The following is a 57,671-nucleotide window of genomic DNA, read 5'->3' as shown; positions in this document are numbered from 1 at the left end:
AGACTTTCACCGTAGCCATCGAAGTATTTCACAAATCCACGCACTCGCTTGGTGATTGGAAATTTCCAGTTCAACTCCACCGCACCGTAGTTCTCCGAACTCAAATTGTTGCGCAGCTTTATCGACGAAGTGTAACCACCCGAGCGATACCCTCCGGTGAGCTCAAAATTGCCAAAGTGTGCGTCCAGATCCGGGCCTCGGCCCGCACTGGGATCTGCCGAAAGCCGATACCAAGGCTTAATGCCGACAAAGTAACCGCCGTTTTCAAATGTGAAATCCACAAATACGCGATTCCAACCTCTCGAATATGGCGCACTCTGGCCATTGGACTGGTGGCTAATACCGGCTTGAGAAACGACATTTCGAAAACCCCATAGATGCCATTCACTCGCCCAGGTGGTCAACAGCTCCACTTCGTGATTGATCTCCCTGAACGGGCCGGATTGCGCGTAAGCCTGCCAGAAGCTTCTGTTGGTATAGGCCACGCTGAGAAACGAATCCTCGCCCAGAAAGCCACTCCAGATAGGCACTTGTAGCGATAACTGAAACTGTACTTCCTTGGGGTCAACTTCTTGCATCCCATATCGAGCTTCCGTCAGTAACGTCTCTTCAGACAGATCTCGATACGCGATCGGCAGTACATAATTTGCTTTATGAGAAGCAAGAGAAAATGGATTATCCACCGCATCACGTACAGCCTGAATACGATCACTGACAAAAGGCTGCGGATCTGGATAGATGAATGTTTCCTTTTTTTGAGGGTGGGCGACTGTCACCCCATCCACTAATTGCGCTTCATTTATTGGAGCACTCTCAAGATCGCCAGTGCCAGGTTGCACAGTCGCGGATCCGCCCGCCATTGCCTGTGACACCAGCCCGCCGCTCAGCGCAAAAAACGAAAAACTCTGCAATATCAAAGCCGCAGATTTTCGCCATACACAGGACATACCTCTTACTCCCTGACAATTTTCGCTGAACTAGCTTAGTCCGAGGAGCTCTTTCCTGCTTACTGATTGATCAATGAGGCGAAATGAATTTACTGGCCCACCTGCCCCCATTCGCGCAAAGCCACCAAACCCAGACCTGATTAAAAATCAACCAGGCCAGTTCTTCCTCTGTTCGAACCGTGACAAAGACCAGGCCCGAATCCGACTCGGCTGGTTTGCACTTTTAGAGATCATCCTGTAATTTTCCGGCCGGAGAGAAATCAGCGCCATGTGGGCCCCGGTACGCATCCAATTGACCTGTACCCCACCCGTTCCAGACGCCGTAGAACCCCGCCGCCCTCACCATCCCCACTACAGGATTCGATGCATGCAATTCTTTGTATCCCTGCGCCGCTACCTTGCTGTGCTGTTACTCCTGTCGCCGCATGCGACCCTTGCTGAATCCATCAACTGGGAAGGTGCCCGGAAATCACTAATTGATGCCAAATACGAAATTGGAGCCGTCGCCGGTGGGATCACTTACCTCGGTGTCAAGGAATGGAACTGGGGAAGTGCGACCTTCAAATTCAATGAAGAAGGGTGGTTCGGCATGGACACCGGCAGTGGCGGCATCGACAAGCTCGGCCACATGTATTCGTCCTACCTAATTGCAGAGGCCATTGGAAACGGCCTATCCAGGCAAAATGACGCAGAATTTGCGGCCACATACAGCGCCCTATGGGCCAGCAGCCTAATGCTCTATGTGGAAATCTTTGACGGCTACTCCGCGGATCACGGCTTCTCCTACGAAGACGTCATCTTTAACTCGGCAGGGATTGCATTCTCTTACTTGCGAACCCGTAACCCTCAACTCAGGGAATTACTCGACTATCGCCTGGACTACCGCCCATCCAAAGGCATGAAAGGCTTCCACCCGGTAACCGACTACAGCGGCATGCGCTATCTACTGGCTGTCAAAGCAGCTGGTGTTCCGGCGCTCCGCGACACACCACTCAAGTACCTTGAATTGAATGTGGGATATACGGCTCAAGGTTTCAAAGCCGCAGATGCCCCCTATTTTCCAGAGCGGACCACTGAACTATTCGTAGGGTTCAGTTTTAATCTGGACGAGATTTTATTCAAACCGTACTCGGAAAAGCTGGGTATAGTAGGAAAATATGCCTCCACTGCGTTGCATTACTACCAGCCCCGCGGGAGTTATATTAAAACAGCGGTGGATACGCGGCACCACTGTGTTTCAGCGGTCTGTGCTCGATAGCCTAAACCTAAAAGGTATCTAGACATGCTTAGAGTCATCGGTGTAATCATCTTCGCCCTGGTCGTCCTGGGCCTCGCGGGCCATCTCTTTTATGACCGCAAGAGCGAAAACGAAACCGGAAACAACCCGCCTACCTGGATGCACCATCTCGCCCTAAGCACAGCTACAATTCGAGTTTCTTGATCAAGCGTGTACTCGTGGTGCCCTGCACGAGCAGTGAAAAAAGCACCACACCAAATACCATCGACTGTACCGTCCACCAGTAAGGCAACTCCACAGGGAGTGACAGCACCAGCGCCACCGCGATCACCCCGCGCAACCCTCCCCAGCTTAAGATCAACCGCCAACTGTTCGGAATTGGTGGCCCGACAAAGCGTGCAAAGGGGGCGACCAAAAATACAGCCAGACCGCGCGCACCGATGGCGGCAACAATGGCAATGATCATGGCCAGCCACTGCTGGGTAAACATTTCGAAAGTAATCACCAACCCCATGATCACAAAAATCAATGCCTGGAACAGCAGCCCCAGCCACTCCCAGGTTGGCGCAGCATGTGTCAGATAAGTTTCCTGTTGCTCGCGCAAGCAGGCCCGGGAAACGATCGCACAGATCATTACCGACAGAATTCCGGACACCCCCACCACATGCTCCGCCAGATAAAAACTGCCAAAGGCTGCCAACACCAGCACCATCAATGCGGCACCTGCGGAACGTAAAAACAGGATGACGATGGCGGTAACCAATCCACACAAAGTACCGACCGCAAGCCCACCGAAAAACAATATGGAAAAATACAGGGCAAAGCTGCCCACCCCGGAGAGGGTTTCACCAGTAGCCACTGAGCCTTCCATTACGCTATGACTGGCAATCCCCAGTACAAACGAAAACAGCACAATCGCCACCGCATCGTTAAACAGACTCTCCCCCTCCACCAGTGTCAGCAGTTCTTCATTCGCACTCCCCTGGCGTATCCGCGCCACCACAGACACCGGGTCGGTAGCTGCGAGAATGGCACCGGTGAGCAGCGCCGCCAGCCAGGGGAACCCCGTAGGATGATGAACACCGTAATAGACGAGCACAGAAGTGATGAGCGCACAGATCACAACACCGATGGTTGCGAGCAGTAAAATAGGGCCCAACCAGCGAAACAGGATATCCGGATCAATTCTCCACGCCGACTGGAAGATCAATACCGGCAGAATGACAAAGAACACGAGCTGGTGGAGATTCTCCGCGCGCAAACCCGTGTCGTAATCGAACACCGGCAATAATGCGCCCGCGAGCACGCCGGCAATCAGACAGCCCAGGGTATTGTCGCGCTTGAGCAACCGGGCAATTCCCAGCCCGGCAACCGCAGCAAGCGCCATATACAAACCCTGCCCCACCAGCGTGGTGACTCCTTCCATGGCCTGCTCCTTCTTCGATAAATGGGTTCCGCAATTCTGTTCTGTTATTGCGGCCGACGATCCGAGGAGATCAGCGATTTGGGCGGCACCTCGGGGACAAGATCAGACAACGGCTCCGGTACGCCGCGCTCATTGATCACTTCCACATGTGCGCGCCGCAACAAACGCGGTTCCGGCACACCGCAGGAATGCGCAAGGACGCCCACCTCATGCAGCATATTGTGTGCGTAATGATATACCCGCTCTGCTTTATCCATGGGATCCAGGCCCTGCTGCAGATCGGGGTTGTGGGTGGTCACGCCCGTGGGGCAGGTGTTTTTATTGCATTGCATCGCCTGGATACAGCCCAGTGCAAACATAAAGCCGCGCGCGCAGTTCACAAAGTCGGCACCCATCGCCAGGGCCCAGGCCACCATGGAGGGGGTGAGTAATTTACCCGCACAGATGATCTTGATCCGCTCGCGCAGCCCGTACTGAGTGATTAGATCCACCACCATCGGCAGACTGCGATTGATGGGCAGCCCCATATAATCCATCAGGCTCTGGGGTGCCGCACCGCTGCCGCCATCTGCACTGTCGATGGTGATAAAGTCCGGCGCGGAGTCCACGCCGCGCTTTTGAATGGCCTCACACAAGTCGTGCAGCCAGTCGCTGTTGCCAATCACGCACTTGAACCCGGTGGGTTTGCCAGTGACTTCGCGGATATGGTTGATCATATCCAGCAAGCCATTCACATCGCGGAATTCCGGGTGGCCATTTGGGCTGATGGAATCCATTCCCACGGGGATGCCTCGCACATGCGCAATCTCGGGAGTCACTTTGATCCCCGGCAGAATACCGCCCTTGCCCGGCTTGGCGCCCTGGGAAAGTTTCAGCTCGAACATTTTCACCTGCTCGTGCTTCGCCACCGCTCTCAACTTGTCATCCGAGAGCAATCCATTCTCGTCGCGCACACCGTATTTGGCGGTACCAATCTGGAACACAATGTCACACCCACCCTCCAGATGATGGAGAGACAACCCGCCCTCACCGGTGTTCAACCAGATCCCAGCCCTGGCGGCGCCGCGAGATAGCGCCCTCACAGCAGGCACTGAAAGCGCCCCGAAACTCATGCCGGAAATGTTGAATATGGAACGGGTGGTATAGGGCCTGCGTGCCACCCCTTCCCCCACCGTTACTTCCCGCGGTGGCACCGCATCTTTGGCCAAGGTAGGGAACGGGTGGTTAAGAAATATGACATCCCCGGGCTGATTCAGCGGCCGGGTAGAACCGAACGCGAGCGTGGAATCCACATTCTTGGCAGCCCGGTAGACCCAGCTGCGCTGGGCGCGGTTGAATGGCATCTCCTCCCGATCCAGAGCAAAAAAGTACTGACGGAAGAACTCGCCCAGATGCTCAAACTGGTAGCGGAAACGCCCCAACACCGGGAAGTTGCGCCGGATCGCCTGTTTGGTCTGACTGACATCCGACAGATAGAGGTACACCACGTAGAGCACCAGCACCACCAGCCCGAAGGCAAACAGCATGGCAAATATCTGGAGCACCTTGACCGCAAACGCGTAAATGGCGGCGACTGCCTGAAGATCCATTCCCTAACCCTACTTGAGACCTACTCGATCATTTTTTTACGTACTGACCGGTCATTGTAAGTCCTGACGGGGATACTTGCACCGTCAGCAGCCTGGCAATAAACTGTACAAACATACAGCTATCACCAAAAATTCACTGTGGCCAACGACGCTTCCGACAACCCCACCCATTCCCTCAAGGGCCGCGGAGCCATCAGTAACCTGGCGGGGCGCTTTGTAGATCAGGTTAGCAGCCGCGAGAGCGATGGCTGGGAGACCCTGCTGGAGCCTCTGGAGCGAATTGAGACGGTAGCGATTGCGGAAAAAGCCAAATCTATCATCGCCACCAATAACTCCCCCGACATTCCCTTCAACCAGTCGATCAACGCGTATCGGGGCTGCGAACATGGTTGCGTCTACTGCTACGCCCGCCCGGCCCACGCCTATATGGACCTGTCACCGGGCCTCGATTTCGAAACCCGGCTTTTCTACAAACCCAATGCGGCGGAATTGCTGGAACACGCACTGCGCAAGCAGAACTATCGGTGCAGCCCCATTGCCATGGGTACCAATACCGATCCGTACCAGCCGCTGGAAAAAGACAAACAGATCACCCGCCAGATTCTGGAAACCCTGCAGCGCTATCGTCACCCGGTCACCCTCGTCACCAAGAGCCAGTTGATACTGCGCGACCTGCCAATACTGGCGGAAATGGCCCAAGACAATCTTGTACATGTGGGCATCAGCGTGACCACATTGGATAATGAATTGAAACGCAGGCTGGAACCGCGCACGGCAGGCCCCGCCGCACGTCTGCGCACGATTGAGGCGCTGGCCGCGGCCGCCATCCCTACCGCGGTAATGGCTGCGCCAATGATCCCGGCTCTGAACGATTCAGAACTGGAAAAAATCCTGTACAGTGCCCACAGCGCCGGCGCCATCCACGCTGCCTATATTCTTCTGCGGCTGCCATTCGAGGTTGCCCCCCTATTCCGGCAGTGGCTACAGGAGCACTATCCTGGGCGCGCCGAGCATGTGATGAGCATTGTGCAGCAGAGCCGCGGCGGTAAGGATAACCAGAGCGAGTTCGGGGAACGTCAGCGCGGCACCGGCGTGTTTGCCCAGTTGCTGCAGCAACGATTTCGGATAACCTGTCGCAAGCTCGGACTGAACGAGCGAAAACTGGACCTGGATTGCAGCCGCTTTTTTCTGCCGCCACAATCCGGAGACCAGCAAAGTCTTTTTTAGCGGGCGGAAATATTTTGTCTGACTGGTCTGTTTACCTGATCCGAACCAATAACGGCTCGCTGTATACCGGTATTACCCGAGATGTAGCGCGGCGTTTTGAAGAACACAGCAGCGGAAGCCCCAAAGCCGCCAAGGCACTACGTGGCCGCGGGCCCCTGACACTGGAGTTCCAGCAGACCGTTGGCAGCCATTCCACGGCATTGAAACTGGAGCTGCAGATTAAGAAGTGGCCCAAGGCTCGCAAAGAAGCGTTGATCGCGGGCAAGTGTTGCCTGTCCATCGATGCGCTTAGCACTGATGCCGATTCCGTCACTGACACGGCGGCAGCCGCGCCCCCGTAATCTACCTCGGGTTATAAACCGGGTTGCGCTAGGTCGGTCACCGCCTATCAAACTATCCCCCGGCAACGGTAAAATCACTGCCCTCTTCCGCTCCTCCAGAGATGTACCCGATGGAACTGACCCTTACCCTGCTATTGATGCTGTTCGCGGTTGCCATGCTGGCAGGCTGGGTGGACACCCTCGCTGGTGGTGGGGGTTTATTGACGGTACCCGCCTTGCTGCTCGCGGGCCTGCCACCGGTGGCTGCGCTAGCCACCAACAAAAGCCAGGCTATTTTGGGCACCTTTACCGCTACCGCGACGCTGTACTCAAAAGGACATTTACGCGAGCGCTCGCTGATTTTCCCGGTGATTACCGCCGGCATCGGTGCGGGAATCGGTGCGTGGCTGATTCAGCGAGTAGATACCAGCTGGCTCAATTGGGTGATTCCGGTATTGCTGTTGGGGGTAGCGCTGTACGTGTGGCTCACACCCAACATGGGCAGCAGTGAGCGCGAGGGAAGGCAGAGCGAGAAACAGTGGGCGCTGACTAGCGTACCTTTGGTCGGCTTTTACGATGGCGCCTTTGGCCCGGGTACGGGGACATTTTTTGCAGCATCCGGCGTTGCCTTTCGCGGGCAGACACTGCTCACCGCCACCATTCGCGCCAAGCTGTTCAACCTCACGACAAATGTCGTTTCCCTCGCGCTGTTTGCCGCTGGCGGCAAAGTAGTGTGGGCGATTGGCGGCGCCATGATGGTCGGGCAGATGCTGGGAGCCTTTATCGGCAGCCACACCATGCTGGCGGGCGGTACCCGCCTGATACGGCCGCTGGTGATTACCATATGCATACTGATGTCCCTGGGCCAGCTGGCCCAGCACCTGGATGTACTGTCGCTTGCATGATGCGATCAATTGCCACCGGGCCGATCTTCCCGGTGGCGTTATTGTCGGATCACCAGGGAATGGTGGAACCGTCGAAGTTGAAGAAGCGCCCACTGTCACCGGCGCCCGCTTCCATCAGGATCTTTTTTAACCCCGCTACACTTTCTTGTGTTGAGATCAACGCATTCGGCCCGCCCATCTCGGTTTTCACCCAGCCAGGGTGCAGTGCCAGCACCTTGATACCTTCGTCCGCGAGATCAATGGAGAGGCTTTTTGCCACCTGATTGACCGCCGTTTTGGAGGAGCGATAGATGTAACCTCCACCAGAGCGGTTGTCTTCGATACTGCCCACCTTGCTGCTGAGGATGCCCACCACCTTGCACGCACTGCCAGCAAGCATTGGGTAGAAGGTCTCCACAAGTTTGTAAGGCGCGATAGTGTTGGCTTCCAGTACTTTGCGCCACTCGTCCACATCCACGCTGCCTAGTCCGACGCCCTTTGGGCCATAGTAACCGGCGTTGCTGACCAGGATATCCAGCGTGCGCCCATCCAGGTCTCTGGCCAGATCCGCCATCTGGTCGTAGTCGGTTACGTCCAGGCCGTCGACTTCAATGTTGTCATTGGCTTCCGCCAGCTCGCTAAGCTCCCAGGCAGCCGACGGGTTGCGGCAGGTAGCGATGACCTGCCAGCCCTCGTCGGCAAATTGCCGGGTCATTTCAAAGCCGATACCGCGATTGCAACCGGTGATGAGAATCGTGCCGGGCATAGTCCCTCCTCTGGTGGTATTCTTGCGCGTCAAGATGATATAGCACCCAAATCACCTATGTATTACTCACTCGGCGAACTTTTCTGGATTTTTCTGTTGGGGCTGGCCGCCTGGTATTTCTGGGCCGGTATGGCCGCCAAAGACCGGGTGCGACATATTGTAAAAGCCCATTGCGCAGAGACCGGCGTGCAACTGCTGGACGATACAGTGATGCTCAAACGCACCCGAATCAAACGGGATCGCCGCGGCCAGGTCCGCCTGCAGCGCCAGTATGAGTTTGAATTCACTTCCACCGGCGAGCGTCGCTATAGTGGTATCGCCGTGTTGCACGGCCAGCGCGTCAGCCAAATCCAGCTCAGCCCTTTTCATATGAGCTGAGCGTGCGATTGACCGCGAGCCCTCGCCCAAAGAATGAGATCATGAGTATGCAAAAAGGCATCTATCGCCACTACAAGAACCGCAAGCAATACCATTTGATGGAAATCGCCACCCACAGTGAAACCGGGGAACAATTGGCGATTTACCGCGCTCTGTATGATGATTTCGGGGTGTGGGCGCGCCCGCTGGCGATGTTTTCAGAAACGGTAGAGAAAGACGGTGAAACCGTGCCGAGATTTGCCCTGGAACAAACCCTGGACTGATACAGAAATTCCACTCCGCAACCCATGTAAAAATAAGAAAAAATACGATGCTCGCGACCGAATGCAGCGCGATCGAACAATAAGGAAAATCGGTGAACAACAAGCAGATCCTGATTTACGGTGCCTACGGCTATACCGGCGAATTGATCGCCCGTCAGGCAGTCGCCCAGGGGCTTAAGCCCATTCTGTCTGGCCGCAGCGCCGCCAAACTGCAGCCGCTGGCCAACGAGCTGGGGCTGCCCGCCATTGCAGTCAGCCTCGACGATCAAGAGACGCTCGTGCGCACGCTACAGGGTGTTGCGGTTGTGATTCACTGCGCCGGCCCCTTCTCGGCCACCGCCGAACCGATGATGCGCGCCTGTATTGCCAGCGGCGCCCACTATCAGGACATCACCGGCGAAATGTCGGTATACCAGCAGGCCCACGCTCTCGACGCCGACGCTAAAGCAGCCGGAGTGGTGCTGTGCCCCGGCACCGGTTTTGATGTGATCCCCACCGACTGCCTGGCCGCTGCCCTACACAAAGTCATGACCAGCGCCACGCACCTGACCCTGGGGTTTGATTCTGACTCGGGGTTCAGTCCCGGCACCGCCAAAACGTCCATTGAGAGTCTGGGTGTGGGCGGCGCCGTGCGGCGTAACGGTACGATCGAAGTTGTCCCCCACGCGGAGCTGACCCGCAAAATCAACTTTGGTCGCGGTGAGAAGTTTGCCGTGGCCATCCCGTGGGGGGACGTGGCCACTGCCTACTACTCCACCGAGATTCCCAATATCGAGGTGTACATCCCCATGAGCCCGCGCCGGGCGAAGAAGATGCGAAAAATGAACGCCTTCCGCTGGTTACTGCGTATGCGCTGGGTACAAAACTGGCTCAAGGGCAAGGTGGAAAAGAGTGTGCGCGGCCCGTCGACCAACCAGCGCGCCGAACAACAGACCTGGGTTTGGGGCGAAGTGCGAAACGACCGGCGCGGCGAGCGTCGCGTGGGCCGGGTGGTGACCGCCAATGGCTACGACGTGACCGTTCACGGCTCTCTGGCGGTGATGCAGTACCTGCTGGGCTACAGCGGCGAAGGCGGCTATTTCACGCCTTCCAGGCTGTGTGGGGCCGAACTGGTGGAGAAACTGCCAGGTTCCGGGGCGATCAAGATCGGAATCGACTAGTTCAGTTGGTGGATATGCTGCGCTTATCCACCCTCCATTTCCCGCATTTTTATCAGATAGCCTGGAAATAGGCGCCACGCAGGGCAGATTTCACAGACCTGACATATTTTGTCCATGTCTGCGCAACATAAGCTTCGTACTTTTAACCCATGCGAAGCTTACCTATCACTCTGAAAACGGTAGATGTCTCCCTGGTTCTGCGAATGGCGGAACGGGCGACACGGCCAGCCTCCCGCAGGAACTACCTGCTGCTGTCCCGGTCCGCGGATGGCTGGCTCTACCTCTTCTCACCGCTGCTGATCGCACTGGTCAACACCGGTGCCGCGTTGCAGTTCCTCTACTCCTGCGGTGCGGCCTACGCCATCGAGCGATCGCTCTACTGGACCATTAAAAACACCACCCGCCGCAACCGCCCGCCCGAGGCGATCCCCGGACTGCGCTCCATCGTTGTGGCCAATGACCGCTTCAGCCTGCCGTCGGGCCACACCTCCGGCGCCTTCCTGTTTGTCACCATGCTGAGCCAATGCCTCAACCCCCTGTGGGCCCTAGGGTACTTCTGGGCTGCCGGCGTGGGGACATCCAGAGTGGGGCTCGGCGTGCACTACCCGACCGACGTCTGCGCCGGCGCCCTTCTCGGTATCTGCGTGGGCTTTGCGGCCAGCGGCGTCTTGCTGTAGCTGCTCACAAGTCGCAAACACACCCGTCTGCTCAATCGGAGAAGCATCTTGAAAATACTTTACGGCGTTCAAGGCACCGGCAACGGCCACTTATCCCGCGCACGGGCGATGGCAGAGGCATTTCGCCAGTTCCCGGAACTGGAAGTCCAATGGTTGTTCAGCGGCCGCCCGCCGGAAAAATTCTTCGCCATGGAAGCCTTCGGCGATTACTGGTGTCGCGAGGGCCTGACCTTCGTGCACAAAGAAGGGAAGATCGATCAGATCGCCACCGCCCAGCAGCTGAACCTGCCACTACTGCTGAGAGATATCCGCGAGTTGCCGGTACAGGACTTCGACCTGGTGATCAGTGATTTCGAACCGGTGACCGCCTGGGCCGCAAAAAAACGCAAGTGCCCGAGCCTCGGGCTCGGCCACCAGTACGCGTTCAACTTTTCCATTCCCGCCCCGGCATTCGGCTGGACTGCGCGCGCAATCATGAAAATGTTCGCCCCGGCACAGGTCAGCCTGGGCATGCACTGGTATCACTTCGGCCACCCCATTCTGCCCCCCATCGCGCAGGCCCATGAAGAAGCGGCGCCCAATAACGGCGAAGAGCAGGACCACGTACTGGTGTACCTGCCGTTCGAAAATCACGGCCCCCTGCTGCAGCAGCTGGCACAGCTGCCACAGAAGTTCACCGTGTATGGCCTACCCACGGACCTGCCCAAAGCCGACAACATCACCCTCAAAGCCCCGTCCGTGGAAGGCTTTCGGGGCGATGTAGCCAGCGCGAAAGCGGTCATCTGCAACAGTGGTTTCGAGCTGATCGCGGAAACCCTCACCTTGGGCAAACCGATCCTGACCCGCCCGCTAAAGGGCCAGTTCGAGCAGGAAGCCAACGCACTGGCCCTGAAGGAGCTGCAGCTGGCCAAGGTGGTGGATCATATCGATGCCATTACCGTTGGCCGCTGGCTGCAAGAGCATCCGAAAGGGGTGCGTATTACCTGGCCAGATGTGGCCGGCGCCATCGTCGGCTGGATTGCGGAGGGGCGCAAAGACAGTGCCCAGCAACTCTCCACCCGCCTGTGGGAGGGTGTCACCCCCGGTCAGACTGCCGCACAGCCGCCGGCCGAGCCCGCACAAGCCATAGATGAAATGGCGGACAGCGACTCCGTTCAGGAGATCAAGGGCAGCGAGAGCACCTGATCTCGACCTTTGCCGACTTACCGTTCACGCCAGTGGCTGCTGGCAGCAGCTCCATAAAACGACTATTGCCAGCAGCCATTACCTGAAATGTCATTGCCGGCACCGCAGCCACTCCCTACCCTGACCAGATCGACAATAAAAGATGGTGATGGGTCAGGCCATGCGTGAGCAGTTTCTGAAAGACCGGGATATCGAATTCCTGCTGTACGAGTTTCTGGATACCGAGGCGCTACTGCAACGCCCCCGCTACCGGGAACACTCCCGGGAAGTGTTTGAGGCGACGCTCAATACTGCCAAAACCATTGCCGACAACTACTTCGCCAATCACTACGCCAAAGGCGATACCAACGAGCCCACCTTCGACGGCGAAAAAGTCACCCTGATCGACGAGACCAAAGCCGCCTGGGATGCCTTTGCCGAAGCCGGATTTCTCGCCGCTCACTACGATTTCGACGAAGGCGGCATGCAACTGCCGGAAGTCATCCTGCGCAGCGCCATGGCCTATATCAACGCTGCCAACGTTGGCTCTGCCGCATACCCATTCCTTACGCTTGGTGCCGCCAACCTAGTACACAGTTACGCCAGCGACGAACTCAAAGCACGCTATCTGCCACCCATGATGGATGGCCGCTATGCCGGCACCATGGCACTGACAGAACCGGACCAGGGTTCCGCACTAGGAGATATCCGCACCACCGCAACACCGACCGAAGATGGCAGCTACCGGCTGCGCGGGCAGAAAATGTTTATCTCCGGCGGCGACCAGTCGATCACGGAAAACATCGTGCATATGGTACTGGCGCGGATTAAGGATGCTCCGCCCGGGGTCAAGGGTATCTCCCTGTTCCTGGTACCCAAAATCATTCCCGGGAACGACAGCCAGGCAAGCACCCGCAACGATGTGAAGCTCGCCGGCCTGTTGCACAAAATGGGTTACCGCAACACCACCTCCACAGTGCTCAGCTTTGGTGAAGACGGTGGAGCCATTGGTTACCTGGTGGGGGAGCCGCACCGCGGCCTGCACTACATGTTCCAGATGATGAACGAAGCCCGCATCGGTGTCGGCACCGGCGCCGCCGTGCTCGGCTACCGTGGATACCAGCACGCACTGCAGTACGCGAAGGAGCGCCCGCAGGGTCGTCTTCCATCGAACCGCGACCCACAATCCAGGCAGCTACCCATCATCCAGCACGCGGACGTAAGACGCATGCTGCTGATGCAGAAAAGCTACGCAGAGGGCGGGCTGGCCCTGTGTTTTTACGCCTCCTCGCTGGTCGAAGACGCCCACAGCGGGAATACTCCGGTGGAGCGGGAAAAGGCGTCGGAACTGCTCGACCTGCTCACCCCCATCGTAAAATCCTGGCCGTCTAAATACTGTCTCAAGGCCAATGCGCTGGCGATCCAGGTGCTCGGCGGCTCCGGCTATATTCGCGAGTACCCGCTAGAGCAGCTGTACCGCGACAACCGCCTGAACCCGATCCACGAAGGTACCGAAGGTATTCAGGCGCTGGATTTACTGGGTCGCAAAGTGCCCGCCAAAGGCATGGCCGGGTACCAGATTCTCGCGAAGGAAATTCAGCAGACGCTCACCGCCTGCAGCGGCGACCCGGCGCTGCGGCCACTGGTAGAAGGATTGCGGTCGGGGCTAAGTCAATTGAATGGTGTGACGGAAAATCTACTGTTGCAGATGTCAGCGAACCCGGACCGCGGGCTGGCAAACGCCACCTTGTACCTGGATGTGTTTGGCCGCGTGGTGGTGAGCTGGATTTGGCTGCGGCAGGCCGCCATCGCCACAGTGAAACTGGCCGATAACGCAGCGCTGCCTGAAGAAGAGGCCAATTTTTACCACGGTAAACTGCAGGCAGCGCGCTACTACATCGAATGGGAATTACCGGAAATCACCCCGCAGATTGCGCTGCTGGAATCCGGCAATGGCACCCCCTTCGAGATGCAGAGTGACTGGTTCTAATCGCAAAAATATTACCGAGAGCCAGAACCGGCGCCCCCTTGTACCCCCTTCAGGTGCGCCACCGCTTCGCGCATGGTGGCCACCCAATAGTGGTCGGGATTGGCAGCGAGATATTCGAGCAGCTGCCGGTGGGCATCTTCCGATACGGTGATGTAATCACCGCCCACCCCGTGAAACATAAAGCTGACCAGGCTGTGATTTTCCCGCGCTGCTTCGGCCACACTAATTAATTGCGCACCGCTCTTTTCCGCGCCGTCGAATGACGCCACCCGATAAAAATCCGGGTTGTCCACTTTGTGCTGGCCATCGGCAGAAAACAGACGCGCGCCGGTCACCAGCGCCTGCAGCGCAGGTACCACATCTTTACCACCGGCCTGCATATCGCCACAGGGATAAGCGAACGTCCGCTGCGTTTCGCCGTCAATGGCCTGCAGCATACTGTTGGTCGTTTTCGCCTCCTCCACAAACTGATCGAGGGTGTAGTTGTCCAGGTCTTGCCACGGCTTCACCCAGCCGCGGTTAGCGACGGATTTGCGACACGGGTGATAGAGCATGTGATTGCCCAGCTCATGCCCACGCTCTGCGGCCCGACGCCAGTCATCCAGCCGTATACGCATGGAGGGGCGTGCGCCACTGAGGTAAAAGGTGCCCGGCAGTTCCAGCTTATCCAGCTGTGGAATAGCGACATCCAGATGGGAGTCGAGGGCGTCGTCGTAAGTGAGCACCACCGCCACTTCTGCCCCGTTCGGCCAGGGGGATTCAGTATCGCCGGCTGCCTCGGTGGCGCCAGCGAGTAAAACTGGGGAGAAACAGATTGCGGTAAAACAACGTTTCAGCATTGACGGTTTGTACATCGCAAGTCCTTTTTTATCTGTCGATCGTTATTATTCGGTGCAAATCAAAGCAGGATTTGCAGGGTGAGCCCACCCAGGTCTTCTTCACCGCGCGCAGCAGGCGGCACTATGCCGATTTCACCGTGGTAACTCTCCACGATATCCACCACCACCGCGAGACCGATGCCCTGCCCTTGTTGCTGCTGATCCGCACGCACGCCACGCTGAACCACGTTGCGCCACTGGGCTTCACTGAGCCCCGGGCCATTGTCGGACACCAGAATTTCCAACCCGCGTTGATCTGAGGTATTGGTAACTTTCACCAGCAACTTGCCGGCGCCGTATTTGTAGCCGTTGTCCAGCAGGTTGCCGAGCATTTCCATCAGGTCACCCTCATCCCCGTAAAACAACACCGAATCCTCACACAGCAATTCGGCATCCACCGATTTACCCCGGTAGACTTTATCCAGTGCCGTGAGAATTTTTTCTACCAGAGGCTGCACCTTGACGCCACGCAGAATGGATTTGGGCGAACTCGTCACCGCCCGTTTCAGTTGATAGCTGATAATACTATCCATGCGCTGCACCTGCTCCGCCAGTGCGGCCCTGGCTGCGTCGGGTTCTCGCTCCACGTCCAGTCCCTTCAATACCGCGAGCGGCGTTTTCAGGCTATGGGCGAGATCCCCCAGGGTGTGACGGGTTTTCTCACGCTGGCGGCGCTCGTTTTCAATCAACAGGTTGAGATTGTCGGTAAGCGGCACCAGCTCCCGCGGGAAATTTCCCTGCAAGGTGTCCGTGCCCCCCTGTTGCATCTGCTTGAGCGCGCGGGTCACCCCACGCAGCGGCGCCAGCCCCCAGCGCAACACCAATAATTGCACCACGATAAGCGCCAGCGAACCGATGCCCAGCCAGCGCCAGAGGGTGCCACTGAACTGCTTCACCTGCGCGTAGAGCGGCCCGGCATCTTCCAGTGTGACGAACGTGAATTGCCGCTCGTTATCCAGCCCCCAGGCGATGCCCTGGCGGAAGCTGCTGTAGGGAGTAGCCAGGTCGGGCAACTGGACTTCCGCATAGACCTCCTGCCCCTGGCGCAGCGGTAAAGGCAGTGGTAATGCGGAAAAGTTGGGGAGGCTCAATGCGGACTGCGAACGCCAGATAACACGCCCGCGGGCATCCATCACCGCACCGATCAGGCCGGAGTCCGGCTGATTGAAGCGCGGTTCGGGGAGATTCAGTGGCAACTGGAGGCCGTCGCCATCTTGCTCGGCGACCGCCAGCAGTGTGTACACATGCAGCTGCAGTTCTCGCGCTTTGGCCTCATCCAAGGAGGTGCGGTAAGCGCGCTCCAGAACCCCTGACAGCAGCGCCAGAAAAACCAGTAGTACCAGAGTGGCCATCAGGGAAAGGCGACCGGTTAGGGAGTGCCACCAGCGCCTCAGCGCTTTATCAACCCGCTGTGGCACTTTAATACCCCGCTGTGGCACCGTCACCCCGCCGCGGCGCTGAATCGATACCCGCGTCCGCGCAACGTCTCGATGGGTTTTACCCCGCCGGCGGCATCAATTTTTTTGCGCAGGCGGCCGATAAACACCTCGATCACATTGCTGTCGCGGTCACAGTCCTGCTCGTAGATATGTTCGGTGAGGGTAGTTTTTGATACCACCTCATCCGGATGCAACATCAGGTATTCGAGCACCTTGTATTCGAACGATGTGAGTTCCAGCTCACTGCCGGACACCTTGACCCGTTGAGCGCTGGTATCCAGTTCAATCGGACCGGCATTGATGGTCGGGGATGAGAAACCAGCAGAGCGTCGCACCAGCGCATTCAGTCGCGCCAGTAATTCTTCAGTGTGGAAGGGTTTGGTCAGGTAGTCGTCGCCACCGGCTTCCAGTCCGCGCACTCGCTCCTGCCAGTGGCCGCGCGCAGTCAGAATCAGAATGGGAAAATGGCGGGATTCCTTGCGCAGGGTTTCGATCACCTGGATACCGTCCACTTTCGGCAGGCCCAGGTCCATCACCGCCACGTCGTAGGGAAATTCACGGCCGAGATATAGCGCCTCTTCACCATCGGGGGCTTCATCTACGGTGTAACCTGCTTTGCGCAGGGATGACGCCAGCTGTTCTCGCAGGGCGTACTCGTCTTCCACCAGCAGTGCGCGCATAAAAATTCCTCTGCTTGTTGTCTATCGGTGGTCTTATCAGCGGGAGATGCGCCCACTCTGTTTATCCACGAACACCACATAGACCTGACTTTTATCCGAAAGTCCCTTGACCCGATACATGGCGCGGCCGTTGCGCTGCACTTCGCTGATGGCAAGAATTTTGCCGCCGTAGCGCTTCTTCACGATGGATGCCGCCTGGTCCCGGGAAATGCCTCGATTCTGCACGCGAATACTGGCGAGGGGCTTTATGTTGAGGTGGCCGGGGCCGCGCTGAACGGGCTCACTGCGCAAATCTCGCTGTCCCGCATGAAGCGGTGAGGCGATCAGCGCGGCGCACAGGCCAATCACCAGTAGCATCACAGCCGTTCGAATAGCGGGAAGTTTCACAATGCAGCTCCTGTTGTTCTCAATGCGCCGGTCGGGGCCAATTTATCGGGCTCGATTACAGGACCGGCGTAACGTCTACGCGAACCCGAATTCTATCCCCGGGATGCTGGTCTGTGCGAATCAGATATTCCTGACCGTTATAGCGGTAGTTTACGTCATATCCTACCAGTTCCCGACGGGTACTGACTTCTTCCACCACCTGGCACCGTTGCTGGGTGCCATATTGCACCGGTGCATTGTGCCGACTGACGGCACCACCGATCATCGCGCCCACGGCGGCGCCGGCCACCATACCCGCGCCCTTGTTGCCTCGGTGGTAGTGACGGTGACGGCCGCGGCCATGGCGATGGCCACGGGCAGCATCGCGCCCCACAGCAGCGCCGATAAGACCGCCGATGATCGCGCCTGCGGGAGAGGGTTGCTGGTAAGTCACGGTCTGATCCCAGCACTGGGTGCGAGGCTCGACAATCTGGATATCGTTGTAGACAGGGGTAACGCCGGTAACGATGGCATAGTCGTAGCCATCATGGCCTTCGTAATAGCCACTCTCACCGGCAGAGGACTGCGCGCTGACGCCCACCAGGCTGGCGGTGAGGCTGGCAAACGCCAGTTGCTGGAAGAATTTTTGAATCTTGACCATGTTCAGTGCTCCCTGAGACCCGGAATCCAGCGTCTTCTTGTGACTGCACCGACACATAAAGTCCGGAGCCAGACGCCTGTTTGCCGACCTTTCCGGCCGATGGGAGCACTTTAAGGCCGGCTGGCTGAATCTTTGCTGAACTCCGCGAACAAATGCGACCGCCGAGGTGTTTTGTTCGGGTGTCGGTCAATCTGAGAGCCCGCCGCGCTCGCGCAACCGCTGCTTGAAGCGCTGGCGCTGCTCCGGGCTCATCTTCCGCCAGCGTTCCCGCAGGCGTCGCTGGCGCTCAGGAGGCAGTTGCTGGAACCGCTGGCGCGCCTCACGAATTTTCTGACGCTGCTCTGGCGGCAAGGCTTTGAAACGATCGTAGGATTCGCGCAGCACCTCCCGCCGCTCAGGACTGAGGCGCTTCCACTTGCCGAATTCCTGACGCGCCCGCTGGCGCTGTTCCGGCGTCATTCCCGCCCAGCGATCCGCTCCCTGGCGCAGACGTGCACGCTGCTCCGGCGTAAATTGGTCCCAGCGGCCTTCAAATCGCTGCAGTAGCTGGCGCTCGCTAGCACTCAAATCCAGCCAGGCCACCTCGTCTGCCAAAGCTGCACTGGCAAGCGAAGCGAACACCAGCATCAACAACGCAAAAAGCCTGCCCCGCCCCTGTATCGCTCGCCGCTTACCGGAGAATCGAACAGAGGGTTTTGCTGTGGCATCACTCATCTTGCTCCCCTTCTTCACTGTGCTCTTCCCGCTCAACCACTTCAGGTTGCTGTGGGAGTACGTCTTCTGTCCACGAGTCGCCGACTTCACTGGGAGCGACAAACTCCCCGCTCTCATCCGTCCAATCCGACAGAAACAATAAAAAGTCTTCGTCCAATGGTTCGTCTGCCAATGCTGCAGGCAATACCAGCAACATCCACACCAGCACCGTCAGTGACAGAACGCTCGCACTCCCCCTTTGCCGGTCAGGATGAATGGCCATCCGACCCCTCCTCTGCAAGCCACTGGTAAAACTCCACGTCTTCGATCAACTCCAGTTCCGCTTCTTCATCGAGAATCCATGCATCGGCAAACAGGTCTACCGGTTGCGCCTGCTGCGTATCGCCGCCGGGCCACACAAGCACCGCGAGGGTGACCACTACGCCAGCGGTGCCCGCCAATCCCGCAGTGAACCAGGGTGTCATCCGGCCGGTACCCGGCTTGCTGTCCAGTGCGGCAGAGCGGGCACGGCGCAGCTGCGACAGGGTCTCCCCATCCAGTGACTGATCGCGGCGGAGCATCGCCTCGCGCGCGCTGTCGATCAGGTCGCGCTCGGCCTTTTGTCTTTTTTCCGCCGCGTTTGGCGGGGTCGTATCTTCTGGCGAAGTCATCGCACTTCCTCCAATTGCACACGCAGTGCAGTCAGTGCCCGGGAAAGATGGGTTTTTACGCTGCCAGCACTACAGCACATGGCCGTTGCCGTTTCCGCATTGTCAAAGCCCTCCACGCAACGCAGCAAAAATGCCTGCTGCTGGCGCGGGGGAAGACGGCCGACGGCCGCCTCGATCACTTCCAGCGTGTGCTGCGAAAAGGCCCTCTGCTCGGGCCCGGAGCCGGAAGTGTCTTCCAGCGTACCCGGGTCAAAATCGATTTCCTCACTGTCACCATCGCCGCGGGCAAACTTCTCCTTCAGCAACTGCCAGCGGGAAACCGTTTTATGGCGTCGGTGCCAGTCGGTAATACGGTTATTGAGAATGGTAAAAAACAGCGGACGCCATTGCTCCCGCTGCTTGTGGCTGTAGCGACGAACCAGGGCAAACATCGCGTCCTGCACGATATCCAGCGCATCGTCGCGATTCCCCACCGCCATTGAGGCCATGGAAAAAGCGCGTTTTTCTACCGAGGCGAGAAATTGTTCCATGCGGCGTACGACGGCCCCTTGTGCAGGGTTCTTTTTATCAATGCGGTTTCGGTCGTAAAGCTGGGCGGCGGTTTCCAACAGAGAAACCGCCGCGCTCAGGTATCTTACTTACGCACGCGATCGCTGCGACGATCCATACGGCGATCGACACCCTGCCCCTTGCGGTCCAGGCGACGGTCAACGCGATCACCCTTGCGATCGAGACGATGATCGATCTTGTCGCCCTTCCGGTCCAGTCGGCGGTCGATACGATCACCCTTGTTGTCCAGGTAGGTAGCGCGCTTGTCATTACCCCGGGCTTCCGCGCGCTCGGAGGCTCTATCCAGGCGGCTGTCGATCCGGTCACCCTTGTTGTCTAGCCGGCTCTCAATGCGATCGCCTTTGTTATCCAGGCGATTGTCGATGCGATTCCCGCGGCGATCCATGCGATTCTCAATACGATCGCCCTTATTATCCAGGTGCTGGGCGAGCTTTTCGCCGTCTTCTGCCGCCACAGTGGTGGCAAGCAGCAGCGCGGCAGTAAGAGCGAAAGACTGTTTAGCAATCAATTTCATCGGTGTTTCCTTATTCTGATCAGTGGTAGGCGAATGAAAACTTCAATGTTCAGTTAACAAAACGCACCACTGGTCAATTGGTTGACAGGAAACCGGAAAAAATTCGATTACTTGAGCGAGAGCTCCTGAGAGCTGGATCCCAGCCAGCGCTGGGTCAGGGTACCTGCGGTCATGGCACCGTTCACATTCAGCGCGGTGCGCGCCATATCGATGAGGGGCTCGACGGAAATCAGCAGCGCAGCAATCTGTACCGGTAAGCCCATGGTCGGCAGCACCACCAGGGCAGCAAAGGTAGCGCCGCCCCCTACACCGGCAATGCCGAAGGAGCTGATCACAATCACCGCGATCAGGGACGCCAGCCATACCGGGTCAAAGATATCGATCCCCATGGGCACCGCCACCATCACCGCGAGCATGGCCGGGTAGATACCGGCACAGCCGTTCTGGCCGATGGTGGCACCAAACGAGGCAGAGAAGTTGGCGATAGCCGGGGAGTTTTTCAGCTCATCAATCTGGGTTTCCACATTCAGGGGAATCGTTGCCGCACTGGAACGGGAGCTGAAGGCGAAGACGAGGACCGGCCACACCTTGGCGAAGTAATGCAGCGGGCTGATGCCATTTACCAGCAACAGCAAACCGTGCACCAGGAACATCAGGCCAATGGCCACGAACGATGCAATTACGAAATTGAACAGGTTGAAAATATCCGCCCAACTGGACTTGGCGATCAGCGCAGTGACCAATGCCATAACCCCGTAAGGGGTAAACGCCATGATCAGGCGCACCAGCTTCATAATCCAGGCCTGGGCCACGGAGACAAAGTGCTCGATGGCTGCGCCCTGCTCCGGGTTGTCCCGACGCACCGCCAGTGCCGCCAGCCCCAGCAGCACTGCGAAGATCACCACTGCAATCACCGAGGTGTCCCGCTGGCCGGCGAGGTCTGCGAAAATATTGCGCGGGATAAACGAGGTGAGAATTTCCGGAATACTCAGATCGCTGACGCGACCCATGCGCTGATTCAGCTCCTCCACTCGCGCCGCTTCCCGCGTGCCCTCGACCAACCCCTCGGCGGAGAGCCCGAACAGCCAGGCGATCAGCACCCCGATCAATGCGGCAACGGCGGTGGTTCCCAGTAACACCGCCAGCACCGAGCCACTTATTTTGCCGAGGGAACTGGTGTCACTCACCTTGACGACCGCGGCGAGAATGGAAACCAATACCAGCGGCATGACCAGCAGATACAGCAGATTGACATAGCCCTCGCCAATCAAACCCACCCAGTCCAGCACCCAAGGCACGTTCACGCCCCAGCCTTCCGCCAGGTGCATAAAACCGCCAAACAGCAGCCCCAACAGCAGGCCGGCGAATACCGCCGGTGCCAGGGAGTTGCGGCTGCGGTGCCAGCGCATCAGGGGCCAGATTAGGAATAGATAGAATGCGAGTAGAAGCAGTGCACTCAATTGCATGGGTTTTGAGTCCCGAATTACAAAAATTGCTGTTAAAAGTCCGCGCGCATCCTAACAGCTGGCGCACATTTCCCTTAAAGACGCTTTGGTTATAGGCCTAGAAGATGCGCCGGGACGGTCACTTCTCTCCGTCAGTTCTCTTCGCCGATGGCCGCCACCGCGGCCGCGAGCGATTCGGCGGATTGCGGACCGACCAGAGTTCTCCGCCACTGGCCACGCCGATCGATAATCAGGGTAGACGGCAGCACCTGCGGCATGGGCTGGCCCCAGCGACCTTCGGGTGCCGTTGCCAGCAGCGGAAATTCGATCCCGAAGTTATCCGCTTGGTGCTGCACCTGCTCCGCCGGCAACTGATCGAAATTGATACCCAGCACCAGCACGTCGGCTTTGTGCGCTTTATAGAAGGTATTCAACTCTGGAATTTCTTCACGGCAAGGGGCACACCACTCGGCCCAGTAGTTCACCACCAGGATCTTGCCGCCCGTCCGCAGAGGCTTGCCATCGAGAGATTGCAGACCGCCGGGCGCGGGTCCACAACCCGCCACCAACAGCAGGATGAGCGACAGCAGCCATACCGCGCCCCGCCGCTCAGGTGTTTGCGGTGCGGCTCGTAGATTTCGCACGGGCATTGCGGCCACGTCCTTTCGTAGAAGACTTTTCATCATCATTGCTGCTTTTTTCCGGTGCGGGCAACTCCCGGGTCTCCGTCGCCGGCTCCAGGGGTTTCTTCAGCGTGTCCTTCGCCATGGACTCGCGGAACAGATCGCCCAGGCTCTGGGATAGGTGCTCGTGAGAGAAGTCCCGCGCCTCGCGGAAGCGAGCATCCACTTCCCGATACCAGGCGCGTGCATTCAATTCACTGTGGCCCTTTTCCGGGATCGGCGCCGGGTGCAGCCAGTCGAGTAGCTGCTCCAGAGTGATGGAGTCAAGATCGCGCACGAGCACATGGTCGTTGCGGTCGGTCTGGGCAATAACCTTGTGCGACTGCAGGATTTCACGAATGCGTCGCCACTGGGCCGGACGGATACCTGCCCGGGAAATATCCTGCTCACTCACCGACTGACCTTTCTGATAGTTGCTGAAGAACTTTGACATGAGCACCAGCGTTGCCACCAGATCGGAATAATTACGCCCCTGCGCAGCGGCGTGGTACGCGGACAGGGTTCGCACCAGCACACAACCCGCCAGCACGATGATCCACATCAGGTATACCCACAGCAGAAATACCGGCACAAAGGCGAATGCACCGTAAATCGCCCGCACCGAGCTGCCGGCCACGTAGGCCCCAAACAGATACTTGGCCACTTCAAATGCAAGCGCCGTAATCACACCCCCGGTAAGCCCGTGCTTGAGCGGCACCCGGCAATTGGGTACCGCGACAAATAACAGCGTGAAGGCAATGGAGGTAAAAATGAACGGCAAAACCCGCAGCACCACCGGCAGTAAACCGAGGCTGTCATTTTGCGCGAGGACTTTCTGTGAAAACAGGTAGGTAGATGCCGCCATACCCGCGCCCAGCAGGATCGGTCCCAAGCTCAGGATGGCCCAGTACAGGAGAAAGCTGGAAACCCCTTTGCGCCCCTTGGGAATATCCCAGATGGCATTGAAGGTGTTCTCGATATTTTTCAGCATGAAACCGGCGGTCAGCAGCAGAATGCCGATACCCAGGCCGGTAAGACGCTGGGCCTGTGTGGAAAAGCCGCTGATGTAATCCTGTACTTCGCGGCCGCTCTCGGGCACGAAGTGGGAAAAAATCTGCTGCTGGATTTTATTTTCCAGGCCGGCGAAATCCGGGAACAGTGACAGCATCGCGTAACTCACCGTCACCAGCGGTACGATCGCGAACAGGGTCATGTACGTGAGCGCGGCCGCGTTCTGACGACAGTTCTTTTCGTTGAATACGGTCCAGAGTGAAGTAAAGAAGCGACGCCAGCGGTGCACCATTTCAGTCATGGGTCTTCTCAGTTTGTTATATAGCCATGTGCGCCGGACTCGCGTGCGAACCCGGCGGAAAACACCGCCCAATCTGTCTAAAAAATACGCCATACCCCAGCGTAGTCCACGATTCAGACAGGTCCATGGACGGCCAACAGTCACCTGTTAGAATACGCCAAACCTTAACAGGATGCCCCTTCGATGTGGACGATCTATCATAACCCGCGCTGTTCAAAATCCCGCCAGACCCTGCAATTGCTGCAGGAAAACAATATCGAACCGGAAGTGGTGCTCTACCTGGAGACACCACCGGATGCCACCACTCTCAAGACCCTGCTGAAAAAGCTCGGTATCAACGCACGGGATCTGCTGCGCAAGGGCGAGGATGCCTATAAAGAACTGAACCTGAAAGACAGCAGCCACACCGACGACGCGCTGATCCAGGCCATGGTTTCTCATCCCAAGCTGATCGAGCGCCCCATCGTGATCAAAGGCGACACGGCGGTACTCGGCCGCCCACCGGAAAACGTGCTGGAGCTCATTGCGTGACTTCTCCAAAGGCCACCGAGCCCTATGTACTGATCCTGTATTACAGCCGCAGCGGAACCACCGCCAGCATGGCCGCAGAACTAGCCCGCGGTGTGGAACAAGCTGGGGGCAACGCCCGCCTGCGCACCGTGCCATCGGTGTCCCCGGATACCGAAGCGAGCCTGCCGCCGGTCCCCGACGCGGGCGCGCCCTACTGCACAAAAGACGACCTGCGCCACTGCGCTGGACTGCTACTGGGCAGCCCCACCCGCTTTGGCAACATGGCCTCGCCCCTGCGCCATTTCCTCGACCAGACTAGTGATATGTGGCTCGACGGCAGCCTCACCGGCAAACCCGCTGCCGTATTCACCTCCACCGGCAGCCTGCACGGCGGCCAGGAAACGACGCTTATTTCCATGATGCTGCCGCTGCTACACCACGGCATGTTGATCGCCGGGATCCCTTATTCCGAAGCGGCACTGATGCACACCACCACCGGCGGCACCCCCTATGGCGCGTCCCACTGGTCTGGCAATAGCGCCGGTGGGCTGAGCGAAGACGAAATCAAACTGTGCCGGGCCCTGGGCCAGCGCGTAGGCAACCTCGCCCAGCAACTGGGAGAAAACCGTGGCTAAAAAAACCAAGACACTCGACCCGGCAGCGCTGACACGCAAACTGGAAATCGCCCGCAAGCTCAACTGGGTCTGTTACGGCGCCCTTCTGCTACTGTTCGCCGTGTGGAACCTGTTTCTCGATGGCTCCCTGAAGTGGTGGCTACTGCAGACCATCCCCCTGCTGCTGGTACTGCCGGGTATGCTCAAACAGCGCCAGCGGAGCTATTTGTGGCTATGTTTCATCCTGCTCCTCTACATCACTGCCGGTATCGTCGACGTAATGATGCCTACACGAGGCTGGCAGCATGGCGTACTCACCGCCCTTAGCCTTATCCTGTTTGCATCGGCAATGATGACCAGCCGCTGGCAGGTACAGTTGCACAATACAAAAGTTTAAAAAACACAACAGACCGACCAACAAGGAGTTTCAGGTTTGACTGAGTCCACTCATCAGCGCGGCCCCGTCCGCCGCTTTTTTGGCGCCATTGGCGGCGCCATCACCTGGTTGCGCCGGGTATTTACCAACCTGCTATTCCTGTTGATCCTGCTGTTTGTCGGCTTCGCCATCTTTGGCGGTGAAGAGCGCATCACAGTGCCCGAGGGCGGCGCACTCAAAGTCGCACCTGCCGGGTTTCTGGTCGATGAAGTCAGCCAGCCCACTGGCCTACCCGGCTTTATCGGCGGCCCATCCACACCACCGGAAACCCGCGTCAAAGATCTGGTAGAAGCCATCGACCGCGCCACCAACGACAATCGCATCGCCGCACTCGTGCTCGAACTCGACCACCTCGCCGGCGCCAGCCTCAGCAAACTCGAAGAAGTGGGCGAAGCGGTCCAGCGCTTCAAAGCATCGGAAAAGCCTGTCTACGCCATTGGTGACAACTTCACCCAGGGCCAGTACTTTCTCGCCAGCCATGCCGACAAGGTGTACATGAACCCCATGGGCTCCCTGTTGGTCACCGGCTTTGGCAGCTACCGCAACTACTACAAAAGCGCCCTCGACAAGCTGAAAATCAACTTTCACGTATTCCGTGTGGGGGACTACAAAGACTTTATCGAACCTTACACCCGCGACGACATGTCTCCCGCCTCGCGGGAAAACAACGCCCGCTGGCTACACCAGCTGTGGAGCGAATACACCGAACAGGTCACCGGCCTGCGTAACCTGCCCCCCAATGCCGTCGACAATTATGTCGCCGAACTGCCGCAAAACCTGCGCGCCGAGGGCGGCAGCTGGGCCAAAGCAGCGCTGGCGAATAAATTTGTCGATAAGCTACTCACCCGCCGTGCAGCGGTCGCGGAAGTACAGGAGCTGGTGGGTGTCAACGAAGCCGACAAGTCTCAGTACAAGGCGATCAATGCCCTCGACTACCTGCGCCAGGCCAAACTGACCGACCTGCCCAACCCGCGCCAGCAGGGCGATAAAATCGGCCTGATCAGCGCCGCCGGCGCCATCATTGATGGCGAGGCACCCGCCGGGCAGATCGGCAGTGCCACCCTCGGAAAGCTGATTGCCACCGCGCGGGAAAAAGAAGTTAAAGCCCTGGTGCTGCGTATCGACAGCCCCGGCGGCTCCGCCTTCGCCTCCGAAGCCATCCGCCAGGAACTGCTCGCCACGCGCGAAGCGGGTATCCCCGTAGTGATTTCCATGGGCAGCGTGGCCGCCTCCGGTGGCTACTGGATCGCCGCAGGCGGCGACCGCATCTGGGCATCCCCATCCACCATCACCGGTTCCATCGGCGTATTCGGGGCTTTCCCGACGTTCGAGGACGCCCTGGAACACCTGGGCGTTTACAACGACGGTGTGGGCACCACCGAGCTGGCCGGCACCATGCGTCTGGATCGCGCGCTGCCTGAGGCGGCCGCAGATATCCTGCAGCAGGGTGTGGAGCACACTTACGCCCAGTTCCTGCAGCTGGTGGCAGAAGCCCGCAACAGCACCCCGCAGGAAATTCACAAGATTGCCCAGGGCCAGGTATGGACCGGACGCACCGCGCACGAACTGGGGCTGGTGGATGAGCTGGGCAACCTCAAGGACGCCATCACTGACGCCGCGCAGATTGCCGAGCTGGAAAAATACGACGTGGTGGAAATTCAGCGACAGCTGACACCCAGTGAAAAAATCATGCGCGCACTGGCAGAAAACGTGGATGCCAGAATCGCCAGCAGTGTGGAGCAGAACCTCCCGCTCGGCGCCTGGTTCAGCAGCCTGCAGCCGGCGTTGCAACCACTGGCCGAGCTGAAAAGCTTCAAGGACCCACGCGCACTTTATGTGCGCTGCCTGGACTGTGTAGCCCCTTGAGCGACCCCCTTAGCCGTATAAAAATCAGCTCCGCTCCCTCGCGGGGCTGACGGCTGCTGGGGCGATGCCGGCTACCTCGCCGAAAATCAGCCTGTGGAATGGAAGTGTTGGAAACGGGAAGAGCAAAACCCCAGCAGCATCGAGTGGCAAAACGGCTCCAGCAACAGGTTCACATCGGGCCAAAATATCTCACCCTGGGCAGGTTTCTAACGCCTGCCAAGCCCTGAGCAACATTGCCGCAATCTCCGACTCTTGTGTTTTCAAACAGGAGACTCCAGAGATCGCGGCCTCCCTCTTTTTTAGTTCACCCCATCACTCAATTATCCTCACCGCCAGGACTTGCGCCATTGTGGTGCGCGACGAGGAAGGCTCCGGTTCCCTGTCACCATTCTGATGCACAATTGCGCTCTGGCCTGGCGTCGCGTTCACAACCAAACGAATTTACTGCCAATCCACTGCCCGCAACCGGTGCAACAACGCACTTTTTCGGGACTGGCACTATTTTTGGATTGTCTTAATAGAAAGCCACATATTCTCAGTATTCCAATAAACGATAAATTGCCTACAAGTCTGGAATCTAATGACCGAAACACAGAGCGCGGCGCATAACATTACAGAAACCCAGTGGCTGATCGCCAGCGACCTCGACGGCACCCTGCTGGATCACTTCAGCTACTCGCACCAACCCGCAGACGCCACCCTGGAACAACTCGAATCCAGCGGTATTCCAGTCATCCTGAACAGCAGTAAAACCCGCGGCGAAATGCTGGCACTGCGCACTGCACTGCGAAACCAGCACCCGTTTATCGTCGAAAATGGTTCCGCGATAATGATCCCTTCCGGCTATTTCCCACACAAGCCAGAACTGGCGCGCGAGGAAGCCGGTTACTGGGTGCTGGAGCCCGGCGCGCGCAGAGCCGATATCCTCGCGTTTCTGCAACAGGACGCGGAGTCGCACGATACGCCCTATCTGAACTTTGCCGCCGCTTCCAGTGAAGAGATTGTTGCCGCGACAGGCCTCTCCCTGCGCGATGCGGAAAAAGCCAATCAACGGGACTATTCAGAGCCGCTGTTGTGGCAGGGCACCGAGCAACAGAAGCAGGCGTTTATCACCCGCGCCAACGCCGCGGGCTTTACCACCCTGCAGGGCGGACGCTTCCTACATGTGCTCGGCCAGACCGACAAGGGCCGCGCCACCAGATTACTCAGGAAAACCTACCAGCAATATACTGATCGCCCCTGCCGCCTGATTGCCAGTGGCGATGGCCCCAACGATCTCGACATGCTCAAGGTGGCCGACATCGCCATCATCGTGCGTTCGCCGGCGCATCCTCCGCCGAGCCTTCCCCACCATCCTTCCCTGATCGTCACCCAGAACACCGGACCCCAGGGGTGGGCAGATGCCATCGGCGAAATTTTCGCAACCGACTCCATTTACTCAGCACAGACTTGACTCAAAAACGGACCTAAACAAGGAAGCAAACCGTGACCGACTTTTTTCAGAATGGCGACATCACGACCCTGCACAACCTGTCCAACCGCAGCCTGGAAGACATGGAAGCGGACCTGATCCGCTTTTCCAAACACCGACCGATGTCCTTGCTGCTGCCCTCGCTCTATTCAGAACTGGAAGGCGAAGCCCTGCCAAAAATCCTCGATATTCTCGCGGAGGTACCCTACCTCTCCGAGATTGTCATCGGCCTGGACCGCGCCGATGAATCCCAATATCGCGACGCACTCAAACAGTTTTCCGTTTTACCCCAGCACGTACGGGTTCTGTGGAACGACGGCCCTCGCCTGCGCGAACTGGATGCACAATTGCAACGGGACGGCCTGGCCCCCAAAGACGCGGGAAAAGGCCGAAATGTATGGTATTGCCTGGGCTATATTCTCGCCTCGGGCCGCGGCGAAGCCATCGCCCTGCACGATTGCGATATCGTCACCTACGACCGCATGATGCTGGCGCGATTGTTCTACCCGGTTGCCAATCCCCAGTTCAGCTACGAATTCTGCAAGGGCTACTACTCGCGCGTTGCCAACGGAAAAATCAACGGCCGCGTATGCCGGTTGCTGGTCACGCCACTGATCCGTACCCTGAAAAAAATTTATGGCCACACCAAGTACCTGGAATACATGGACAGCTTCCGCTATTCCCTGGCTGGCGAATTTTCCTTCCGCCGCGATGTGGTGAACGATCTCCGGATTCCCAGTGACTGGGGACTGGAAATCGGCGTGCTATCGGAGATGTACCGCAACTACTCCACCAATCGCCTGTGCCAGGTGGATATCGCACACTCCTACGACCACAAACATCAGGATGTATCCTTCGACGACGAACAGTGTGGCCTGTCGAAAATGTCCATCGACATTGCGAAATCCTTTTTCCGAAAACTCGCCACCCAGGGCACCGTGTTTTCTTCGGAGACCTTCCGCAGTATCAAGGCCACCTACTTCCGTATCGCACTGGATTTTGTGGAAACCTACCGCAACGACGCCATCATCAATGGGCTTACGTTCGACATTCACAAAGAAGAACAGACCGTAGAGCTCTTTGCCAGCAACCTGGTCAAGGCCGGCCAGGCATTCCTCGACAATCCGATGGAAACACCGTTTATTCCCAGCTGGAACCGTATTACCAGCGCAGAGCCGGATTTCCTGAAACAATTGAAACACGCGGTAGAGGCGGATTACGAAGAGTACAACGTGTGAGCGCGATTGCAGGCGCAACCAGCACTCACTACAACAGCTCCGACCAATACGATCGGTCTGCACAAAAATAACTGCATGGAAACCGGGGGGAAAACCATGAGCCACTCCAACGCTCAACTGCCAATCAAGGAGGTACTTCACCAGAAGGTGGTGGATCACCTGGCCTTTATTTACCCAGAACTGGAGGTTGAACCCATTGCGCATGAGCTGGCGCGTACCATGCGGCTCGATGACGATTGCCAGAGCCCCCTGGCCCACAAAAACCTCTGGGATCAGACCGATATCGCCGTAATCACCTACGGCAACAGCATTCTCAGCGAGAACCAGCCGCCGCTGAAAACCCTGCATCATTTTCTGCAGTCGCACTTCCCGATGCTAATCAACACGGTACATATACTGCCGTTTTTTCCCTACACCAGTGATGACGGCTTTGCGGTATCCGCTTACAAACAGGTGGACCCACCGCTGGGAGACTGGAGCGATATCCTGCGCATCAGCACGGATTTCCATCTGATGGCCGACCTGGTGATCAACCACTGCTCAGCACAACACGACTGGTTCGTGAATTACCAGAATGGACAGGATCCCGGCAACGGCTTTTTTGTGGAGGCGGATCCGAAGGAAGACCTCAGCAAGGTGGTACGTCCACGAGTAACGCCACTGTTGCGCGCCACAAGCACACCGGAGGGAACCCGGCATGTGTGGTGTACCTTCGGACACGATCAGGTTGACCTGAATTTTGCCAACCCGAAAGTGCTGACGAAGATAGTCGATATCATCCGCCTGTACCTGGACATGGGCGTGCGAATTTTCCGCCTGGATGCGGTGGCGTTTATCTGGAAAAAACTCGGCACCAACTGCCTGAATCTTGCGGAGACCCACGAGATAGTACGGTTACTGCGTACGTTGATTGAGCACGCCAACCCCAACGCGGTCATCATCACCGAGACCAACATTCCCAATCAGGAAAACCTGTCCTATTTTGGCAACGCCAACGAAGCCCACTGTATTTACAACTTTTCTCTACCGCCGTTGCTGGTCAACACCTTGGTCACCGGCAATTGTCGCTACCTGAAAAACTGGTTGATGAGCATGCCGCCGGCCCAGAACGGCACCACCTATTTCAACTTTATCGCGTCGCATGACGGTATCGGGCTGCGCCCGGTGGAAGGATTGCTGGACGACAGTGAGCAGGAAGCACTGATCCAGACCATGGAGAATTTTGGTGGGCAGATTTCTTGGCGGGCACTGGATGACGGCAGCAGCAAGCCTTATGAAATCAATATTTCCCTGTTCGACGCCCTCAAGGGCACCACGAGCGGGGAGGACGGCTGGCAGATGCGACGCTTCATCTGCGCCCACGCCATCATGCTGGCACTGGAGGGAATTCCGGCGTTCTACCTGCACAGCCTGATGGGCACGACCAATGACTACGAGCGCATGAAGAAGCACGGCCACAACCGGGCGATCAATCGCCGTCAGTGGCAGGAGCAGGAATTGAACGAAGCACTGGCAAACCCGGACACCCATCATCACCAGGTCTTCCAGCAATTACGCAAGCTCATCCAGTTGCGGCGGGAACAGCCAGCATTTCACCCCAATGCTACCCAGTTTACCCTGCACCTGGGGGATCAGATTTTTGCCTTCTGGCGACAAAGTCTGGACCGCCGGCAGAGTGTTTTCTGCCTGAACAATATCTCCGACCAGCCACAGACTATCCACCTGAATGCCATCAACCTGATCGGTACCGATGAGTGGAAAGACCTGATCAGCGATGCCACCTTTGACGATATGCTATCGACGGTGACACTCGACCCCTATCAGACCCTGTGGATCAGCAACCGCTGGTAAGCCACCGACGGGAGCAGTCGCTATTCCGGATGCTCCTCGTCGACACTTTCACGCGCTTTTACCCAGTGGCCGCCGCGCAACTGCACTTCAAAGCGCGCCCACTGGCGAAACTCCTCACGCATACAGATACCCGTATCGTATGAGCCTTCACCGGCCAATACCTTGTAGATGATGCGGTCTTTGGTGGGCGGCGGCTCGTGGGATTCGTCCACGACCTGACGCACGCTCCACAATTTTCCTAATTTGCCGTTGCTGTAGCAGCGGCCGGCGACGATTTCCCGCGGGTGTACCACGTTGCGTTCGGCGTGCTGCTTGGCCAGCTCCAGTAATTCGGTCAACCCTTCCGCAGTGATGTCCACATAGGAGTCCTGCTCCTGGATGGCCGCGGCAAAATCTTCCTGGGTAATTTCTGTTTCACGACCCGATGGCTCTGCGGTGGAAACAGGTTTCGTTTTTCGTCCCAGATGTACCGGGTAGCGCCGCCAGTGAAACAAACTGTTGAAGGCAATCGCTACCATCAGAATCAGCAGCACATTGGTAAAAATCGGGACCAGTAGAAAATCAAACCCCAACTGGTACACCGCATCGCCACCCGTCACCGCGGTCAACGCGGTAGCACCACCCGGGGGATGGATACAGCGCAGGTAGTACATGGCCGCAACCGCCAACCCCACGGCTGCGCCGGCTGCCAGAAACTGGATATCGATAAACTGGTGGCAGACCACACCGACAAACGCAGAAATCAGGTGACCACCGGCGAGGGACCAGGGTTGTGAGAGCGCGCCGTGGGGCACTGCAAACAGCAAGACTGCGCTGGCGCCCATGGAAGCGATGATGAAATAGCTGGTGGAGATATCGATCAGATCCGCGGCCAGGGCCTGCTGGGTGGCCCAATACACCAGCAGTATCGCCAACGCGGCGCCCAACGCAGAAATCAGCTTTTCCCGGTGGCTGGTGTTGTTTTTCTCAATGCCCAGATAGGCCCGCAGTTCACTGAGCCACTGCCCGATAGGCCGGTTGTTTGTTTCCATCGCGTCCATCATCCCAGAAGCCACGGCGAGCCTCGTTGCCCGTCGGGGATGGCATGGTACTAGAAACCGATTATGCGGAGAAAGCGACGGACTGGCGCCTCACCCCTGGGTAATGTCTTCCCCGCGCACCGCCAATTGACGCAGAGCGCCGCTGTAGCAAGCCACGGCGAACGCCAGAAAACTGAAAATGCCGGCCCACCAGAGCGTGGTCAGCGGTGCAGAAAATTCACTGATCACACCCGCAAGCAGCGCACCGATCGCGGCAGATCCGAACAGGGAAAGCTGGTAAATGGAAATGATCCGGCTGCGCACCTGCTCCGGCGCCAGTATCTGCACGATGGATTTTCCGAGCCCGGCGGATGCCGCGGCCACCGCACCCCAACAGGCGCACAGAAACATCAAGCCGTAAGGCGTGGGGCCAAAGCTGATCGCGATCATCAATGCCGCGCTGTACAGCAGGCACATCAACACCCCGCGTCCCGGAGTGTCACCCTGCCCACGGCGCAACATGGCCACAGTGGCGATGACAGTACCCGCCACAAACGCGATCTGCAGGGTGGCGTAATAGCTGGCTCCGCGGCCGTAGCTCTCGGCCATCAGCGGCAGCACCACCAGGAATACACCGATATGCACCAGGCCGTTAAAGCCAACCAGAACTACCAGTTCAAGAATTGCGCGGCTTTTACGTACTTCGGCAAATCCTTCCAGTAGTGCCGACGGTAGTTTCAGCCGCGCTACCCGCGGCGCCGGCCCCAGGTGGCGCATAGAAAAGAAGAAAAGCGCGGCCGCAATCAATACGATAACCTGAATCATCAACAGCAATTCGGCACCCCAGCTATCGAACCGGCTCGCCAGTAACATGCCGATCGCCTGCCCGCCGTACTGAGCCAGCATCATCCAGGTCACCGTGTGTTGTACCCGCGCTTCACTCAACCGGGTATTGCCGTCTTGCGGCGTGCGCGCGCAGCGCTGGACCAGGTTATCCCGCGCGGGCTGCAGGAAAGCGGTACAGATTCCCAGGCTGACGCCATAGAGAATCAGCAGGCCGAGACTGGGTAATTGATGCAGCAGGTAATACGCGAGTGCGGCGTGGCAGAGGCCCAGACCCAGGCAGGAGAGTGCAGCAACGCGTGCGGAGTCAAAGCGATCCGCCAGCGCACCACCGAACAACAGAAAAACCAGATTGGGTAAGAGGACCGAAGCCTGTACCCAGCCCAGCTGCAGGGCCGGCAACTCCACCAGCGCTACGGCTATCCACGGCAACAGTACCACCTGCAGGCCGGTGGCCAGGGAGGTGCCGCTGTAACCGAGTAAAAATGTTCGCAGACGTGCCGCCAGTGCGGTAGAAAATGCGAATGGTGCCATGTACAGAGTCCGGAAAAACCAATTGCGCTGCGGCCGATGGAGGGGCGCTATTGTCCCACAGATTACAGCGCTCAGGGGTGGCTCAGGTCTGAGCCTGTGCCTGGCGCGTGTGGCGCAGCGGCCAAAAGCCCCGCACAAGCCGGCGCAGTTGTTTTTCAGCAAGCATATCGCTCCCGTACGCCGCTTTTTCATAGGCGCGGGTAATTCGCACCGCCATCGGCCCCAGACGCGGTAACTCCCGCTCGATACGGCGCGCATAATCGCCCGGCGCCTCGCCGGGGTTGCGCGGCAAACCCGCGCGGGCCATGCGACGACAGAAACGCAGATACAGGCGACTAGCCACCGGCAGTGATGGGCCGCGGCCGGATAATTTCAGCCACAACAGCAACAACAGTAACGCCGCCACCATGGGCACGCCCATAAACAGCGCCATGCGCAGCGGGGAAATCTCTCCCAGCAGACGCCGCAAAATACCTTCCTGACGCTCATTGTCAAAACTGACTACGGTCTGATACCAGCGGTAGTTGATCATGTCCCACTGCAGACGCAGACGGGTGACAAAAGCAATTTTATGCAGGGGCAGGAATGCGTCCTGCATGAACTCTTCCGCCGCGGCGCTCTGCAGCCCATCGCGGATACGCTCCGGTGCGACAGATGCTGTCGGGTCAACCCGGACCCAACCGCGCCCGGGTAACCAGATTTCCGCCCAGGCGTGGGCGTCATACTGGCGTACCAGCAGATACCCCTGCTGGTCCACCCACTCCCCACCCTGGTATCCGGCGACGACACGCGCCGGCACTCCGGCGGCGCGCATGGTAAATACATAGCTGCTGGCGAAGTGTTCGCAGAACCCCTGGCGAGTGGTAAACAGAAATTCATCCACAGTATCCGCACCCAGCGCCGGCGGTTTCAGCGTGTAAGTGAAATTGCGGTTGTAAAGCGAAAGCAATGCCCCCGAGATCGCTTCACCGTCCATCCCCTCTTCGAACCGCGCCTTGGCCCAGGCCCGCGCCCGGGGATTGCCGGAGGCCGGTAATTGCAGATGGCGACGCTGTTCGGATCCACTCAACACCTCGCCCTCACCGACGCTTTCCCGGGGCCAGGAACGCACGTCGTAGGCGAGCCTCGTTCCCACCGGCGTCCGATACACCAATGTATCGTCGCCGGTCTCCCGCACACCGCGGGTCTCGGAGTTCGGACGAGCAAGGGCAAACAGCCAGGGGTTGTGACTCGCCTCCTGAATGATCTGGTAGCGGTAGCGCGGGCCCACGGCCGGCAACGCACGGTCATCGCCACTGGTGTCGCCAAACGGACGGCGGTTACTGCGCCCGCGCCCCCAGCGGGGGTAGCCGTCGGCGGCCCCGGGTTCACTCCAGCGGCGGCCATCGAAGTGGGTGTACACCAACCCGCGCCAGTAGCGCTGCTCTGGCGGCGGCAAAGCGCCATCGAAGGAAATGCGCAGGGCGGGTTTGTCGGACTTCGACAGTTCACTGAAGTCCCCCGGGCTCATGGAGTCACTGATACCGGTGGACGCGGCCTTGGTGTTCTGTGGCACTGCCCACAAAGGGCCGAGGCGTGGAATCACCACAAATAGCACCAACATCACCGGCACAGACTGCGCGAGCAGCTTGGTGGACAATCCCAGCGCCCTGCCCGGCCTGGCACTGCCGCGCCCCTGCTGGGCAACCAGCGCAGCGGTAATGATCACCACACACACAATGCCATACAGGGCGTAAGGAATTGTCTGCTCAAAAACGAACAGGGTTGCCGCAAGAAAATACGCCAGCATCAGGCTGAGCAGTGCGTCGCGCCGGCTCACCAGCTCGATATTTTTCAGGGTAAAAGATACGGCCAGCAGGGCCACCATTGGCTCCAGTGCAAACCAGCGCCGGTAAGTAAGGACCAACCCGGCAACCACCAGCGAGACCGCCACCAGCTTGGCCAGTCGCCCGGGCGTTTCGCGGCGACCGCGAAACACTTCCAGCCGCCAGTAGACGGCCACCGCCCAGGCACCCAGTAGCCAGATGGGCAGGTGCATGGTGTGGGGCAACAGCACGACCAGCTGCGCGGCAAAAATCCACAGCAGGCTTTCCCGCGGCAGTAGCGACTGCAACTGGCTGGTAGCGGCACTCATTGGCTGACTCCCTGTACCGGGAACAGCGCCAGCAGGCGCAGGAGCTTGTGTTTGTGTGCACTGCCAAGATCCGGGGCAATGGTGTGGCCCGGCAATCGCAGACCATAGGGCACCTGTGCCCGCTCGGCATCCAGCACCCAGGCACAGAGATTGCTGAGCCGGGTCTCCACATCGCGCCCACCGAGCAAATCCCAGTCGAGCCACAACCGCGCGTCGCTGCCGGACGCGTATTCCTTGCTGTAGAGGTCCCGGCCGCCGGCGTACTGTTTCCAGGCCACATGGCGCAGTGAATCGCCGGGCTGGTAGTTTTTCAGGCCAACAAAATCATCACCGCCGGCAGCAAAGGTTTTCTGCTGGTTTCCCTCCCCTACGCTGGCGCCGATGGGCAGCTGGCCCGCGGGCTTGGGCTGTGGGTACACCAGAAACTCCGCATCCAGGTCTACCCAGCTCCAGCAGCGGAATAGCCCCAGGGGAAAACGGCTTTGCACCTGAATACGTGGCGCCTGTACCCGGCCGCGCTGCAGCAATGGCAGATCCAGACGAATCTCGTGGGGTTCCGCGTCCAGCACATCCGTCAGTTGCCCCTCTTCCGGCGGCCACGCCAGCTGCAGGCGTTCGTGGCGGCGTTTACCGGTTTTACTCAGTGCAATTGTCGCCTGCCCGTAATCGCCGGCAAACGCGGGGTGCGTGGCGCGCAGTTGCAATTTGAGACCAGACAGATTGGCAAAGGTATGCACGGGCAGGATCACCAGCATCCCCACCAACAGAAACGCCAGGGCGAGTACCAGGTTGTTTTCGTAGTTGGTGCCGAGCAGCCACAGCAGAAAAATCACCAGCAGCAGGCCCATACCGGCGCTCGTAGGCAGCACGAAGAGTTTGCGGTGATCCAGGGTGACGGTTTGCGCCGGCGGCAGGCGCCGGTTGAGCCAGCGCAGCCAGCGGGCGCGAAAAAGTGGCTTCGCCCCCGTGCTTGCCGGCTGGTCAGCGGCAGTGTTGGGGTGAGTGGATTTACGGATGGATTCTACGGACACGTCAGTTTCTGGCCTCAGGCGGCAATAATATCCACCTGGTGCATCATGCGCTCCACCAGCTGGGTACCGTCGGTACCATCACTCTGCAATCGATGGCCGGCAACCGAGGGCAGCACCGCCTGCAGGTCTTCCGGCAGCAGGTGACCGCGGTTGTGAATCAACGCCCAGGCGCGGGCGGCGTGCAACAGTGCAAGGGCCCCGCGGGGTGACAGGCCGACCCCACACTCGGGGCTCTGGCGGGTGTGCTGCACCAGACGCTCAAGGTAGTCGAGCAGCGAGTCGGACGCTTTCACCTGCCCCACTAAGGACTGAAGCTTGCGCAAGCCTTCGGTGTTGATACGGGGTTTGATCTGAGCCAGTTGCGCGCGCGGATCCACTCCCTGAAACAGCGCACGCTCCGCATCCCGGGTCGGGTAGCCGAGGCTGATGCGCATCAAAAAGCGGTCGAGCTGAGACTCGGGCAACACGAAGGTGCCGGATTGCTGCAGCGGGTTCTGGGTGGCAATCACAAAAAAGGGCTCGGGCAGCGGGCGGGTTTCGCCATCGATACTGACCTGGCGCTCTTCCATGGCTTCCAGCAGGGCACTCTGGGTTTTGGGGGAGCTGCGGTTGATCTCATCCGCGAGCAGCAGCTGACTGAAAACAGGACCTTCGTGGAACCGAAACTGGCCGGATTCCCGCTCGAAGATACTCACGCCGAGGATATCCGCGGGCAGCATATCGCTGGTGAATTGCACCCGCTTGTAGCTGAGCCCCAGTACCTGCGCCAGCGCGTGGGCCAGGGTGGTCTTGCCCATGCCTGGCAGATCTTCGATCAGCAGATGCCCTCGGGCCAGTAGACAGGCAAGCGCCAGCTTGACCTGATGCTCCTTACCCAGAAGCACCTTGCCGATATCGGCTACAATGGCGGAAATTATCTTTTGCACGGCAAATCCATTACTGCTCAGTTTTTCTTCACTAGCTATCAATGATAGGCCCCGCGCTGAGCGGGGCCATTCATCATGTCACAATTCGCGCCATTGTGACCTTTTTAAGCCAGTGCAGACAAGCCGCGCGCCAGATCAGCTTTCAGGTCTTCCACATTCTCCAGTCCGACAGAAACCCGAATCAGGTTCTCGGAGATCCCCGCCTTTTCCTTGTCCTCATCGCTCAGACGGCCGTGGGTGGTGGTGGCCGGGTGCACGATTGTGCTTTTCGCGTCGCCGAGGTTGGCAGTGACGGAAAAAATCTTGCAAGCGTCGATCACTTTCCACGCCGCCTCGCGCCCGCCTTTTACGCTAAAGCTGAACACCGCGCCGAACGCGGACTGCTGATCTGCTGCGAGCCGATGATTCGGGTGGCTGGGCAGCCCCACATAGTTCACTTTCTCCACCTGAGGCTGCTCATTCAACCACCAGGCAACATCTAATGCGCTGGTGCAGTGCGCCTGCATCCGCAACTTGAGCGTCTCCAGCCCCTTGAGGAAAACCCAGGCATTAAATGGACTCATACTCGGGCCGCAGGTGCGCAGGAAGATAACCACTTCATCCATCACTTCCTTTTTACCGACAACCACACCGCCCAGGCAGCGGCCCTGGCCATCGAGGAATTTGGTGGCGGAGTGCACAACCATATCTGCACCCAATTCCAGCGGGCGCTGCAGTGCAGGCGTACAAAAACAGTTGTCCACCACTAGCTGAGCGCCGGCGCTGTGGGCGAGATCCGCCATGGCCCGAATGTCCGCGACTTCGCACAGCGGGTTCGACGGCGTTTCCATAAACAGTAATTTCGTATCGCCATCCAGTGCGTCTTTCCAGGCCTGGAAATCCGTCAGGTCAACGAAGGTGACTTTGACACCGAATTTGATCATGTAGCGGGTAAACAGCGCAGTGGTGGTACCGAACACACTGCGCGAACAGATCACCTTGTCACCACTTTTCAGCAGTGCCATACACAGGCTCAGAATCGCAGCCATGCCGCTGGAGGTAGCGACGGCAGCCTCACCACCTTCCATCGCGGCGATGCGTTCTTCAAAGGTGCGTACGGTGGGGTTGGTATAGCGCGAGTAGACATTGCCGGGAGCCTCCCCGGAAAAACGCGCGGCAGCTTCCGCTGCGGAGGGAAAGACGTAACTGGAGGTGGCGTAGATGGATTCGGAATGCTCGCCTTCCGCCGACCGGCTCTGGCCTGCACGTACCGCCAGCGTTTCCAGTGCGTAACCGTCGTCTTCAAACATGGATTAACCGTCCCGGGTCTGTGTGATTGGAACCGGCAATCTTAACCCATGAAAAGCGGAAGCGCAGAGGTTGAAGGAGCTCCGCATCAGGTTAGGTGGCGGCGCCGCTACCGATAGCTGTTTGCAGAAACACTTCGGCCCACCAATTGGCGGGCCGAAATGATACTTAGACTGAGCGAGACAGTGAGGGGTTACAGCGAACTATCGTTGCCCTTGCTGGACTTTGCATTATCATTGCGCGCCGCGTGCAGGCTTTCCAGGTATTCCTCAGTTACATCACCGGTGATGTACTTGCCATCGAATACCGCACAATCGAACTCCTGGATTTCGCTGTTACCTTCCGCAGAAGATTCCACCAGGTCTTCCAGCTCCTGATAAATCAACCAGTCCGCACCAATTTCCTCACAGACCTCTTCCGTGGTGCGATTGTGCGCGACCAGTTCGGTGGCCGACGGCATATCAATCCCGTAAACATTCGGGTATTTGACAGCCGGTGCCGCAGAAGCAAAGTACACCTTGTTGGCGCCCGCTTCGCGCGCCATCTGGATAATCTGCTTGCAGGTAGTACCGCGCACGATGGAATCGTCCACCAGCAGTACGTTCTTACCGCGGAACTCCAGCTCGATCGGGTTCAGCTTCTGACGCACAGACTTCTTGCGCTGTTTCTGCCCCGGCATGATGAAAGTGCGGCCGATATAGCGGTTCTTCACCATACCTTCACGGAATTTTACGCCCAGACGGTGCGCCACCATCTGGCCCGCGGAGCGGGAAGAATCCGGAATCGGGATGACCACATCGATATCGTGATCCGGGCGCTCGCGCAGAATCTTCTCAGCCAGATGCTCGCCCTGACGCAAACGCGCCTTGTGCACGGAAACACCATCCATGATGGAGTCCGGGCGGGCGAAGTAAACATGCTCGAAAATACACGGGTTCAGCGACGGATTTTCCGCACACTGCTCGGAGTGCACGGTGCCGTCCACCTCGATATAAATGCATTCGCCCGGTGCCACGTCGCGCACCAGGGTATAACCACCCACGTCCAGGGCCACGGATTCAGAAGCCACCATATACTCGGTGCCCTTGTCGGTTTCGCGCTTGCCGTACACCAGCGGGCGAATACCATTTGGATCGCGGAAGGCGACAACGCCGTACCCGACAATCAAAGCCACACAAGCGTAGCCGCCGCGGACGCGCTTGTGCACGGCACGCATGGCGGTAAAGATGTCTTCGGCTTTGGGCTGGAGCTTACGCTGCTCCAGCAACTCGTGGGCAAACACATTCAGCAGCGCCTCTGAATCGGAGTCGGTATTGATGTGGCGCAGATCCTGTTGATAGATCTCATCCATCACCTGATCTTTATTGGTGAGGTTGCCATTGTGAGCCATGGCGATGCCGTAGGGGGAGTTGACGTAAAACGGCTGGGCGAGTGCGGGGCCGGAACCACCAGCGGTGGGATAGCGCACATGGCCAATGCCAAAGTTGCCTGTCAGACGCTGCATATGCCGCGCGCGAAATACATCGCGCACCAGGCCGTTGGCCTTTTGCTGATTCAGGCGATCACCATCACAGGTGACGATGCCCGCCGCATCCTGGCCCCGGTGCTGCAACAGGGTGAGCGCGTCGTACAACTGCAGATTGACGTCACTCTTACCGACGATTCCAACGATGCCACACATACTTCAGATAACCCCAGTCATTTTGTGATGGTCACAGTGATCACGCGCCGCCTCCCGCAGCCCAACGATCATTCAATTTGCCCTGCGAAGAAGTCCTTGATTGCGCCAGCCGCTTCGCGCGCGCGATCTTCAAATTCGAGAAAATGCGGTATCAATGTCGATTGCTGCCACCAGCCGTCTTCGTTGACCGGCGCCAGCGCCGGGGCAAAGATCAGCAAGGCCATCACTACAATGCAGCCGCGGAACAGTCCGAACACCATCCCCAATACCCGATCCGTGCCGGAAAGGCCGGTGGCCTCCACAAAGGCAGACAGGGTCATATTCAGGCCGGCTCCGGCCAACAGGGTGAAAATGAACAGGATGGCAAAGGCGGCAATGGCCTGCAGTGAAGGTGTATCGACAAGGTTGGAGAGCAGTGGTGCCAGCTGGTCGCGGAACATCATCGCCACTACGAACGCAGCCACCCAGGTGAGCAGCGACAGCACTTCGCGCACGAAGCCTCGGCTCAAGCCGATCAGCGTGGAGATGGCGACGATTGCCAGAATGGTCCAGTCAGCCCAGTTCATTCAACCCTACCTGCTACGCGGCGGCTGCCGCGAAGAGCGCGCATTCTAACTTACCGACCGGGGCCAGTGAAGCAGTTCACCGAATCCAGTGGAAAACAGGAATGGTAAGGTCCCTCCCGACGTCCCGACAGACCCGCCGGTATCAGGCCCGGTAGCGGAGAATCAAGGTCTCGGTTTTCAATAATTCATCCAGCTTCCGCTTGTCTGACTGCGCATCCACACGGCTCAGCTTGGGCCCCACAAACACCCGCACCAGGCGGCCCTTGGGGGTATCCACCGCCCGGGTATACGCCCGGAAACCAGCATCCAGCAGCTTGCTGCGCATACGGTCGGCACTGGCGGACTCTTTATAGGCCCCCACCTGAATGACCCACCCTTCCGGAAGGCCTTTGTCATCCAGTTGGGTTTCTTCCGCGGGCAGCTGAACTTGCGGTTCCGGTTCAGCGGACTCGGGAGTCGGCTTGGCTTCGGCCACTTTCGGGGTCTTTTCCGCTTCCGCCGGCTGCTCGAGAGAAACCGCTTCCGGATCCGGGGCGGGCCCCTTTTGCTCCACGATGTCTGGCTGGAAGACCTCAGCCACAGGCGGCGCCGGCTCCACATCCTCCACCGGTTGGGGCTCGGCGATGGCGATGGGCTTGATATCTGGTGCAGGAGGGATCTGGCTGGTCACGTCGATATATCGCGCGCCCTCGCGATCAAACAGGGTCGGCAGGAAGATCACCGCCAGGGCAACCAATACCAACGCACCCACGATGCGCTGTTTAACCCCATCGTTCAGCCCGCGCGCGCTGCGCCGATTTTTCGGGGACCTGGCATGAGAAGAATAGGAATCACTGTCCCGGCTGGCCATCTTGTTGTTCTCGTGTGATCTGGAGTACCTCTGCAACGGTAAAGAAAGAACCGAACACAAGCAACCTGTCAGTCTCGCTCAGTTGCCCCACAGCCCGCTCCAGCTGCGCCGCCACCGGCATACAGGGCTCAGCGATCTGCGCGTCCGACACCTCCGCCCCACGCAGCCCGGCCAGAACCTGCTCCGCTGTTGCAGCGCGGGGATTGCCCGGCAACAAGGCCGGATACCAGCAATCAATGGCAGACTTGAGCGGCGCCACAAGCCCAGTCAGGTCCTTATCCGCCATCACCGCCACCAGCGCCAGCGTGCGCCCCGCCACCGGATGTCGCACCAGCCAATCCGCCAGATACTCCGCCGCCGCGGGGTTGTGCCCTACATCCAGCACCAGCTTGCGCCCTTGCCAGGCCACCGGCTGGCAGCGCCCTGGCATTTGCAGACTCTCCAGCGTTGCGCACACCTGATCCGTTCCCGGTAGCTCCCCAGCCAGCGCCAGCGCCGTCAACGCCGCCGCCACACTGGCCGGCGGCAGCTGCAGCTCAGGCAACCCAATCACCAGCTCCGGCCGCGCCTCCAGTCGATATTCACTACCCACCAGCGAAAAGTGTCGATCAATAAAATAGCTATCGCACCCCAGCTTCCCAGACACATCAATCACCGACGCCGGCGGCAGCGGGTCTGCACACACAAATGTCTTCCCCGCGCGCAAAATCCCCGCCTTCTCGCGCCCGATCACCTCCCGGTCACTCCCCAGCCAGGCCTCGTGATCCACCGCCACACTGGTGATGATCGCAATATCCGGATCCACAATATTCACCGCATCCAGACGACCACCCAGCCCAACCTCCAGCAGCGCAAATTCCACTCCTGCCTGCTTGAACAGCCAGAAAGCCGCCAGCGTGGTGAACTCAAAATAGGTCAGGCTGACCTCTCCCCGCGCCTGCTCCACCGCCTCAAACGCACGGATGAGCGCAGTATCCTCAACCTCCTGCCCATCGATCCGAATCCGCTCGTTAAATCGCAACAAGTGCGGAGAGCTGTACGCCCCCACCGAGTGATCCCCTGCGCGCAGCAGCGCTTCCATCGTGCGCACGCAACTGCCTTTGCCGTTGGTCCCAGCCACGGTAACCACTCGCCGTGCGGGCGTCTGCACATCAAGCCTGTCGGCAACTGAAGCGACGCGCTCCAGGCCCAGCTCTATTTCTGTGGGATGCAATTGTTCCAGGCGGGAGAGCCAGGATTGAAGATCGCGCATGAGATCACCGGTGACTGATCAGAGAGAGAATTTTAGCTGGGACGTAACGGATGGAACATGAGAAGAAATTTTTTATCAGACACTGAAGCCTAATGCGAAGGGAGCGATGTCGGGTAGAGACTTGCAAGACCTTCACCGCCATGGATGGCGGTGCAGAGCCCCCAGGGATGGGTACACGGCGTGTCTTGCAAACCTCTACCCGACAGCGGTCCCGCCAATGCACCAGGGCAAAACGAGACCACGGACGAAAATCAATTATTGGACAGCTTACCCAGCAACCGACCAACCGTATTCCGCATTTCACTGCGCGGAATGATCATATCGATAGCACCGTGCTCCAGCAGGAACTCTGCACGCTGGAAACCTTTCGGCAGCTTCTGACGAATGGTCTGCTCGATGATATTCGGGCCGGCAAAACCGGCGCGGGCACCAGGCTCCGCCGCATTGATATCGCCCAGCAATGCCAGGGATGCAGACACACCGCCATACACCGGGTCCGTCATGATGGAGATGTATGGCACACCCGCCATGCGTAACTTCTCCAGCACCGCAGACGTTTTCGCCATCTGCATCAGCGAGATCAACGCCTCCTGCATACGAGCACCACCGGTCGCCGAAAAACACACCAGCGGAATATTCTCGTCCAGCGCGCGCTGAGCCGCACGAGTGAACTTCTCACCGACCACATAGCCCATAGAGCCACCGTGGAACGCAAACTCAAACGCCACCGCAACCAACGGCTTGCCTTCCAGCAGGCCTTGCATCGCCACCAGCGCATCCTTCTCACCGGTCGCCTTCTGCGCCTGGGTCAGACGGTCCTTGTATTTCTTCACATCCTTGAATTTCAGGCGATCCACCGGCTCCACATCGGTCGCCAGCTCCTCGCGGTGCTCCGTGTCCAGGAACATATCCAGACGGCGGCGGGCGCCGATACGGAAATGGTGTTCACACTTGGGGCACACATCCAGGTTGCGCTCCAGCTCGGGCAGGTACAGGGTGGAATCGCACTTCACGCACTTCTTCCAGACCCCTTCCGGCACCTTGCTGGCACCGGCACGACGCTCGGTGCGAATCACCGACGGAACAATTTTCTCTAACCAGCTCATTCTGTTTCCAAAATCCGATGCTTGCTGAAATGACGTTGCCGGGACATCCGCCCCACGCACAAGGCATAGCGTATATGACCGGCAATCCTAAAACCGCGAATTAAACCACTTTCAAAAACGTTGCTCTTGGCCAGATAAGCCGCCTATCCGGGCTTTCTGGCCAAGGGGTACTGGCAACCAAAATATCGGTCAGCTATCCAGCGCCGTGCGCATTTCTGCTACCAGCGCACCGATACGATCTTTTGCCTCAGTGCCATCGGCGGATTCGCCCACCGCGGAAACCAGCACGCTGCCCACCACGGCACCGTCGCCATCGGCGCTCACTGCTTTTGCCGAAGCGCCATCCTTGATTCCGAAGCCCACACACAGCGGCAGCTCGGTATGCCGGCGGATACGCGCCAGGTTCTCGCGCACGGAATCCAGATCCAGATGGCCAGCCCCGGTAACGCCTTTCAGGGATACATAGTAGACAAAGCCACTGGCCAGCTCGGTAATCTGCTTGATCCGCGCATCGCTGGTGGTGGGGGTCAGCAGGAAAATATTGCGCAGGTTGCGGGCGCTCAGTAACCCGTTGAGCGGACCCGCCTCTTCTGCCGGCAGGTCAACGGTAAGGGCCCCATCTGCGCCAGCCTCTTTCAGGCCATCGGCAAATACCTCGCCACCCATTTTTTCGATGGGGTTGTAATAGCCCATCAAAATCACCGGTGTATCGGCGTCTTTACCGCGGAACTCTTTTACCAGCGCCAGGCATTTGCGCAGCGAAGCCTTGTGCTCCAGCGCGCGCTCGTGCCCTTTTTGGATCACCGGCCCCTCGGCCATGGGATCCGAAAAAGGCACTCCCAACTCGATCAGGTCAGAGCCACTGGCCACCAGCTGATGCATCAGGTCTACGGTGTTTTCCAGGCCGCCGTCACCGGCAACAATATAGGTTACCAGTGCCTTGCGGCCTTCGCTGCGCAGTTTGGCGAAGCGGCGATCGATTCTGTTCTGTTCTTCTGTCACCGTGTCACTCCCTACACTTCAATGCCGTCGATGGCGGCCACCGTGAAAATATCCTTGTCACCGCGACCGGACAGGTTCACAACAATGTTCTGATCCGGGCGCATGGTCGCTGCCAGCTTCAGTCCGTAGGCGACCGCATGGCTGGATTCCAGTGCCGGGATAATGCCTTCGGCGCGGGTCAGCGTCCGGAAGGCGGTCAACGCCTCATCGTCATTGGCAGTTACATACTCCACTCGGCCGATATCGTGCAACCAGGCGTGTTCCGGCCCGACACCGGGGTAGTCCAGGCCGGCAGAGACCGAGTGCGTTTCAATAATCTGGCCGTCTTCGTCTTCCATCAAGTAGGTGCGGTTACCGTGCAACACACCGGGAACGCCATCGTTCAGCGGTGCCGCGTGGCGGCCGGTTTCCAGCCCGTCGCCGCCGGCTTCCACGCCATACATTTTTACCGACTCATCTCCCAGGAATGGGTGGAAAAGCCCGATGGCATTGGAACCACCGCCCACACAGGCGACCAGTGCATCCGGCAACTGACCGAACTGCTCCTGACTCTGACGGCGCGCCTCGCGCCCGATGACGGAGTTGAAATCGCGCACCAGCTGCGGGTACGGGTGTGGGCCGGCCACGGTGCCGATGATGTAGAAGGTGTCGTCCACATTGGTGACCCAGTCACGCATGGCTTCGTTCATAGCGTCTTTCAGAGTCTTGGAGCCGGACTCTACCGGGATCACTTCCGCCCCCAGCAGCTTCATCCGGTACACATTGGGGGACTGACGCTTGACGTCTTCCGCACCCATGTACACCGCGCATTTAAGCCCCAGCCGCGCCGCCACGGTGGCTGTAGCCACCCCGTGCTGGCCCGCGCCGGTCTCGGCAATCACCCGGCCTTTGCCGCTGTGCTTGGCCAACAATGCCTGCCCTACGGTGTTGTTCACTTTGTGGGCACCGGTGTGGTTGAGGTCTTCGCGCTTGAGCCAGATTTTTGCACCACCGGCCTCCGCAGTCAGCCGTTCCGCCAGATACAACGGCGATGGACGGCCGACGTAATGGGCCAGGTCGTAATCGAACGCTGCCTGAAACTCGGGGTCATTTTTCAGGCGCTGGTACATTTCCTGTAACTCATCCAGCGCGCTGATCAGGGTTTCCGATACAAAACGCCCACCGAATTCGCCGAAGTGCCCACGGGCATCGGGGTAGGCCCCGTAATCAATAGGGGATGCGGGTTTACTCACAGCTCAAACTCCTTGTGTCAATTCTGAACGGCTAACGCCGCTGGATTCAGCGGCGCGTGCGGCGCGAATAAAATCGTGTACTTTTTTGGCGTCTTTGCGGCCCGGCGCAGCTTCTACACCACCACTGACATCCACCGCATCCGGCCCGGCCTCGGCGATCGCCGCGGCAACGTTTTCGGGAGTCAGGCCACCGGCGAGGATAATCTGACGACCGCTGGCTTGTGGGACCCGCTGCCAGTCAAAGGTGTCGCCGGTACCACCGGGAACCCCCTTGCGATAGGCGTCCAGTAGAATCCCGCGGGCATCCGGGAAAGCCGCCATGGCTTCTAGCGGGTCCAGCTCGGGCTTCATTCGCAGGGCTTTGATGTAGGGACGGCGGAACTGCCGGCAATAGGGGGCGTTTTCACTGCCGTGGAACTGCAACAGATTCAGCGGCACCTGATCGAGCACCGCTTCCACCTGCTGAGGATGCGCATCCACAAACAGGCCGGTAAGCACCGCAAACGGGGATACCGCACGGGCAATTTCTGCGGCCTGTTCAGGGGTAACATTGCGAGGGCTCGGGGGATAAAACACCAGCCCGAGCGCGTCGGCACCGGCATCGACGGCCAGGCGAGCATCTTCAACACTGGTAATTCCGCAGATCTTTACGCGCATAATCCATATACCGCCAAGACTGCCAGACTGGCCTACCCCACGCCCTCCCCAATAGGGCTGAAGGGACAGCAGGAACCGCCACCCAAGCCTGATATCGGAAAAGGCCCCGGGTGCTGGCAGCAGAGAAATTTCGGAGAGCCCGCGATACTAGCAGATTGAAGGATTTGGCGAAACGCAGCCGTCACCATCAGCCGCCATCACCAATGGCCCCCAGGGGCAACGGAACCAGCAGCGGACCTGGGGCGCGCTCGGGAAGCGTGAACTCATCGGGATATTGCACATCCACCAGGTACAAGCCATGGGGCTGCGCTGTCACTCCTGCGGCACTTCTGTCCCGCGCCTCCAGCACTTCGCGCACCCACTCCGGATCGCGGTCACCGCGCCCGACGGCCATCAACACGCCGGCAATATTGCGCACCATATGGTGCAGAAAAGCCGTGGCGCTGACTTCCAGCACGATCAACTCCCCCACCCGACCGATATCCAACTTGGTGAGGCGGCGCACCGGTGACTTTGCCTGACACTGGGAGGCGCGAAAACTGCTGAAATCGTGCTCGCCGATAAGATGCCGCGCCCCTTCGCGCATGGCCGCCATATCCTGGGTGCGCTCGGTCCAGGTCACCTCGCTCGATGCCTGTGCGCTGCGCGAGGGCGCACTGTGAATCAGATAGCGATAGGTGCGATTTCGCGCTGAAAAGCGCGCGTGGAACTGCGCCGGCACTTCCTGCGCCCAGTGCACCCGCACATCAAACGGCATCTGCGTGTTCACGCCCTGAATCCAGGCCTTGGTGGGCCGCTGCGCGCGGGTATCGAAGTGGATGACCTGACCGGTGGCATGCACACCGGCATCCGTGCGCCCCGCACACACCAGAGTTACCGGCTCGGCAGCGACTTTCGAAATGGCTTTTTCCAGGGTTTCCTGCACCGTGAGCGCATCGTGTTTCTGTTTCTGAAAACCGCGCAGACGGGTGCCGCAATACTCTACGCCGAGAGCAATACGCTGCACGCCTTCCGGCAGTTGCTCACCCGGAGGGACTTCGCCATTGGGTTTGTACTGGTAAATCTTGCTGGTCATGTGCGTGGATTTTACACCTGGATCAAAAAAGAGCGATCACCCAAAAAAGAAAGACCCCGCACGTGGCGGGGTCAAAGTGTTGTCGCTGTAGATAGCGTGGTAAATCGGGAGTTAGCGCATGCGCTCCAGCATATCTTTGGCGCGCTGCTGGTTTTCACCTGCGGCTTCTTCGACAACTTCGCCAAGAATCTCGCGGGCACCGTCTTTGTCACCCATATCCAGGTAAGCCTGCGCCAGTTCCAGTTTGGTACTGACTTCGTCGCTACCTTCCAGCAGATTCAGCTCGGAATCCAGATCGCTTTCCAGGTTGAAACTCAAGTCACCCAGATCCGCTTCGTCCGCTGACGATTGGGCGGCGGGCTTGGCCGGTTGCGAAGAAGACTCTTCCGCGACTGCGAGATCCAGGTCGCCATCCAGTTCAAGGTCGGCGGCGTCACTGCCGGCGGAGCGGGTTGCCGCGGGAGATTCCGCGGAAAACTCGTCGCCATCCAGCTCCAGATCGCCAAGATCAATGGAATCCAGATCGAGGCTGCCAAGGTCGTCGCCGAAGCTGTCCAGCTCATCGTCCTGCGCGTGCTCGCTGCGGGGCTCTGCACCTGAATCACTCAGTGCCTCGCCATCGTCTTCCATTGGCGTGAGGTCGAGATCAAACGCCAGGCCGCCCTCTTCTGCCGCTTCTGTGCTAACGCCCTGACCAGCAACTTCAGGGGAATCTTCCAGTACGAAAGATTCCGTGTCGGCAGCAGCGTCGGCTTCAGTTTTGGTTTCGATATTGAAATCAGAATCCAGATCCAGGCTTTCCAGGCTTTCCAGATCCAGCTCGCCATCGGCCATCAGGCCGTCGAGGTCAAAGTTTTCGTCCTCGGCAGTAGATTCCGGGCTAACAACGGAATCGCTGCTTTCCGCACCGAGATCCAGATCGAAAGAGACTTCGTCGTCCGCCTGCCCCAGAGAAGGCTCCGCGACGGAGTCATCCAGAGACAGGTCGTCGCCCAGGTCGAGATCCAGGGAGAATTCATCTTCCGACTCGCTGGCGGCTGCAGGCGCAGTGTCATCGCCCAGGTCCAGTGACAGGTCGTCGAGAGAGCCAAAGTCACTCTCGTCGACAGCTTCCGTAGAGCTGGAAGGCTCACGGCTGGAGAATTCATCCAGGTCATCAAAGCTGGCTTCGGCATCGAAGTCAGCGCCCATATCGTCCAGCTGCGCAGCTTCCAGAGACTCACTGGAGAAATCATTTTCCGGGGCCACAAAGGCGCCAATACCGGCAATGGTTTCACGCAGACGCGCCGCGCGGTCTGCCGCCGGGCCATCGCTGTAGCCCAACAGCTGACGGTAGTGATCGTCAAACTGCTCGCCGTTCTGCTGGTTTGCGTAGACTTCCAGCAGCATCAGGCGCGCATCGATGTTCTCAGGCGCCGCCTTCAGGCCGGCCAGCAGCTTGGCTTCGGCTTCCTGATACTGATCCAGGGACAGATGAATTTCCGCTTCTGCTACCGGATCATCGGTTTCCACTTCACCCAGCTGATCCAGATCGAAGGTTTCATTGGCCTCCATCTCTTCAACGGCGACGAGGTTGTCCTCTTCTTCCGCCACTTCTGGTGCATCCGCAAGAGCGCGCTCCGCCGCCATCTCGGCTTCCACCTGGCGAATAGCTTCCTCTTCTTCCTTGCGACGGCGCCAGGTCATAAAGCCAAACAGGCCAATCAGCAGCGCACCGGCGCCAATACCAATGGGCACGATGTTGTCCATGACACGCTCAACCAGTGTCGGCTCGGAGCGGGTCTGAACCACCACGCGGTTGCGGGAGGCATCTTCGGGTTCTGCGACCTCTTCCGGCTGCGCAACCACTTCCGGTGCGGCTTCTGCCAGCGGATCTGTTTCCACAGCTTCCTCGGCGAGAAGATCGCTCTGGCTTTCTTCGCCAGTCAGCTCACCAGACTCCTCACTCAGGCTGTCCAGCGCGGCATCTTCAGAGAACACTTCATCAGAGAGTTCGTCCGCTGATTCTGCCGCGTCAGCCGTCTGTTCGGCCGCGGCCTGAACCGCCTGCAGCTCGTCGTTGGAGACCTCAACCAGGCGCTCCATGGTGTCGATCTGCTCATCCAGCTCGCCAATGCGATCCTGTAGCTCAGTATTTTCCAGGCGGGATTTGTCGAGTTCTTCCTCGGTCACCGCCAGTTCGCCCTCAAGGGCCTCGCTCTCACCGGTACCACTGCCGGAACCGGAGAGCACAGATTCATTGTCGCCGGGCGCCGCCAGAGAAACGCGCCCTTCCAGCGCATCGCTTTCAACGGTTTCTTCCACCACCGCGCGACCGTCCAGTGGTGCGCCAGTCACATCGGCCTCGGCCACACCAACGCGCTCGCGCCAGGCATCATTCTGGGTCGCTACTTGAGAGACCGCGTCGGTCAGGCTCAGGTTGCGCACTTCCTCTGCGGTAGGCAGGCGCAGTACCGCGCCCTTCTTCAGCAGATTGATATTGTTATTGATAAACGCCTCTGGGTTGAGACGCTGAATTGCCAGCATGGTCTGCTGTACGGAGAGGTCGCGGGTCTCGCGGCTGTCGCGGGCGATCTCCCACAGGGTTTTGTTGGCCTCTACCGGGCCGTAGACGCGGCTGCCGCTGTCGGCGACCGCCTCACTCTGGAGCTCGACGGGCTCCTCAACAGGTGCTTCGTATACCGGCTGCTGGGGCTCGGTGGCAGTCGCAGTCTCGGGCGCAGCTTCTGCGGGCGCCGGCTGCTCCACGGGTGCCTGTACCGGTTCCGGAGTACGCTGAACCGTTGGCTGCAGTGGCTTCTGCACCGGCGCATCGCGGCGCACTTGCTGGCGCTCGCGCTCAGCCGCACGCACCGGCTGGGACGCGGTGGTGGTGGAGAAAGCGGGCAGATCCATCAACAGAGTGTATTCCCGCAGCAGGCGACCGCTGGGCCAGCGGGTTTCTACCAGGAAATTCAGGAAAGGTTCGCGAATCGGCGTACGGCTGGAAATCCGGACAACCGGCTGGCCGCTGGAGTAATCCACATCAAAGCGCAGTTCGTCGAGCAGATAGGCGCGGTCGACACCGGCGCGCTCGAAGTCCTCAGTGCTGGCCAGGCGCACCTTGATTTCACTCTCACCAAGGCCGCGAGTCTGCAGCAGATTGATTTCCGCATTGAGAGGTTGGTTCAGAGTTGAGTTCAGTTTGATCTCACCCAGACCGAGCGCCAGAGCCCCATTTCCACCCAGTGCGCTGACCAGACCTACCGCTAGTGCCAGCTTTTGCACACGCATAACCGATTCCCTTTATTGTTAGAATCACACCGCAACCTGTACAAAAAACACTCTCAGTGTTTTCACAGGCAGCGGGGTTGTGCAGCCATCAATCTGCACGATAATTACTCAAAAGAACCGGTGCTCAGACACCAGGCTCCGCTCTCCGGCAATTCACTCTTGCGAACGAATCACCCCCCGAAAAAGACCAGGCCTATCCGACGCCTTCTCACTTTTCGCGGCACTGCCCCCCAGGCGGTGCCGCCGCCCGTGTCGGGCGAAGTTAAGAAGAAACCTTCAGAAAGGCCGCTAAGTATTAAATATCAATGGGTTTTTAGCAACAAGTGGACAATCTGTACACAGTTAATTGCCACGTCTTTGCGCAAATTGTCGGATGCCGCACAAAAAGCAACCTGCCGCGGATTGATCAGTCCGGTGCGCAGTCTTCCCAACAACGTATTCTCACCACCCACCGCATCCTGTGCCGAAGGGCGCTCGCGCATGACAAGGCGCGCGCCGTTGGCGAGCAATCCGCGCACCGTTTTTAGTGGTTGCTTTTCACTCAATTGCACACTCAGGTTCGCCAGCTGGCCATGAAAGACCGACGCCGTGTTGATCGTGGCATCGAGGGCAACCTCCTCCCCCAGTAACCGGCGCAATTCGAGCACCAGTGCCAGCTCACTAAAGCTGTGGCCGCTTTCCAGCAGCGCCTCTGCAGAGCTCAGGTGGTTAAAGGCCAGGCGCTGGCCGGTGGCTTCATCCACGTCTGGCTCCTGCCCGTTGAACAGGCGCGCAGTCTGCGCGGCAGCCGCGTCCACACTGCTCTTACCCAGGGCGGACACCGGTTGGTTCAATACCACTTCCACCGATTGCAGTTGCGACTTCAGCGGATACAGGGCTTCGGCAATCATTGCCGCACCCGCACCGGGTACGGCAACCACCTTCCGATCCTGCTCTTCGCGCTCGTTCAACAACGCCGGATTCAGCACCGGGTGCACCAGGGCCACACTTTCGTCGCCACGGGTAATGCCCGCGGCATCCACAACCCAAGCCCCTGCATTTTCCGCCAGAGACAGCGCCTCGGTGGCGGTCTCATCTGAGACCAGCAATAAAACTACCTGATCGGGGGTAAATACAAACCCTTTCAGTGACTGCACCGACACACTGCGGTTGGCAAACACCTGGGGATCCACATCCGCCTCGTCCGCCGCCAGCAGCTTCAATTCGGCGGGAGTGACCGTTTTCCGCTCTTCGAGGATCTCCAGCAATGCATCAAAGGGCGCACTGCCAACACCTACGATCACCAGTTCCCGGGTGGACTCTGTCATATTGGGTTCTCACGAGATGAATCGGTTGCTTCTGCGCCAGTTCGGCGAATAAACAGCCTGAAAATGCGGGGGATTATACTCAGGGAGAGTGTGGGGGGAAGCCGCCCCGGGACCGGGGCGGCGAATTGGGCAAAAAAACTTACAGTTTGCCCAGCAGGATCAGCAGTACGCGGCGCAGAGGCTCTGCGGCACCCCACAGCAGCTGGTCACCGACGGTGAAGGCATTCAGGTACTCTCCGCCCATGCTCAGCTTGCGCAGACGGCCTACCGGGATATCCAGCTTGCCGGTTACCGCGGTCGGGGTCAGCTCTTTCAGGGTTACTTCGCGATCGTTGGGGACCACCTTGACCCAATCGTTGGCAGAGCCAATCAGCTGCTCGATCTCCTCCAGCGGCAGATCCTTCTTCAGCTTCACGGTAAACGCCTGGCTGTGACAGCGCATGGCACCGATACGTACACAGGTGCCATCCACCGGTACCGTGCTCTCGGTGCGCAGGATCTTGTTGGCTTCTACCTGGGCCTTCCACTCTTCGCGGCTCTGACCGGATTCCAGCTGGGTATCGATCCAGGGCAGAAGACTGCCTGCCAGCGGCTCGCCAAATTGGGCGGTTGGGAAGTCGCTGCTGCGCATGCTTTCCGCTACCTTGCGGTCGATCTCGAGGATCGCGCTGGCCGGGTCCGCCAGTTCAGAAGCCACACCGTCGCGAATGCTGCCCATCTGAGAGATCAGCTCGCGCATATGCTTGGCGCCGGAGCCGCTGGCCGCCTGATAGGTCTGTGCGGTTACCCACTCCACCAGGCCTTCCTTGAACAGGCCACCCAGGCCCATCAGCATCAGGCTTACGGTGCAGTTACCGCCGATATAATTTTTAATACCGGATTCGATACCGTTGTCGATCACATCGCGGTTCACCGGGTCCAGCACGATGATGGCGTCGTCGTTCATACGCAGGCTGGAGGCGGCATCAATCCAGTAGCCATCCCAACCTTTTGCACGCAGCTTTTCGAACACTTCTTTGGTGTAGTCGCCACCCTGACAACTGACGATGGCGTCCAGCTCGGCCAGTGCGTCCAGGTCGTAGGCGTCTTTCAGCGGCGCAACTTCTTTACCAATCTCGGGGGCTTTGCCACCGGCATTGGATGTGGAGAAAAATACCGGCTCGGCGATGTGCGCGAAGTCGTTTTCATCCAGCATGCGGCCCATCAAAACGGAGCCGACCATACCGCGCCAGCCTACGAATCCTACCTTGTTCATTACATTACCTTTTGGAGTTTGTTCATTTCTGGATCCCGGCGCGGCTACGCCGACTTTACAAAGAGACCGGGATGACGGTGCGAGCATTTGGCCTTGTCAGAAAGCGGCCACCACTGCTGCGCCCATTTCCGCGGTGGAGACTTTTTTACAGCCGTCCGTGTAAATGTCCGCGGTGCGCAGTCCCTGATCCAGAACCTTGCTCACTGCCGCCTCAATTGCCTCTGCCGCTTCGCCCATATCCAGGGAGTAGCGCAACATCATGGCGGCGGAAAGAATCGTGGCCAGCGGGTTAGCAATACCCTGCCCGGCGATATCCGGCGCGCTGCCGTGGCAGGGCTCATAGAGGCCGAAGCCGGTTTCGTTCATGGAGGCCGACGGCAGCATGCCGATGGAACCGGTGAGCATGGCGGCAGCGTCGGACAGAATGTCGCCGAACATATTGCCGGTTACCATCACGTCGAACTGCTTGGGTGCACGCACCAGCTGCATAGCCGCGTTGTCCACGTACATGTGCGACAGCTCCACATCCGGGTACTCCGGGGCCAGACGGTCCAGTACTTCGCGCCACAACACGGTGACTTCCAGTACGTTGGCCTTGTCCACGGAACACAGCTTGCCGCCGCGCTTCTGTGCCGCCTCGAATGCCGTGCGGGCAATACGCTCGATCTCGGACTCTTTATACACGTAGGTATTGAAGCCCTGCTTTTCCCCGTTTTCCAGCGTCTTGATACCGCGAGGCTCACCGAAATAAATACCGCCGGTGAGCTCGCGCACGATCAGAATATCCAGGCCGGAAACCACTTCGGGCTTCAGGGAGGAAGCATCAGCCAGCTGCGGGTACAGAATCGCCGGGCGCAGGTTGGCGTAGAGACCGAGGCCGCTGCGAATTTTCAGCAGGCCTTTTTCCGGGCGGATCGCGCGATCCAGCGTGTCCCACTGGGGACCACCGACCGCACCCAGCAGTACCGCATCGCATTCACCGGCGTTGGCGAGTTCAGCATCGGTCAGCGGCTCACCGTGGGCATCGATGGACGCACCACCGATCAGGCCTTCGCTGAATTCCAGATTCAGGCCAAATTTTTCATCCGCGGTTTTCAGCACCGCTACCGCCTGTTCGATAATTTCCGGACCGATACCATCGCCCGGAAGGATCATGATTTTCTTGCTCATCGATTCGTCCTAAATTCCATTTCGCCGATTTATTTTACGGCGTCAAATAACCAGGGAGCCTGCTCGCGGCGCTTGGCTTCGTACGCGCGGATATCGTCTGCATCTTCCAGGGTCAGGCCGATATCATCCAAACCATTCAACAGGCAGTGCTTGCGGAAGGTATCAACCTCAAACGCGTGGGTTTCGCCATTGGGCTTGATCACCACCTGCGCTTCCAGATCGACAGTCAGTTCATAGCCTTCCTCGGCGTACATTTCCTGGAACAACTGCTCGACAATTTCGTCTTCCAGAACGATCGGCAAAAGACCGTTCTTGAAACAGTTGTTAAAGAAAATATCCGCAAAGCTCGGCGCGATAATCGCACGAAAGCCGTGGTCATCCAGTGCCCAAGGGGCGTGTTCACGGCTCGAACCACAACCAAAATTCTTGCGCGCCAGCAATACCGATGCCCCCTGGTAACGGGGATGGTTCAGCGGAAAATCCGGGTTTACCGGGCGATTGCTACAGTCCTGACCCGGCTGCCCCTCGTCGAGATAACGCAGTTCGTCGAACAGGTTGGGGCCAAAACCGGTGCGTTTGATGGACTTCAGAAACTGCTTGGGAATGATCAGATCCGTGTCCACATTGGCGCGATCCATGGGGGCCGCAACGCCATTATGTTGAGTAAACGCCTTCATTATTTCGCGCCTCCCGCGTTCTGTGTATCGCGCACATCCACAAAATGACCGGCAATCGCCGCGGCTGCCGCCATGCTCGGGCTCACCAAGTGAGTGCGACCACCGTAACCCTGACGACCTTCGAAGTTGCGGTTGGACGTGGAAGCACAGTGTTCACCGGCACCCAGTTTGTCCGCATTCATCGCCAGACACATGGAGCAGGACGGCTCGCGCCATTCAAAGCCCGCTTCCACAAATACTTTGTCCAGCCCTTCTTTTTCCGCCTGTGCTTTTACGGACTGCGAGCCGGGCACCACAAGCACCTGTTTTACGCTGTCGGCTTTCTTGTGGCCTTTGGCCACTGCTGCCGCTGCACGCAGGTCTTCAATACGGGAGTTGGTGCAGGAACCAATAAACACCCGGTCCAGGTTGATATCGGTAATTTTCTGGCCCGCTTTCAGGCCCATATATTCCAGCGCGCGTTCGATACCGGATTTTTTAGTCGCGTCGCTCTCGGCGGCGGGATCCGGCACCTGGGCGCTGATCGGCGCCACCATTTCCGGGGAAGTCCCCCAGCTGACCTGCGGCTCGATCTCTTCCGCTTTCAGCACCACCACTTCATCGAAGTGAGCGCCGTCGTCGGAGTGCAGGCGGCTCCAGTTTTCCACGGCCTTGTCCCACTGCTCCCCTTTAGGTGCGTAAGGCTTGCCCTTTACGTACTCCAGGGTGATGTCATCCACCGCGACCATACCCGCGCGGGCACCGCCCTCGATGGCCATATTGCAGATGGTCATGCGCCCTTCCATGGACAGGCTGCGGATCGCAGAGCCACCGAATTCGATGGCGTAACCAGTACCACCCGCAGTGCCGATCTTGCCGATAATCGCCAGCACCACGTCTTTTGCAGTCA

55 protein-coding genes (2 of these 55 running past the window's edge) are annotated in these 57,671 nt (G+C 58.7%); 17 read left to right on the top strand and 38 right to left on the bottom strand.

What is annotated here, in order from left to right; translation table 11 throughout:
* A protein-coding gene (locus Q1A74_RS01850) for a phospholipase A (protein WP_299591860.1) crosses the window boundary here: on the bottom strand, nucleotides 1–947 show its 5' portion. Its footprint begins 67 nt before the window's first position; only the first 947 of its 1,014 coding nucleotides appear in the window; its start codon is at nucleotides 945–947; its stop codon lies off the left edge, out of view.
* A 367-nt stretch (nucleotides 948–1,314) separates the two neighbouring features.
* Between Q1A74_RS01850 and Q1A74_RS01845 the strand changes: the two genes are divergently transcribed.
* On the top strand, nucleotides 1,315–2,205 hold the full coding sequence (locus Q1A74_RS01845; RefSeq protein WP_299591858.1) for a DUF2279 domain-containing protein: 891 nt from the start codon (nucleotides 1,315–1,317) through the stop codon (nucleotides 2,203–2,205).
* 163 nt (nucleotides 2,206–2,368) lie between these two features.
* On the opposite strand, the gene Q1A74_RS01840 is transcribed toward Q1A74_RS01845, so the two are convergent.
* Both Q1A74_RS01840 and Q1A74_RS01835 read right to left on the bottom strand, forming a co-directional pair.
* Entirely contained in the window at nucleotides 2,369–3,610 is a 1,242-nt protein-coding gene (locus Q1A74_RS01840) for a sodium:proton antiporter (protein WP_299591856.1), read from the bottom strand.
* 44 nt (nucleotides 3,611–3,654) lie between these two features.
* A complete protein-coding gene (locus Q1A74_RS01835) occupies nucleotides 3,655–5,199 on the bottom strand; it encodes an FMN-binding glutamate synthase family protein (RefSeq protein ID WP_299591855.1) in 1,545 nt (514 codons plus the stop codon).
* 138 nt (nucleotides 5,200–5,337) lie between these two features.
* On the opposite strand from Q1A74_RS01835, the gene Q1A74_RS01830 reads away from it, so the two are divergent.
* The 3 genes from Q1A74_RS01830 to Q1A74_RS01820 all read left to right on the top strand — a co-directional run bounded on the left by Q1A74_RS01830 (nucleotide 5,338) and on the right by Q1A74_RS01820 (nucleotide 7,651).
* The gene (locus Q1A74_RS01830; protein ID WP_299591854.1) at nucleotides 5,338–6,426 is read left to right on the top strand and encodes a PA0069 family radical SAM protein; all 1,089 of its coding nucleotides are present in this window, start codon (nucleotides 5,338–5,340) and stop codon (nucleotides 6,424–6,426) included.
* 14 nt (nucleotides 6,427–6,440) lie between these two features.
* The gene (locus Q1A74_RS01825) at nucleotides 6,441–6,767 is read left to right on the top strand and encodes a GIY-YIG nuclease family protein (RefSeq protein ID WP_299591853.1); all 327 of its coding nucleotides are present in this window, start codon (nucleotides 6,441–6,443) and stop codon (nucleotides 6,765–6,767) included.
* A gap of 110 nt (nucleotides 6,768–6,877) precedes the next feature.
* Nucleotides 6,878–7,651 carry a TSUP family transporter gene (locus Q1A74_RS01820; RefSeq protein WP_299591852.1) on the top strand — a complete coding sequence of 258 codons (774 nt, stop codon included), beginning with the start codon at nucleotides 6,878–6,880 and terminating at the stop codon, nucleotides 7,649–7,651.
* A gap of 49 nt (nucleotides 7,652–7,700) precedes the next feature.
* Here the strand turns inward: Q1A74_RS01820 and Q1A74_RS01815 are convergent, their stop codons facing one another.
* Complete coding sequence (locus Q1A74_RS01815; protein WP_299591850.1) at nucleotides 7,701–8,396, bottom strand: SDR family oxidoreductase; 696 nt, start codon at nucleotides 8,394–8,396, stop codon at nucleotides 7,701–7,703.
* 57 nt (nucleotides 8,397–8,453) lie between these two features.
* On the opposite strand from Q1A74_RS01815, the gene Q1A74_RS01810 reads away from it, so the two are divergent.
* The 6 genes from Q1A74_RS01810 to Q1A74_RS01785 all read left to right on the top strand — a co-directional run bounded on the left by Q1A74_RS01810 (nucleotide 8,454) and on the right by Q1A74_RS01785 (nucleotide 14,028).
* Nucleotides 8,454–8,774: a DUF3301 domain-containing protein gene (locus tag Q1A74_RS01810; protein WP_299591849.1), complete on the top strand. Its 321-nt coding sequence runs from the start codon at nucleotides 8,454–8,456 to the stop codon at nucleotides 8,772–8,774.
* A 41-nt stretch (nucleotides 8,775–8,815) separates the two neighbouring features.
* Entirely contained in the window at nucleotides 8,816–9,037 is a 222-nt protein-coding gene (locus Q1A74_RS01805; protein ID WP_299591847.1) for a DUF1653 domain-containing protein, read from the top strand.
* Between the two features lie 92 nt (nucleotides 9,038–9,129).
* Nucleotides 9,130–10,197: a trans-acting enoyl reductase family protein gene (locus Q1A74_RS01800; protein ID WP_299591845.1), complete on the top strand. Its 1,068-nt coding sequence runs from the start codon at nucleotides 9,130–9,132 to the stop codon at nucleotides 10,195–10,197.
* A gap of 149 nt (nucleotides 10,198–10,346) precedes the next feature.
* Nucleotides 10,347–10,874 (top strand): phosphatase PAP2 family protein, encoded by a 528-nt coding sequence (locus Q1A74_RS01795; protein ID WP_299591843.1) that lies wholly within the window; start codon nucleotides 10,347–10,349, stop codon nucleotides 10,872–10,874.
* A 48-nt stretch (nucleotides 10,875–10,922) separates the two neighbouring features.
* On the top strand, nucleotides 10,923–12,059 hold the full coding sequence (locus Q1A74_RS01790) for an MJ1255/VC2487 family glycosyltransferase (RefSeq protein WP_299591842.1): 1,137 nt from the start codon (nucleotides 10,923–10,925) through the stop codon (nucleotides 12,057–12,059).
* 160 nt (nucleotides 12,060–12,219) lie between these two features.
* Nucleotides 12,220–14,028 (top strand): acyl-CoA dehydrogenase, encoded by a 1,809-nt coding sequence (locus tag Q1A74_RS01785; RefSeq protein ID WP_299591841.1) that lies wholly within the window; start codon nucleotides 12,220–12,222, stop codon nucleotides 14,026–14,028.
* An 11-nt stretch (nucleotides 14,029–14,039) separates the two neighbouring features.
* Here the strand turns inward: Q1A74_RS01785 and Q1A74_RS01780 are convergent, their stop codons facing one another.
* From Q1A74_RS01780 to Q1A74_RS01720, 13 genes are all read right to left on the bottom strand, one after another.
* Nucleotides 14,040–14,882, bottom strand: a complete 843-nt coding sequence (locus Q1A74_RS01780; protein WP_299591840.1) for a polysaccharide deacetylase family protein — start codon at nucleotides 14,880–14,882, stop codon at nucleotides 14,040–14,042.
* Between the two features lie 44 nt (nucleotides 14,883–14,926).
* A complete protein-coding gene (locus Q1A74_RS01775; RefSeq protein WP_299591839.1) occupies nucleotides 14,927–16,324 on the bottom strand; it encodes an ATP-binding protein in 1,398 nt (465 codons plus the stop codon).
* Between the two features lie 23 nt (nucleotides 16,325–16,347).
* Entirely contained in the window at nucleotides 16,348–17,025 is a 678-nt protein-coding gene (locus Q1A74_RS01770) for a response regulator transcription factor (RefSeq protein ID WP_299591838.1), read from the bottom strand.
* Nucleotides 17,026–17,061: 36 nt separating this feature from the next.
* Nucleotides 17,062–17,412, bottom strand: coding sequence for a PepSY domain-containing protein (locus Q1A74_RS01765; protein ID WP_299591836.1), 351 nt, complete (start codon nucleotides 17,410–17,412; stop codon nucleotides 17,062–17,064).
* Between the two features lie 55 nt (nucleotides 17,413–17,467).
* Entirely contained in the window at nucleotides 17,468–18,052 is a 585-nt protein-coding gene (locus Q1A74_RS01760) for a hypothetical protein (RefSeq protein WP_299591834.1), read from the bottom strand.
* Between the two features lie 186 nt (nucleotides 18,053–18,238).
* Complete coding sequence (locus Q1A74_RS01755; RefSeq protein WP_299591833.1) at nucleotides 18,239–18,766, bottom strand: DUF3106 domain-containing protein; 528 nt, start codon at nucleotides 18,764–18,766, stop codon at nucleotides 18,239–18,241.
* Nucleotides 18,759–19,028, bottom strand: coding sequence for a hypothetical protein (locus Q1A74_RS01750; protein WP_299591831.1), 270 nt, complete (start codon nucleotides 19,026–19,028; stop codon nucleotides 18,759–18,761). Before Q1A74_RS01750 ends, Q1A74_RS01755 begins: the two co-directional genes overlap by 8 nt.
* Nucleotides 19,012–19,416, bottom strand: coding sequence for a hypothetical protein (locus tag Q1A74_RS01745; RefSeq protein ID WP_299591829.1), 405 nt, complete (start codon nucleotides 19,414–19,416; stop codon nucleotides 19,012–19,014). Before Q1A74_RS01745 ends, Q1A74_RS01750 begins: the two co-directional genes overlap by 17 nt.
* Nucleotides 19,413–20,024, bottom strand: coding sequence for an RNA polymerase sigma factor (locus tag Q1A74_RS01740; RefSeq protein ID WP_299591827.1), 612 nt, complete (start codon nucleotides 20,022–20,024; stop codon nucleotides 19,413–19,415). Before Q1A74_RS01740 ends, Q1A74_RS01745 begins: the two co-directional genes overlap by 4 nt.
* 26 nt (nucleotides 20,025–20,050) lie before the next feature.
* Nucleotides 20,051–20,500: a hypothetical protein gene (locus Q1A74_RS01735; protein ID WP_299591826.1), complete on the bottom strand. Its 450-nt coding sequence runs from the start codon at nucleotides 20,498–20,500 to the stop codon at nucleotides 20,051–20,053.
* A 107-nt stretch (nucleotides 20,501–20,607) separates the two neighbouring features.
* Complete coding sequence (locus Q1A74_RS01730; RefSeq protein WP_299591825.1) at nucleotides 20,608–21,966, bottom strand: cation:dicarboxylase symporter family transporter; 1,359 nt, start codon at nucleotides 21,964–21,966, stop codon at nucleotides 20,608–20,610.
* Between the two features lie 131 nt (nucleotides 21,967–22,097).
* Nucleotides 22,098–22,589, bottom strand: a complete 492-nt coding sequence (locus tag Q1A74_RS01725) for a TlpA disulfide reductase family protein (protein ID WP_299591823.1) — start codon at nucleotides 22,587–22,589, stop codon at nucleotides 22,098–22,100.
* Nucleotides 22,555–23,919 carry a YihY family inner membrane protein gene (locus tag Q1A74_RS01720; RefSeq protein WP_299591821.1) on the bottom strand — a complete coding sequence of 455 codons (1,365 nt, stop codon included), beginning with the start codon at nucleotides 23,917–23,919 and terminating at the stop codon, nucleotides 22,555–22,557. Before Q1A74_RS01720 ends, Q1A74_RS01725 begins: the two co-directional genes overlap by 35 nt.
* A gap of 183 nt (nucleotides 23,920–24,102) precedes the next feature.
* Here Q1A74_RS01720 and arsC point away from each other — a divergent pair, with 183 nt between their 5' ends.
* The 7 genes from arsC (at nucleotide 24,103) to Q1A74_RS01685 (ending at nucleotide 31,905) form a co-directional block, all read left to right on the top strand.
* Nucleotides 24,103–24,450 (top strand): arsenate reductase (glutaredoxin), encoded by a 348-nt coding sequence (gene arsC, locus Q1A74_RS01715; protein ID WP_299591819.1) that lies wholly within the window; start codon nucleotides 24,103–24,105, stop codon nucleotides 24,448–24,450.
* Nucleotides 24,447–25,064, top strand: coding sequence for an NAD(P)H:quinone oxidoreductase (gene wrbA / locus Q1A74_RS01710; protein WP_299591817.1), 618 nt, complete (start codon nucleotides 24,447–24,449; stop codon nucleotides 25,062–25,064). The genes arsC and wrbA overlap by 4 nt, the downstream gene beginning before the upstream one ends.
* The gene (locus Q1A74_RS01705) at nucleotides 25,057–25,440 is read left to right on the top strand and encodes a DUF2069 domain-containing protein (RefSeq protein ID WP_299591816.1); all 384 of its coding nucleotides are present in this window, start codon (nucleotides 25,057–25,059) and stop codon (nucleotides 25,438–25,440) included. Before wrbA ends, Q1A74_RS01705 begins: the two co-directional genes overlap by 8 nt.
* A gap of 36 nt (nucleotides 25,441–25,476) precedes the next feature.
* Nucleotides 25,477–27,345, top strand: a complete 1,869-nt coding sequence (gene sppA / locus Q1A74_RS01700) for a signal peptide peptidase SppA (RefSeq protein ID WP_299591815.1) — start codon at nucleotides 25,477–25,479, stop codon at nucleotides 27,343–27,345.
* 580 nt (nucleotides 27,346–27,925) lie between these two features.
* Nucleotides 27,926–28,798 (top strand): mannosyl-3-phosphoglycerate phosphatase, encoded by an 873-nt coding sequence (locus tag Q1A74_RS01695; protein WP_299591814.1) that lies wholly within the window; start codon nucleotides 27,926–27,928, stop codon nucleotides 28,796–28,798.
* A 32-nt stretch (nucleotides 28,799–28,830) separates the two neighbouring features.
* Nucleotides 28,831–30,054, top strand: a complete 1,224-nt coding sequence (locus Q1A74_RS01690) for a glycosyl transferase (protein ID WP_299591813.1) — start codon at nucleotides 28,831–28,833, stop codon at nucleotides 30,052–30,054.
* Nucleotides 30,055–30,150: 96 nt separating this feature from the next.
* On the top strand, nucleotides 30,151–31,905 hold the full coding sequence (locus Q1A74_RS01685; protein WP_299591811.1) for an alpha-amylase family glycosyl hydrolase: 1,755 nt from the start codon (nucleotides 30,151–30,153) through the stop codon (nucleotides 31,903–31,905).
* 20 nt (nucleotides 31,906–31,925) lie between these two features.
* Here Q1A74_RS01685 and Q1A74_RS01680 read toward each other — a convergent pair whose 3' ends face one another.
* From Q1A74_RS01680 to leuC, 21 genes are all read right to left on the bottom strand, one after another.
* Complete coding sequence (locus tag Q1A74_RS01680; RefSeq protein ID WP_299591810.1) at nucleotides 31,926–32,960, bottom strand: HPP family protein; 1,035 nt, start codon at nucleotides 32,958–32,960, stop codon at nucleotides 31,926–31,928.
* A gap of 75 nt (nucleotides 32,961–33,035) precedes the next feature.
* Nucleotides 33,036–34,301 (bottom strand): MFS transporter, encoded by a 1,266-nt coding sequence (locus Q1A74_RS01675; protein WP_299591809.1) that lies wholly within the window; start codon nucleotides 34,299–34,301, stop codon nucleotides 33,036–33,038.
* Nucleotides 34,302–34,383: 82 nt separating this feature from the next.
* Complete coding sequence (locus Q1A74_RS01670; protein WP_299591807.1) at nucleotides 34,384–36,435, bottom strand: DUF3488 and DUF4129 domain-containing transglutaminase family protein; 2,052 nt, start codon at nucleotides 36,433–36,435, stop codon at nucleotides 34,384–34,386.
* Entirely contained in the window at nucleotides 36,432–37,466 is a 1,035-nt protein-coding gene (locus tag Q1A74_RS01665; RefSeq protein ID WP_299591805.1) for a DUF58 domain-containing protein, read from the bottom strand. The genes Q1A74_RS01670 and Q1A74_RS01665 overlap by 4 nt, the downstream gene beginning before the upstream one ends.
* Nucleotides 37,467–37,480: 14 nt before the next feature.
* Nucleotides 37,481–38,392 (bottom strand): AAA family ATPase, encoded by a 912-nt coding sequence (locus Q1A74_RS01660; protein WP_299591804.1) that lies wholly within the window; start codon nucleotides 38,390–38,392, stop codon nucleotides 37,481–37,483.
* Between the two features lie 104 nt (nucleotides 38,393–38,496).
* Nucleotides 38,497–39,681, bottom strand: a complete 1,185-nt coding sequence (locus Q1A74_RS01655) for an O-succinylhomoserine sulfhydrylase (protein WP_299591802.1) — start codon at nucleotides 39,679–39,681, stop codon at nucleotides 38,497–38,499.
* Nucleotides 39,682–39,872: 191 nt separating this feature from the next.
* Nucleotides 39,873–41,360, bottom strand: a complete 1,488-nt coding sequence (gene purF, locus Q1A74_RS01650) for an amidophosphoribosyltransferase (protein ID WP_299591801.1) — start codon at nucleotides 41,358–41,360, stop codon at nucleotides 39,873–39,875.
* A gap of 68 nt (nucleotides 41,361–41,428) precedes the next feature.
* On the bottom strand, nucleotides 41,429–41,926 hold the full coding sequence (locus Q1A74_RS01645; protein WP_299591800.1) for a CvpA family protein: 498 nt from the start codon (nucleotides 41,924–41,926) through the stop codon (nucleotides 41,429–41,431).
* A gap of 142 nt (nucleotides 41,927–42,068) precedes the next feature.
* Nucleotides 42,069–42,776: an SPOR domain-containing protein gene (locus Q1A74_RS01640; RefSeq protein WP_299591799.1), complete on the bottom strand. Its 708-nt coding sequence runs from the start codon at nucleotides 42,774–42,776 to the stop codon at nucleotides 42,069–42,071.
* Nucleotides 42,757–44,028 (bottom strand): bifunctional tetrahydrofolate synthase/dihydrofolate synthase, encoded by a 1,272-nt coding sequence (folC, locus tag Q1A74_RS01635; protein WP_299591798.1) that lies wholly within the window; start codon nucleotides 44,026–44,028, stop codon nucleotides 42,757–42,759. The genes Q1A74_RS01640 and folC overlap by 20 nt, the downstream gene beginning before the upstream one ends.
* Nucleotides 44,029–44,279: 251 nt before the next feature.
* Nucleotides 44,280–45,134, bottom strand: coding sequence for an acetyl-CoA carboxylase, carboxyltransferase subunit beta (gene accD / locus Q1A74_RS01630; protein WP_299591796.1), 855 nt, complete (start codon nucleotides 45,132–45,134; stop codon nucleotides 44,280–44,282).
* A gap of 189 nt (nucleotides 45,135–45,323) precedes the next feature.
* Nucleotides 45,324–46,136, bottom strand: a complete 813-nt coding sequence (trpA, locus tag Q1A74_RS01625; protein WP_299591794.1) for a tryptophan synthase subunit alpha — start codon at nucleotides 46,134–46,136, stop codon at nucleotides 45,324–45,326.
* An 11-nt stretch (nucleotides 46,137–46,147) separates the two neighbouring features.
* Nucleotides 46,148–47,368, bottom strand: coding sequence for a tryptophan synthase subunit beta (gene trpB, locus Q1A74_RS01620; RefSeq protein ID WP_299591792.1), 1,221 nt, complete (start codon nucleotides 47,366–47,368; stop codon nucleotides 46,148–46,150).
* A gap of 3 nt (nucleotides 47,369–47,371) precedes the next feature.
* Nucleotides 47,372–48,025: a phosphoribosylanthranilate isomerase gene (locus Q1A74_RS01615; RefSeq protein ID WP_299591790.1), complete on the bottom strand. Its 654-nt coding sequence runs from the start codon at nucleotides 48,023–48,025 to the stop codon at nucleotides 47,372–47,374.
* 187 nt (nucleotides 48,026–48,212) lie between these two features.
* Entirely contained in the window at nucleotides 48,213–49,100 is an 888-nt protein-coding gene (gene truA, locus Q1A74_RS01610; protein WP_299591788.1) for a tRNA pseudouridine(38-40) synthase TruA, read from the bottom strand.
* Nucleotides 49,101–49,211: 111 nt separating this feature from the next.
* Nucleotides 49,212–52,373: a FimV/HubP family polar landmark protein gene (locus Q1A74_RS01605; protein WP_299591786.1), complete on the bottom strand. Its 3,162-nt coding sequence runs from the start codon at nucleotides 52,371–52,373 to the stop codon at nucleotides 49,212–49,214.
* A 302-nt stretch (nucleotides 52,374–52,675) separates the two neighbouring features.
* Nucleotides 52,676–53,680 carry an Asd/ArgC dimerization domain-containing protein gene (locus Q1A74_RS01600; RefSeq protein WP_299591784.1) on the bottom strand — a complete coding sequence of 335 codons (1,005 nt, stop codon included), beginning with the start codon at nucleotides 53,678–53,680 and terminating at the stop codon, nucleotides 52,676–52,678.
* A 139-nt stretch (nucleotides 53,681–53,819) separates the two neighbouring features.
* Nucleotides 53,820–54,935 carry an aspartate-semialdehyde dehydrogenase gene (gene asd, locus Q1A74_RS01595; RefSeq protein WP_299591783.1) on the bottom strand — a complete coding sequence of 372 codons (1,116 nt, stop codon included), beginning with the start codon at nucleotides 54,933–54,935 and terminating at the stop codon, nucleotides 53,820–53,822.
* 96 nt (nucleotides 54,936–55,031) lie between these two features.
* A complete protein-coding gene (gene leuB, locus Q1A74_RS01590) occupies nucleotides 55,032–56,105 on the bottom strand; it encodes a 3-isopropylmalate dehydrogenase (RefSeq protein ID WP_299591781.1) in 1,074 nt (357 codons plus the stop codon).
* A gap of 29 nt (nucleotides 56,106–56,134) precedes the next feature.
* Nucleotides 56,135–56,782, bottom strand: a complete 648-nt coding sequence (gene leuD / locus Q1A74_RS01585; RefSeq protein ID WP_299591779.1) for a 3-isopropylmalate dehydratase small subunit — start codon at nucleotides 56,780–56,782, stop codon at nucleotides 56,135–56,137.
* Nucleotides 56,782–57,671 carry the 3' portion of a 3-isopropylmalate dehydratase large subunit gene (gene leuC / locus Q1A74_RS01580; protein ID WP_299591778.1) on the bottom strand. 565 nt of this gene lie beyond the right edge of the window, so the window shows 890 of its 1,455 coding nt (coding positions 566–1,455); the start codon falls outside the window, past its right edge; the stop codon is at nucleotides 56,782–56,784. The genes leuD and leuC overlap by 1 nt, the downstream gene beginning before the upstream one ends.

It is taken from the genome of uncultured Microbulbifer sp., assembly GCF_947504145.1.
Lineage (GTDB): Bacteria > Pseudomonadota > Gammaproteobacteria > Pseudomonadales > Cellvibrionaceae > Microbulbifer.
Note: the sequence above shows the minus strand (reverse complement) of the source record. Positions and strands in the feature narration are given on the sequence as shown.

Bases quoted from the DNA above. Each gene is read 5' to 3' on its own strand.
- Q1A74_RS01845 (WP_299591858.1), top strand. From the start codon at position 1,315: ATGCAATTCTTTGTATCCCTGCGCCGCTACCTTGCTGTGCTGTTACTC.
- Q1A74_RS01840 (WP_299591856.1), bottom strand. From the start codon at position 3,610: ATGGAAGGAGTCACCACGCTGGTGGGGCAGGGTTTGTATATGGCGCTT.
- Q1A74_RS01835 (WP_299591855.1), bottom strand. From the start codon at position 5,199: ATGGATCTTCAGGCAGTCGCCGCCATTTACGCGTTTGCGGTCAAGGTG.
- Q1A74_RS01820 (WP_299591852.1), top strand. From the start codon at position 6,878: ATGGAACTGACCCTTACCCTGCTATTGATGCTGTTCGCGGTTGCCATG.
- Q1A74_RS01815 (WP_299591850.1), bottom strand. From the start codon at position 8,396: ATGCCCGGCACGATTCTCATCACCGGTTGCAATCGCGGTATCGGCTTT.
- Q1A74_RS01810 (WP_299591849.1), top strand. From the start codon at position 8,454: ATGTATTACTCACTCGGCGAACTTTTCTGGATTTTTCTGTTGGGGCTG.
- Q1A74_RS01805 (WP_299591847.1), top strand. From the start codon at position 8,816: ATGAGTATGCAAAAAGGCATCTATCGCCACTACAAGAACCGCAAGCAA.
- Q1A74_RS01795 (WP_299591843.1), top strand. From the start codon at position 10,347: ATGCGAAGCTTACCTATCACTCTGAAAACGGTAGATGTCTCCCTGGTT.
- Q1A74_RS01785 (WP_299591841.1), top strand. From the start codon at position 12,220: ATGCGTGAGCAGTTTCTGAAAGACCGGGATATCGAATTCCTGCTGTAC.
- Q1A74_RS01780 (WP_299591840.1), bottom strand. From the start codon at position 14,882: ATGTACAAACCGTCAATGCTGAAACGTTGTTTTACCGCAATCTGTTTC.
- Q1A74_RS01770 (WP_299591838.1), bottom strand. From the start codon at position 17,025: ATGCGCGCACTGCTGGTGGAAGACGAGTACGCCCTGCGAGAACAGCTG.
- Q1A74_RS01760 (WP_299591834.1), bottom strand. From the start codon at position 18,052: ATGGTCAAGATTCAAAAATTCTTCCAGCAACTGGCGTTTGCCAGCCTC.
- Q1A74_RS01755 (WP_299591833.1), bottom strand. From the start codon at position 18,766: ATGAGTGATGCCACAGCAAAACCCTCTGTTCGATTCTCCGGTAAGCGG.
- Q1A74_RS01750 (WP_299591831.1), bottom strand. From the start codon at position 19,028: ATGGCCATTCATCCTGACCGGCAAAGGGGGAGTGCGAGCGTTCTGTCA.
- Q1A74_RS01745 (WP_299591829.1), bottom strand. From the start codon at position 19,416: ATGACTTCGCCAGAAGATACGACCCCGCCAAACGCGGCGGAAAAAAGA.
- Q1A74_RS01735 (WP_299591826.1), bottom strand. From the start codon at position 20,500: ATGAAATTGATTGCTAAACAGTCTTTCGCTCTTACTGCCGCGCTGCTG.
- Q1A74_RS01730 (WP_299591825.1), bottom strand. From the start codon at position 21,966: ATGCAATTGAGTGCACTGCTTCTACTCGCATTCTATCTATTCCTAATC.
- Q1A74_RS01720 (WP_299591821.1), bottom strand. From the start codon at position 23,919: ATGACTGAAATGGTGCACCGCTGGCGTCGCTTCTTTACTTCACTCTGG.
- arsC (WP_299591819.1), top strand. From the start codon at position 24,103: ATGTGGACGATCTATCATAACCCGCGCTGTTCAAAATCCCGCCAGACC.
- Q1A74_RS01695 (WP_299591814.1), top strand. From the start codon at position 27,926: ATGACCGAAACACAGAGCGCGGCGCATAACATTACAGAAACCCAGTGG.
- Q1A74_RS01685 (WP_299591811.1), top strand. From the start codon at position 30,151: ATGAGCCACTCCAACGCTCAACTGCCAATCAAGGAGGTACTTCACCAG.
- Q1A74_RS01675 (WP_299591809.1), bottom strand. From the start codon at position 34,301: ATGGCACCATTCGCATTTTCTACCGCACTGGCGGCACGTCTGCGAACA.
- Q1A74_RS01670 (WP_299591807.1), bottom strand. From the start codon at position 36,435: ATGAGTGCCGCTACCAGCCAGTTGCAGTCGCTACTGCCGCGGGAAAGC.
- Q1A74_RS01655 (WP_299591802.1), bottom strand. From the start codon at position 39,681: ATGTTTGAAGACGACGGTTACGCACTGGAAACGCTGGCGGTACGTGCA.
- purF (WP_299591801.1), bottom strand. From the start codon at position 41,360: ATGTGTGGCATCGTTGGAATCGTCGGTAAGAGTGACGTCAATCTGCAG.
- Q1A74_RS01645 (WP_299591800.1), bottom strand. From the start codon at position 41,926: ATGAACTGGGCTGACTGGACCATTCTGGCAATCGTCGCCATCTCCACG.
- Q1A74_RS01640 (WP_299591799.1), bottom strand. From the start codon at position 42,776: ATGGCCAGCCGGGACAGTGATTCCTATTCTTCTCATGCCAGGTCCCCG.
- folC (WP_299591798.1), bottom strand. From the start codon at position 44,028: ATGCGCGATCTTCAATCCTGGCTCTCCCGCCTGGAACAATTGCATCCC.
- accD (WP_299591796.1), bottom strand. From the start codon at position 45,134: ATGAGCTGGTTAGAGAAAATTGTTCCGTCGGTGATTCGCACCGAGCGT.
- Q1A74_RS01615 (WP_299591790.1), bottom strand. From the start codon at position 48,025: ATGCGCGTAAAGATCTGCGGAATTACCAGTGTTGAAGATGCTCGCCTG.
- truA (WP_299591788.1), bottom strand. From the start codon at position 49,100: ATGACCAGCAAGATTTACCAGTACAAACCCAATGGCGAAGTCCCTCCG.
- Q1A74_RS01605 (WP_299591786.1), bottom strand. From the start codon at position 52,373: ATGCGTGTGCAAAAGCTGGCACTAGCGGTAGGTCTGGTCAGCGCACTG.
- Q1A74_RS01600 (WP_299591784.1), bottom strand. From the start codon at position 53,680: ATGACAGAGTCCACCCGGGAACTGGTGATCGTAGGTGTTGGCAGTGCG.
- asd (WP_299591783.1), bottom strand. From the start codon at position 54,935: ATGAACAAGGTAGGATTCGTAGGCTGGCGCGGTATGGTCGGCTCCGTT.
- leuB (WP_299591781.1), bottom strand. From the start codon at position 56,105: ATGAGCAAGAAAATCATGATCCTTCCGGGCGATGGTATCGGTCCGGAA.
- leuD (WP_299591779.1), bottom strand. From the start codon at position 56,782: ATGAAGGCGTTTACTCAACATAATGGCGTTGCGGCCCCCATGGATCGC.